This window comes from Streptomyces boluensis, assembly GCF_009908195.1.
GTDB lineage: Bacteria > Actinomycetota > Actinomycetes > Streptomycetales > Streptomycetaceae > Streptomyces > Streptomyces boluensis.
On the sequence record NZ_JAAAHS010000008.1, the window covers coordinates 1 to 53,171 of the forward strand.

Sequence of the window (53,171 nt, forward strand, 5' to 3'; positions counted from 1 at the left end):
GTGCCGAGCCGGTCGGCCTGCCGCGTGGCCGCCTCCAGGACGTGGTCGAGCAGGCCGGGGAAGAGCGTGCCCAGGTCGTCGCTGCGCAGCCCGCTCATCTTGGCGGTGCCCCGGTAGCACTGCCGGATCACCCCGCTCTCGCGCAGCACCCGGAAGTGGTGCGTGGTGGTCGACTTGGTCACCGGAAGCTCGAAGCTCGAACAGGCCAACTCGTCCTGCTGCTCGGCAAGTTCGCACACGATCCGGAGCCGCATCGGGTCGGAGAGCGCGTGCAGCACGCCCTCCAGACGGATCTCGTCGAGCGCGGGGTGATCCAGGGTCCGGCTGCTGCCCGCACTCTTCGTCTCGGTGGTCACGGCGGCTCTCCTCGGTCGGCCCGGCGGTTGCCCCGGACTGTTTCTGGCTCTGACGGTTTCCGGCCCGGACGGTTCTGGCTCAGACGGTTCCGGAAATCCATTGTACGAGAACCCTCGTAGTTTGACAGGTCTCGTACTACGGTGGGTATCGTACTAAGCGAACGGCCCGCCACCGCGGCGCCGTGCCAGCCCACGAATGGAGTCCGCTGTGAGTGCACTGTTCGAGCCGTACACCCTCCGGTCGGTGACGATCCCCAACCGCGTGTGGATGGCCCCCATGTGCCAGTACTCGGCGGAGGCCTTCGGACCGAACGCCGGCATCGCCAACGACTGGCACTTCGCGCACTACGCGGCCCGCGCCACCGGCGGCACCGGACTCGTCCTCGTCGAGGCCACCGCGGTCACCCCCGAGGGCCGGATCAGCCCCTACGACCTGGGCCTCTGGAACGACGACCAGGCCGCCGCGCTCAGCCGGATCGCCGCGTTCCTCAAGGCCCACGGCACCGTGCCCGGCATCCAGCTCGGGCACGCCGGACGCAAGGCCTCCACCGACCGGCCCTGGAAGGACCGCGGCGCCCCGGTCGGCCCCGACGAGCACGGCTGGCAGCCGGTCGGCCCCAGCCCGGTGGCCCTGCGCGAGGACCACCCGGTCCCCACCGAGCTGACGACCGACCAGATCGACGCGCTCGTGGGCAAGTTCGCGGACGCCGCCCGCCGCGCGCTCACCGCGGGCTTCGAGGTCGTCGAGGTGCACGGCGCGCACGGCTACCTCATCGGCGAGTTCCTCTCCCCGCACTCCAACAAGCGCACCGACCGCTACGGCGGCTCCTTCGAGAACCGCACCCGCTTCGCCCTCGAGGTCGTCGACGCCATCAGGGCGGTGTGGCCCGAGGACAAGCCGCTGTTCTTCCGCGTCTCCGCCACCGACTGGCTGGACGAGGGCGGCTGGACCGCCGACGAGACCGTGCGCTTCGCCCGGCTGCTCAAGGAGCACGGCGTCGACCTGCTCGACGTCTCCACCGGCGGCAACGCGACCGGCGTCACCATCCCCACAGGACCCGGCTACCAGGTGCCGTTCGCCGCCCGCGTCAAGAACGAGACGGACCTGCCGGTCGCCGCCGTCGGCCTGATCACCGAGGCACGGCAGGCGGAGAAGATCCTCGACAACGGCGAGGCGGACGCGATCCTCCTCGGCCGCGAGCTGCTGCGCACCCCGTCGTGGGCCCTGGACGCCGCCCGCGCGCTCGACGCGGACATCCGTGTTCCGTCCCCGTACGCCTGGGCGATCTGACGAGCCGTACACACAGTTCCGCATGTCACCCTCCGAACAAGGGAGTTGACGCCGCTCGCAGCCGGCCCCGTCACGGGCCGGTTTCGGGCGGCGTCACGCGCTCGGCGCCCACACGGCACTCCCACGGGTCCTCGCGCACCCTCCCGCGGGGCCCGACGGACCCGTACGATCTGCGCAATGGACGACATCTTCCCCGCTGAGGCGCTGATCGGTGCGGAACGACGGCTCGCCGCCGCCGTGGTCGCCGTCGACACGCACGCCCTCGACCGGCTGCTGCACCCCCAATTCGTCTCCATCCGCCCCGACGGCCGCAGTCTCGACCGGAGCGAGGAAATAGACGAACTGGTCGCCGGACGCCTCGTGGTGGACCGGCTCGTCCCGGAGGAGACCCTCGCCACCGTCAACGGCCGCGCGGGCATCACCCGACGCACCCTCACCGCCGAGGGCACCGACCACGGCCGCCCCTTCCACGCGCGCGTGCTCTGCACCCGTACATGGGTCCAAGTGCCCGACGGCTGGCTGGCGTTGCTCTCCCGGGTGGGCCCGGCGCCCACCGAGACCTCGCTCGGACCGAAGTGCGGAGTCCGCCTCACCGTGGGCGGTTGACGCAGGGCGCGCCCGGTGCTCATCCCGAGCACCGGGCGCGCGTCACGTCGCGTACGACGGCGTCAGGACGCCGCCTTCGCCAACCGGTCAAGGCCCTCGACGGCCAGCCGGTACCCGTCCGTCCCGAAGCCCACCACGATGCCCGCGGCGGCGGGCGACAGGTACGAGTGGTGGCGGAAGGACTCGCGGTTGTGCACGTTGGAGATGTGCACCTCGATCGCGCGCAGCCCCACGCCCTTGATCGCGTCGTGCATCGCCACCGAGGTGTGCGTGTACGCACCGGCGTTGATCACGGCCCCGATCAGCCGCCCCTCGGCCTGCGCACGGCCCGCCTCGTGGATCCAGTCGATCAACTCGCCCTCGTGGTTGGACTGCCGGCAGTCCGCGGTCAGGCCGAGCCCCCGCGCGGTCTCCTGGCAGAGAGCTTCCACGTCCTTGAGCGTCTGCGCCCCGTAGATGCCCGGCTCACGGGTGCCGAGCAGGTTGAGATTGGGGCCGTTGAGGATCAGTACCGTTGACATGGCCCCAGCGTACGACCGGTGCGGGGGCGGTACGGCGGCGGGCGGTACGGCACGCGCGCGCGGCGCGTAGCGTCGACATATGAACCGAGGCACCCCTTCACCCGCCGCCGCCCCACTGCCCGAGGCCGTGGCCGCGGGGCCCGTCGTCCTGGACGGCGGGATGTCCAACCAGCTGGAGTCCGCCGGCCACGACCTCAGTGACGCGCTCTGGTCCGCACGGCTGCTCGCGGACCGGCCGCAGGCCGTCACCGACGCCCATCTCTCGTACTTCCGCGCGGGCGCGAGCGTCGCGATCACGGCGAGCTACCAGGCGACGTACGAGGGTTTCGCGCGGCACGGCCTCGACCCCGCACGCACGAGCGAACTGCTGCGCCTGAGTGTGGAGTTGGGGCGCGAGGCGGTACGGGGCGCGCGAGCGGCGGGCGTGCGCCGTCCGCTGTGGGTGGCCGCCTCCGCCGGTCCGTACGGGGCGATGCTGGCGGACGGTTCGGAGTACCGCGGCCGGTACGGCCTGAGCGTCGACGCGCTTGAACGCTTCCACCGGCCCCGCCTGGAGACGCTGGCCTCGGCGGGGCCCGACGTACTGGCCCTGGAGACCGTGCCGGACGCGGACGAGGCACGGGCCCTGGTGCGGGCGGTGCGCGGTCTCGGGGTGCCCGCGTGGCTGTCGTACAGCGTGAGCGGGCGGCGGACGCGGGCGGGGCAACCCCTTGAGGAGGCGTTCGCGGTGGCCGCGGAGTGCGACGAGGTGTTCGCCGTGGGCGTCAACTGCTGCACCCCGCAGGACGCCGACGCCGCGGTGGAGATCGCCGCCCGGGTCACCGGGAAGCCCGTCGTCGTCTACCCGAACAGCGGCGAGCAGTGGGACGCCACGGCCCGTGACTGGAGGGGCTCCGCGACGTTCTCGGCGCTACGCGTACGCGCATGGGTGGCGGCGGGCGCCCGCCTTGTGGGCGGGTGCTGCCGGGTCGGGCCCGAGGAGATCGCGGGCGTCGCGCGGGTGCTCGACGGAGAGTGACCGGGCGGGCGGCCGGGGCGGGTGCTCGGCGGCGTGCGCACGGGGCGCGCGCGGTGTGCTGGGGCTCGTCGGAAAGGTGCAGGTCCGGGCGGGTTTCGGGGCCGTTGTCAGTGGCCGGGTGCAGACTGAGGCTTGTCGTGGACAACGAGGTCAACCGACAGTCACCGGAGGTGGTCGGCATGCCGACCGACGTTCTTCTCGCCGTAGGCACCCGCAAGGGGCTCTTTCTCGGTCGCAGGCGCGGCGTCGCCTGGGAGTTCGACGGGCCGCACTTCAACGCGCAGGCCGTGTACTCGGTCGCGATCGACATGAGAGGCGACACCCCTCGGCTGCTCGCGGGCGGGGACAGCGCGCACTGGGGCCCGTCCGTCTTCCACTCGGACGACCTGGGCGCGACCTGGGTCGAACCGGCCAAGGCGGCCGTCAAGTTTCCCAAGGACACGGGCGCTTCGCTGGAGCGGGTCTGGCAGCTGCACCCCTCGGCGGCCGAGCCGGACGTGGTGTACGCGGGCACGGAACCCGCCGCGCTGTACCGCTCGGAGGACCGCGGCGAGAGTTTCGAGCTCGTGCGGCCCCTCTGGGAGCACCCGACCCGCTCCAAGTGGGTGCCGGGCGGCGGCGGGGAGGGCCTGCACACCATCCTCACCGACCCCCGTGACCCGGACGCGGTGACGGTCGCCGTGTCCACGGCCGGGGTGTTTCGTACAAAGGACGGCGGTGCGAGCTGGGCACCCTCCAACTCCGGGGTGTCCGCGGTGTTCCTGCCGGATCCCGACCCTGAGTTCGGGCAGTGCGTGCACAAGGTCGCCCGGGACGCGGCCACTCCGGACCGGCTCTATCTGCAGAACCACTGGGGGGTGTACCGAAGCGACGACGGCGGCGCCCACTGGACCGACATCGGCGGCTCGTTGCCGTCCGACTTCGGTTTCGCCGTGGCCGCCCACCCGCACCGCGGCGACACCGCGTATGTCTTCCCGATCAACGCCGACGCGGACCGCGTCCCCGCCGACCGCCGCTGCCGGGTCTTCCGTACTCAGGACGCGGGCAGCACCTGGGAGCCGCTCTCGCGTGGCCTCCCGGAGACCGATCACTACGGCACGGTGCTGCGGGACGCGCTGTGCACGGACGACGCGGACCCGGCGGGCGTGTACTTCGGCAATCGCAACGGCGAGGTGTACGCGAGCGCGGACGACGGCGACAGCTGGCAACTCCTCACCTCGCACCTGCCGGACGTGCTGTGCGTGCGGGCGGCGGTGATCAGTTGAGGCGTGCCGGGCCACGACCTGGCAGGCCTGCCAGGTCAATGTCTGCCGGGTCAGGGCGGGATCGAGCCATCGGGTGATCAACGGGTGCTTACCACCAGTAGGGTGACGCCCGTGGCTGCACGACCGTTGAACGAAATCGTCGAACCAGGGTGGGCCCGCGCTCTCGCGCCGGTGGCCGACCGCGTCGCCGCGATGGGCGACTTCCTCCGCGCGGAGATCGCCGCGGGCCGCACCTACCTCCCGGCGGGGGCGAACGTGCTGCGCGCGTTCCAACAGCCCTTCGACGAGGTGAAGGTGCTGATCGTGGGGCAGGACCCGTACCCCACACCGGGGCACGCGGTCGGGCTGAGCTTCTCGGTGGCGCCGGAGGTGCGGCCGATACCGGGCAGCCTCATCAACATCTACCGCGAGCTGGGCACCGACCTGGGTGTGCCGCCGCCGAGCAACGGCGACCTGACGCCCTGGACCGGGCAGGGGGTGCTGCTGCTCAACAGGGCGCTCACCACGGCGCCCCGGCGGCCCGCCGCGCACCGCGGCAAGGGCTGGGAAGAGGTCACCGAACAGGCCATCCGTGCCCTTGCCGCGCGGGGTCGTCCGCTGGTGTCCGTGCTGTGGGGCCGCGACGCCCGCAATCTGCGGCCGCTGCTCGGGGACCTTCCGGCGGTCGAGTCGGCGCACCCCTCGCCCATGTCGGCGGACCGCGGCTTCTTCGGCTCGCGGCCCTTCAGCCGGGTCAACGACCTGCTGACCCGGCAGGGTGCACAGGCGGTGGACTGGCGGCTGCCGTGACCTCGCCGTCCTGGGTGCTCGGCGTCGACTCCGGCGGCTCCGGACTGCGTACGGCCCTGGCACCGGCACGCGCCGAGGGAGCCGTCGATGAGGAGCCCGGTGGCGGACTCGCGAGTCTCGACTCGCGCGAGCCCGTGCGGACCGGTGACGACGGGATCGACGCCGGGCACCTGATGGCGCAACTCGCGCCGATGGTCCGGGAGTTGCTCGACCGCGTCGGCGGTGACCGGATCGCCGCCGTGGCCGTGGGCGCCGCGGGCATGGCGACCCTGGGCGACGACCTGCGCCGCCGCCTGCCCGGCGCGTTCGACGAGGCCTTCGGGGTACGGCACCTCGCACTGGCCGCGGACGGTGTGACGGCGTACGCGGGGGCGCTCGGCCAGCGCCCCGGCGCGGTGGTCGCGGCCGGTACCGGAATGATCGCGCTCGGCACCGATCTGCGGACCTGGCGCCGGGCCGACGGCTGGGGGCATCTGCTCGGCGACTGCGGCGGCGGCGCCTGGATCGGGCGGGCCGGTCTGGAGGCCGCGATGCGTGCGCACGACGGCCGCCGCGGCGGCTCGGCCGCGCTCCTGGCCCGTGCCGAGGCCTTCTTCGACGGGCCGGTGACGGAACTGCCGGGCAAGCTCTACCCACGCGCCGACCGGCCCGCGGTACTCGCCTCGTTCGCCCCCGAGGTCGCCGGACTCGCGCCGCACGACCCGGTCGCGGCGGGCATCCTGCGGGACGCCGCGCGGCACATCGCGGAGGCCGCGGCCGCGGTCTGCCCGAGCGGCGCGGAGTGTGAAGTCGGCCTCACCGGCGGCCTGTTCCGGATGGGCGACCCGCTGCTCGCGCCGCTGGCGGAGGAACTCGCCGTACTCCTGCCGTCCGCGCGGGCCGTGGCGGCGGGTGACCCGCTCGACGGGGCTGTGGCGCTCGCGCGGGCGCTCGCGAGCGGTGGCTTGCGGCTGCCGTCCGACGGGCGCCTGCTCCACCTGCCTCCCGAGCCGGCCGCGCGCCCCTGACCAGGCACGGGATCGCCCCGCTTCGAACATTGAAGCGATCTCGACCGTCCAGAATTCGGTAACCGAACGGATAAAAGCGGACGGATACCACTCAGGTGGCACCTGCCCGAACAGGGCGATGCGGGAAACCAGTAGCATGCGGCGCCATGAGCTCCCCCACTGGGCCCGACAACGGCCTGCCCGTACGAATGCCGCGTCCTCGACAGCCTGGTCGGCACCGCCGTCCGGAACCCGCGGTGGCTCCCGAGGGAGCGCCCGCGCTGGTTCTGGCCGTGCCCGGGGCCCCGTCCGCCGCGACGCGCAGCCTCGCCGAAGAGGTCGTGAGCATCGCCCGCTCCGAACTGCCCGGCCTGGACGCGCGGATCGGCTACCTGGACGGCGACGACCGCGAGTACCCCTCGATCCAGGCCGTGCTCGTGCACGCCGCCGAGCAGCGCGCCGCCCGCCACCAGCAGGCGCTCGCCGCCGGCCAGGACGTGGCCGCGCCGCAGGGCCCCGTGGCGGTCGTGGTGCCGCTACTCGCCGGCCCTGACAACGCTCTGATGCGCCACGTGCGCCAGGCCGTCATGGACAGCCGCGTGGCCGCCGAGCTGACCGATGTCCTCGGCCCGCACCCGCTGCTCGCCGAGGCGCTGCACGTCCGCCTGTCGGAGGCGGGTCTCGCCCGCGCCGACCGCGCCCGCCTGTTCACGGTCGCGACGGCCGCCGACGGGATCATCCTCACGACGATAGGCGGCGAGGAGGCCGTGCAGGCGGCCGGGATCACCGGCATGCTGCTCGCCGCGCGCCTCGCCGTGCCGGTGATGGCCGCCGCGCTCGACCAGGAAGGCGCGGTCACGGCCACGGCCGAGCAGCTGCGGTCCTCCGGTTCCGCGCAACTGGCGCTCGTACCGCACCTGATCGGCCCCGAGGTGCCCGAGGGTGTCCTCGACGCGGCCGCGAAGGACGCGGGCTGCGCGTACGCCGAGGCGCTCGGCGCGTACCCCGCGATCGGCAAGCTGGCGCTGTCGCAGTACATGGCCGCGCTCGGGATCACCCCGCCGCAGGCGCAGGGCGCACAGTCGCACTGAGCGGCGCGCGCCGCTCCCCCGTACCCCGTTCGCACGTGCGGGGCGGGACGGGGCGGCGCGGGGCGAGGCGAGGCGAGGCGAGGCGGCTCAGCCGAACACCACGCAGGAGGCCGCGAGGGCGTCGACGCTGCCGCCGCGCCTCGGGATGCCGGTGTCGGGGTCGATGTCGAACCAGGTCACGTCGCCGGAGCGTTCGTTCGCCGCGTACAGGAAGCGGCCCGACGGGTGCAGGGCCAGGTCGCGCGGCCAGTGCCCGCCGCAGTCGACGGTGGTGACCAGGCGCACCCCCGGTCCTCCGTCCGCCTCGGGGGTCACGGCGAGGACGGAGATCACGTCCTGGCCGCGGGTGGCGGTCCACACGAAGCGTCCGTCGGGCGCGACGACGACCTCGGACGGGTAGGCGTCGCCGGACGGTTCGGCGGGCAGTACGGGGACCTCGGCGCCCGGTGTGAGCACGCCCTCGACGGGGTCCCAGTGGCAGACGGTCAGGGTCGGGGCGAGTTCGTTCAGTACGTACACGGTGTCGCCGTCGGGGTGGAAGGCCAGGTGCCGGGGCCCGCTGCCGGGGCGCAGGGCCACCTCGCGGCGCACGTCCAACGTGCCGTCGAGGAGGGCGCAGACGGCGACGGTGTCGGTGCCCAGGTCGACGGTCAGGATCCAGCCGCCGCCCGGTGCGGCAAGCACCTGGTGGGCGTGCGGGCCGTCCTGCCGGTCCGGGTCGGGGCCCGCGCCCCGGTGCTGGAGCACGTGCCCGGCGCGGGGTGCGGCGTCGGCGCCGAGGGGCAGGCAGGAGACGCTGCCGGAGCCGTAGTTGGCGGTCAGGACCTGGCCCGCGACCAGGGCCAGGTGCGTGGGGCCCGAGCCGTGCACGGGGGCGGACGGGGCGAGGAGTTCCGGAACGTCGCCGCGTACGGAGAGAGCGGCGACCGCGCCATCGTCGGTCTCGCTGACCGCGTAGAGGATCTCCCCGCCCGGAGCGAGCGCGAGGTACGAGGGGTCCGTGACGGCGTCAGTGGCGCCCAGCGGGGTCAGCGCGCCGGTCCGTGGATCGAGCGCGGCGGCACGGATGCCGTGGCCTCCGGCGGACGTGAAGGAACCGATGTACGCCCGAGCGCTGGCCACGTGAGAACCCCTTTTTCGGCGGCGGGTGCCTGTCGGCCCGACCGTAGCAGTCGGTCTAGACCAGAAAAGGGGGTTCGGCACACCCGGCCACCGAGGCCGGGTGTGGCTCACGCGCCGCCGGTAAATACGCGTCGGTGGCTCACGCGCCGCCGGTGGGTACCCGTTCCGCTCCGGCCAGGGGCGCGGCGAGGGGTACGGCCATCGCCACGAGGGCCCGCTCCAGACCGTGCAGGTGGGCGAGCGCCGGGTGCGCGGCGGCGTGGCCCGCGGCGGGCTCCGGCTGCCGGGCCGGGCGGCCGCCGCGCGGCGAGGTGAGCGCCTCGACCGCGGCCTCCACCCGCCAGCAGGCGGCGGCGAGCCGCGCATCGTGCGAAGCCTCGGGATCGGCCGCGACGGACGCGAGCCCGCGCACCTCACGCGCGCACTCGTCGAGCAGCGCGAGCACCTGTCGGGCCCTGCCCTTGCGGGCCCGCATCGGGCTGAAGGGGTGCACCAGCGGAGCGAGCGACAGTCGCACCCGCCCCAGAATCGCCTCGAGCTCGGCCACGCGCGGGGCCGGGTCGGCATCCGGGCTGCCGGCGAGCCGCGCGGCGGTCTCGGCCGTGCAGGCGCGCACACAGTGCAGCGCCCGCTCCACCCACGCGTCGGTCACCTTGTGCGTGGTCACCGGCAGCACGAACAGCACGGCAAGGACGGCTCCGAGCGCGCCGACCGCCGTCTCGCTCACCCGCAGGGCGAGCAGTCCGGTGTCGAGCACACCGAGCAGTCCGTACAGCATGCTCGCCATCACCGTCACGGCGAGCATCATCCACGTGTACGAGACGGCGGCGGTGTAGAAGATCGCGAACACGCTCATCGCGATGACCACGGCGGCGATCACTGGCTCGTGATGCAGCGGGACGGCGATGGCCAGGCCGAGCAGCACGCCAAGCACCGTTCCCAGGAACCGCCTGAAACCGCGCACCACGGTCTCGCCGCGCGAGGTCGTGTTGACGAACACCCACCAGGCGGCGCCGACCGCCCAGTACCAGCGCTGATCGGAGAGCACCTGCCCGGCGGCGAGTGCGAAGCCGGCTCCCGCGACTGCCTGTACGGCCTGCCGCGTCGTCATCCGATCGAGCCCGTTGCCCCCTGTGGGGGCGGTGACCACGGCTGGTCCCGGCATCCCGCGCTCGTAGCACCACACCCCGAACCGCACCGCGGACGATGCCAGCAGAGACAGCAGCATGGCCCCGTACAGCTCGGGCAGCTGGCCGGGCACGGCGTGCAGGAACTGGGCCACGAAGAGGGTCATGAAGGCGAAGACGCCGAGCGAGTGGCCGCGCGGCCCCCAACGGCGCGCGTACACCCCCGCTCCCACGACGGCGAGGAACACCGCGTCCAGGGCGAGGGGCGCGTCATGCAGCACGGCTCCGAGCGCGAGCACCGGCAGCCCGACAGCCGGCATCAGCGCGGTGGTCAGCGCCTGCCCACGGACTGTCGCATCCGTCACCGTGAACAGGGCGAGCAGCGCCGTCAGTCCCCCGGTGATGACAGCCACCAGTGAATACCCGGCCGCCCCGCACAACGCCACGGCGAGCCCGATGCCCAGCACGGCCCGGCTCGCGAACCGCAGCCGCATCCGGCCCGGATCCGGCGCCACGAACACCCTCTTCAGCAAGTTGCTCCGCTCGCTCCGCGCACCAGGTGCGCGATCACATGAGTTCCGACATGAGAAAGGCGCCGCGGAGATCCCTGAGGATCCGCAGCGCCATCGACTCGAACATTTCAGCATGAGGGTGACCGATGGTTCAACAGCCTCCATTTCCACTGGGCCAACGGACCAGCTCAGTCGCACCTCACTCAGCCACGGCAGGGCCAACGGACCACCTCACGCGGACACCGGCCCGGGGTGTGCCGATGTGCGGTGCGCGGGGATATTCGCTGGTCGCAGCCGGCCGACGGTGTTCATACTTCCGCAATGGATCCGGTGACTCTTGAGACCGACCGTCTGGTGCTTCGGGCCTTCACACCTGCCGACGTGGATGCGGTGTACGAGGCCTGCCAGGACGAGGACATTCAGTTCTATACGCCGGTGCCGGTGCCGTACCGGCGTGCGGACGCGGAGAAGCGCGTCGGCGAGGAACTGCCCGCGGGCTGGGCCACGGACAAGAACCACACCCTCGGCGCCTTCCGCAGGGACAGTGGCGCCCTGGTCGGCTCGTACTGCCTGTTCGTCATCAGTCCGGGCGTCTACGAACTCGGTTACTGGGCGGTCAAGGAGCAGCGCGGACGCGGGTACTCGGTGGAGGCCGCTCGGGCCCTGTGCGACTGGGGCTGGGCCACCCTCGACATGCACCGCATCGAGTGGTGGGCCATGGCCGGGAACACCGGCTCGCGTGCCGTCGCCGAGAAACTCGGCTTCACCGTCGAAGGCACACTTCGCCGTCGCGGCATCGCCAACGACGGCAAGCCGCACGACTGGTGGGTGGGCGGGCTGCTGAGGCCCTGACGCTCGGACCGCTCCCCCCCCCGGAGTCACCTCGTTTTCACCTCGATGCGCTCTGCGTTTTCACCTCGATGCGCTCTGCGCGACAAGATCCAGTCGTACGTCGACCAAGCCCTCGACCGTCCGCAGCACCCTCGCGATCAGCGGAATGAGGGCGCGGTCGCGGAGTGGGCCTCGGAGAGTGGCGATGCCGTCCTGAACCGTGACGTCGAGGGGGCCGGGAAGCGGTAGCTCGTCGATGACCCGATGGACCTCTTCCTCGATCTCCTCGTCGGAGCGCAAGAACACCTTCAGCAGATCGCCGCGGCTCACCACTCCTTCGAGCATTCCCACCGCATTCACGACCGGCAGTTGCCTGACCGCTTTACGCGCCATGACGCGCGCGGCCTCGGAAAGGGTGGCGTGCGCCCGCACGGTGACGGCGGGGCTCGACATGAGGTCCTCGACGAGGACGGCGGCCGCCTCGACGGCTTCATGGTCCCGCTCGGACAGGCGTGGATCTTCCCGCCGGAACTCCTCGCCGGGGAGCAGGTCGGCTTCCGAGACCAGTCCCACCACGCGGCCCTCCCCCTCCAGTACGGGCAGCGCGCCGACTTTCCACTGCCGCATCAGCTCGACGGCCTCCTTGTACGAGGCTCCACGGCCGACAGCCACCACGGTGTGGGACATCACGTCACTGACGGTGTACCAGTGCGTGAGCATGTGTGACTCCGGGGCGGCGGGTTCGCTCGGCATCGGCTACATCACGCTTCCGCTGTCGTGCGGGGCGTACAGGTCGAGCAGCCGGACGCGCGTCGACTGCAGGCGGTGGGCGAGGATCTGGCCGACCCAGTGGTCGATGGCGAAGCCGAAGGCCAGGTCGGCGTCCATGAGCATGCGTATGTTGCGGGCGTCGAACTCGTAGGTGCGCAGCGGGGTGGTGGCCGTCGCGTGGAGGTGCCACCGGTACGGCTCGTACAGCCACGACCAGCCGACCAGGTCGCCGGGGCCCAGGTTCTCGATGACGGCGGGCCTGCGGCCGGGGTCGCGGTACTCCAGGGAGACCGCGCCGGACCGCACGATCCAGAAGGTGTCCGCGCGGCCGCCCTCGCTGAACAGTCGGGTCTCCTCCGGGTAGTTGACTTCCTGAGCGTGTTCGAGGAGCTGCTTGCGGTAGGCGACGGGGAGGGTGGTGATCGAGGTGGGGATGGCTGAGCGCATGAGAGTCTCCGTTCCTCTTCCTCTTTCAGTCTGCGACGGCGACCGGGGTGCGGCGAGAGGCCGGGCGGCCCACCCGGGCGCCGAGCGGGTCGTCCGGGGGCCGAGCGGCTCATGGCCGGTGCGGCGGTGCGCCTGTGCGACGGTGCGCCTGTGCTGCGGTGTGCCGGATCAGGGGTGGCTCCTCAACTCGGCTGGTACTGGAGGGAGTTGGGCTCAGCTTCCGCCGTGCCGGGCGGTTTCGTCGGCCGACGAGGGCACTGTGATCACCGGGCAGCCGGCTCGGTGCAGCAGGCCGTGCGGAACGGAGCCGAGCCGCATGCCGGTGAACCCTTCACGGCCGCGGCGGCCGACGACGACGGCGAGGGCGTCCTTGGCGGCATCGGCCAGTACGTCGACGGGGTGGCCCCGCCGCAGCTCACGGCTGAGCGGCACGTCAGGGTGGGCGGCGGCCGGTCCGGCGGTCGCGGCGGCCAACTGACCACGGAGGTCCACGACCGCCGCGCGCTCGTCCAGGAATCCGAGCAAGGGCCGCTGCCACGCCCACACGGCGCGCACCTCCGCGCCCCGCGAAGCCGCAGCCGTCAGCGCATGGTCCAGGGCGAGCCCGGCCGCCGCGCTGCCGTCCATGCCGACCACGAGGTACGAGGGCTCCTCCACCCCGTACTCCCCCTCCGGCACCACGGCCACAGGGCAGGCGGCGTGCGCGCTCACCGGCACCGTCGTCGAGTACGCGCTGAGCATTTCCGCGAGGCGGCCGAGCCGACGCGAGCCGAGGACGACGAGGCCCGCCTGCGTGGACCGGCTCACCAGGGCCTGGGCGGGAACGGCCTCCGTGATGAACGTCGCCACGTCGAGGCCCGGTCGGCGTTCACGGACCCGGACCACGGCCTTGTCGAGCAGCTCGTCGCCCAGCTGCCGCAGCTCCTTGTGGTGCGCGGTCTCCACGACGCCGTGCACGTGATGGGCCGCGGGGAGCACCGCGTGGACCAGGTGCAGCGGCACCTGGCGGCGGGCGGCCTCGTCGGTCGCCCAGGCCAGAGCGGCGTCCTGTGGCGCACTGTCGACGCCGAAGACGACCGGCTGGTTTCCGATGGGCGTCATGGTTCCTCCACCCCCCGTCCGGAGCGGCGCCGGCCAACTGCCACGGTCGGCTCTCGTTACTGTCCGCACATGCGGTCGGCTCTTGTCCGCACATTACGTACGGAGGGCTGTGCCGCGGCAGGACCGAGTGGTCCCCATCGTGGCGAGCCGTTCGTCCACGGTGCGCGGAGCGCTGGGACGTTCGGTCCCATATTCCTCCCTGTTCGGCTCCTGTGCTCGGGCTCCCGCTGCTGTGGACTGGACGGGTGGCCACCCGACGCCGAGGCGGCAGAGGGCTTCGCGCCGAGAGCTTCGCGCTGAGGGCTTCGCCACGGCCGCCCCACAACCGCGGCGGCGGCACATCGCCCGAGGAGGTCCGCGCCATGAATCGCCATCTGGCCGCAGGAGTGGACGGTTCACCCGAGAGCCTCGCAGCCGCCGCCTGGGCCGCCGATGAAGCCGTACTGCGCCACCTGCCGCTGCATCTCGTCTACGCGGAGGACTGGCCGCCGATCGGCCGGGAGACGAGCGCGCCCTATCGGGTGGGCGACTTCGAGAGGCAGCAGCGGTGGTCCGAGCAGATGCTCAGCGGGGCCGCGGCCACCGTGCGCGAGCGGCATCCCAGCCTTGCGGTCAGCACCCGGTCCGTCGCGGCACGGGCTCGCGCCACACTGGCCGCGGAGGCGAGCGGGGCCGAGCTGCTTGCCATCGGGTCACGGGGGCTCGGTCGCGTCGCGGGGTTCCTGCTCGGCTCGGTCGGACTGGCGACGATCGGTTCCGCCGAGCGGCCGGTCGTGCTCGTACGCGCCCCCCGGCCGCAGGGCGGGACGCCGTCGCAGAACCGTACGAGCCTCTACCGCGACGTGGTCGTGGGCGTGGACGTCGGCCGGGCCTCCGACGCGCTCCTGGAGTTCGCCTTCGACGTGGCCGCGCACCGCGGCTGCCCGCTCCGCGTCGTACACATCTGGCCGCTGTCGCCGGTGCCCGACACCGACCCGTCGCACGGTGCCGACGGGCGGCCGGTGGTGGCGGAGGTCGAGCACGCGCTCAACGGTCTGCTGGAGCCCTGGCGGCAGAAATACCCGTCGGTGGACGCCGTCGGGCAGGCCCTCGTGGGCTCTCCCGGGGAGCAACTGGCCCACTGCGCCGCCGACGCCGATCTGGTGGTCGTCGGGCGACGCGTGCGGAGCTCCCCGCTGGGGCCGCATATCGGCGCCATCACCCACGCGGTGATCCACCACTCCCCGGTACCGGTGGCAGTGGTCGCTCACGAGTAGAGAGTCAGAGAAGAGAGACGATCATGAAACACACTGCGGAATGGGGCGTCCGGCTCTACATGTCCGAGGAGAACGGGACGACGAAGACCCACGCCGTCCTCAACACCGGCACCAGCACGCTCGACGGCCACGGCACGGCCCAGTGCAACCCCGCGGACAGCGACGTGCCGGAGATCGGCGACGAGTTGTCCGCGAGCCGCGCCCTGCAGGACCTCGGCCGCCGTCTGATGGCCACCGCGTACGACGACATGGAGGCCGTGGGGTCGGCAGGGGCGGACTCCACCCGGCGCGACCGCCGGTGAAGGCATCTACAGAGCGAGGAGAGACGAGGAGAGAACCATGGCCCCGCAACCCTTCACCGTCGCCGACGTGATGACCAAGAAGGTCGTCGCCGTACGGGCAGGCGCCGAGTTCAAGGAGATCGTCGCCACGATGGAGCGGTGGGCGGTGAGCGCCGTTCCGGTGGTCGGGGGAGAGGGCCGCGTGGTCGGCGTCGTCTCCGAGGCGGACCTGCTGCTCAAGGAGGAGTTCCACGACCACCGGCTCGGCCTCGTCGAGCAGATGCGTCACCTCGAAGCGACCACGAAGGCCGGCTCGCGCACCGCCGGAGACCTGATGACCTCGCCCGCGGTCGCCGTCCGGCCCGAGGCGTCCCTGCCACAGGCCGCCCGCCTCATGGCCGCCCACCACGTCAAACGCCTCCCGGTCGTGGACGAGCGCGGCACGGTCCAGGGAATCGTCAGCAGAGTCGACCTTCTCAAGGTGTTCCTCCGCAGCGACGAGGACCTCGCCACCGAGATACGGCACGGCATCGTCGACCGCTGGTTCCCGCTCTCCCGGAACCGGGTCGACGTCCGCGTCACGGACGGCGTCGTGACCCTGTCCGGCGATGTCCGCGACGGCTCACTCATCCCCCTCGCCGCCCGCCTGGCCCAGGCCGTCGAGGGCGTGGTGGACGTACGGTCCGAGCTCTCGGCGCGAGCCCGGACGTAGCCGTGTCCCGGCCCTCCCGTGGTCGAAGGAGCCGGACGAGCCTGAGAACCGGGGCCGGTCCAGCGCACGAGAGAGGTGACCGGCGATGAGACACCGCAGCGTCGCGGACCTGATGACGCCCATGGCGGTCAGCGTCGCGCCCGAGACGACGTTCAAGGAGATCGCGCGGCTTCTGGACGAGTACGACATCACCGCGGTGCCCGTCGTGGACGAGGCCTACCGGCCGCTGGGCGTCGTCTCCGAGGCCGATCTGGTACGCCGCCGACTCCACGGGGCCGGGGCGGACACGGCGGCCGCGCTGATGTCGAGCCCGGCCGTGGTCGCCCACCCGCAGTGGAGTGTGGTGCGGGCGGCCCGTGTGATGGACCGGGAGAAGGTCAAGCGCCTGCCCGTCGTCGACGGAACGGGCGTCCTCATCGGCGTGCTCAGCCGCAGCGACCTGGTCCAGCTGTTTCTCCGCCGCGACCGGGCGATCCAGGAGGAGATCGTCGAGGACGTGATCACCCGCACGCTGCGGCTGAGCCCCTCGGCCCTCACTGTGGAGGTGATGGACGGCCGGGTCACGCTCAGCGGCACGGTGCGGGACCCCGACGTCGTGCCGGTGCTGCTGCGGCTCTGCGACAGCGTCGACGGCGTCGTGACGGTCGTCGACCGGACCCGGCGCGAGGACGTCCCGACAGGAAAGTGACGATCATGGATATGCAGCGCGCGCCCCGCTCCCCGGTGGCGCTGACCGCAGAACTCGACGAACCGCTGTCCCGCTGGCTGTGGCTGGTCAAGTGGCTCCTGGTGATCCCGCACTGGATCGTGCTGTTCTTCCTGTGGATCGCCTTCCTCCTCACCACGGTGATCGCGTTCTTCGCCATCCTGTTCACCGAGCGCTACCCACAGGCCCTCTTCGACTTCAACCTCGGCGTGCTCCGCTGGTCCTGGCGCGTCTCGTACTACTCGTACAGCGCACTCGGCACCGACCGGTACCCGCCCTTCAGCCTGGGCGCCGAGCCCGGCTATCCCGCGCGGCTCGACATCGCCCGGCCTGAACGGCTCTCCCGCGGGCTCGTCCTGGTCAAGTGGTGGCTGCTCGCCATCCCCCACTACCTGATCCTCGCGTTCTTCGCGGGCGGCATGCGCGCCGGGCTGTGGAGCATCGGCCTGATCTCGCTGCTCTCCCTGTTCGCCGGGGTCGCGGTGCTGTTCACCGGCCGGTATCCGCGTGACCTGTTCGTGCTGATCGTCGGCCTGAACCGGTGGGTCTTCCGGGTCGTCGTGTACGCGTTCCTGATGACGGACGTCTACCCGCCCTTCCGGCTCGACCAGGGCGGCGCGGAGTCTGTGCCGGGCGAGGGGCGTTGACGGCGCCGGTACGCCGTTCGGCGTCCGTGCGGCGGGACGGCGGTTCCGCGCCGGTCGGCAACTCCCGTACGGCGACGGCGAGTTCGCGACGGTCCCGGTGCCGGGCGCATGGCCTGCGGGGTGCTCACCCATCACCGCTTCCGGAACCGCTGTCCCGCCGGAGCCTGCCGGACCAGATCGGCTCCACCTGCTCCCACTCGTGCGCCCACGCCGCGAGGCGTCGGCCTTCGGTGCGCCGGCGGGCGAGGTGCAGGGCGCCTGCACCCGAGGCGACGACCGCGCCTGCCGCCGTGATGCCGCCCGCGAAACTCACGAGGACCAACTCGCCGGTGTTACCCGGCGGTCGGGCAGGCGTGCCGTCGTCGTTCACCCAGACGGTCACCGTGCGTCCCTTCGGTGTCCGCGGCGGGACGTCGACCGTGCCGGAGCGGCGGTTGTTGTCGGGGTACTCCCACACCGCCGCCGCGACGGACTCGCTCCGGGCGCCCCGCCAGGCCTCGACAGCGGTGTTGGACGCGTTCGCGGTCGTGGTCGCATCCACCCGGTGGAGGTGCCCGGCGCGCTCGCGGTCCGCCCGGCCCCCGGCGTCCCAGAGGAGCCCCGCGGCGACGACACCGCACACCACCGCGACCGTCAGGAGGAACCGCACCACACCGCGACCGAGAGGTCCAGCCCAGGACCCGGTCCGGCCCGACGGCTCGTGATCGCTCATGTCGTACCTCCGGTGCGTGGCGGCGTCCACCTGGCGCCGCAGAGCCCTTCAGGCGAACGGGCCGCGAGGCCGGGCGTCCGCGCGGTCACGGCGCGGCCGAGACGATCTGCACCGGGCAGTGCGCGTGGTGGAGCAGGGCGTGGGCGACCCTGCCGAGGGACGGGCCGACGCCGAGCAGGCGGCGCCCTCGGCCCATCACGATCAGGTCGGTGTGGCCGCTCGCCTCGATCAGGATTCCCGGAGTGCTGCTGCCCGCCTCGACGTGGTGCGTGACGTTCAGGTGCGGGTAGCGCTCAACGACGCCTGCGGCGAGGTCCTTCACCTCATCGGTGCGGAGCCGCACGAGCGCATCGAGGTCGTCGAGCATCGTCACGACGCTGCCGACGTAGGTGCGGACGTTCCACACGCTGACGAGCCGCAGGGTCGCCTTACGCGCATCGGCCTCCGCCGCGGCGACGAGCAGCCATTCCAGGTCCCCGGCCTCGTGCACGGCCGCGGTCACCACACCGGTGTCGGGGCGCTCGCTCTCCCCGCGTACGACGATCACGGGTACCTGCGTACGGGCCGCGACGCCCAGGCCGACCGAGCCGAGCAGGAGTGCGGGGAAGCCCCCGAGCCCTCTGCCGCCGACCACGATCGTCCCGGTGTCGCCTGCCTCCGTACGGAGGGCGCCGACCGGTATGTCACCGCTCAGTCCCGCGGCGACGGCGAGATCCGGGAAGCGTTCCCGGACGGCGCTCGCCGTCTCGGTGAGCAGGTCCCGGCCCGCGTCGCGGAGCAGCTCGATCGTGTCGGCGTCGGTCCAGGTGGCTCGGCGGACCGAGTCGGCGGCGTGCACGAGGTGCAGGGAGCGGCCTCGGAGGTCGGCCTCGGCTGCTGCCCAGAGCGCGGCCGTTCGGGCGGACGCGGAGCCGTCCACGCCTGCGACGATGTCGCCGAGTTCCGGACGCACGGGGATCTCGCTGTCCATGGCTCCTCCTCCGGTCCCCGTCCCGCGGGCTCCGTACGTGTCCCGTACGTGTCCCGTGTGCCGTACCTGTGCCGTACGTGTCCCGTACCGGTGCCGCACCTGTGCCAGGGACGCCACTTCTCACGCTGGCACCTCGGAGCGCACCCGAGGATGGGCCGATCGGTCCCGATCGCGACCCTGCCCGGCCCCTCCTGGCCAGGGCCTGCGCGAAGGAGTCTGAAACCCGGGGCCCTTGAGTGTCCGGACGCACCCGGCACCACTGAGGAGGCAGGCCATGACAGCCCAGGTCACCGTCGGGATCGACGGCTCGGAGGAAAGCCTCGCCGCGTCCCGTTGGGCGGCGCGGGAGGCGGCGCTGCGCGAGGTTCCGCTGCGCCTTGTACATGTCGAGGGGTGGCCGACCACACCGCAGGCCGCGGCCCCGGACGGCCGCACCGAGTCGGACCGCTCCGCGGCCCTGCTGCACGACACGGCCGAGCAGGCGCGCAAGGAGCACCCCGGCCTGGAGGTGTTCACCGGCCAGGCACTCGGCAGGCCCGGGGAGGAACTGACGGCCATGGCGGACGAGTCCGACCTCACGGTGCTCGGTTCGCGCGGCCTGGGCGGAGTTCGGGGCTTCCTTCTTGGCTCGGTCTCCCTCCAGGTCGCGGGCTCGGCGCGGCAGCCGGTCGTCCTGGTGCGCGCGGACAGTAAGCCCAGGGACAAGCACCGCGGCGAGATCCTCGTGGGCATCGACCTGGACCGCTCATGCGACGCCCTGCTCGCTTTCGCCTTCGCCGAGGCCGCCCGCGGCGGCGGTCAGTCGCTGCGCTTCCTGACCTGCTGGACCCTGCCGCCCTCCTACGGCCAGGCCGCTCTGATCGATCCGGAGCTTGTCCAGGACATGGGCGAGCCGCACGTCAAGGGCATGCGCGACCTCCTCGAACCGTGGCGGAGCCGCTACCCGGAGGTCGACGCGCAGGCCGAGGCACGGCTCGGCAGCCCCGGCTCTCAACTGGTCGAGGCGTCCGACACGGCGGCATTCGTCGTCGTGGGGCGCCGCACCCGTCCCTCCCCCCTCGGCCCGCACCTCGGCCACGCGGCTCACGCCGTCATCCATCACAGCCCTGTGCCGGTCGCCGTGGTGCCGTGCCGCTGAAGCGAACCGGGCCGACAGTTCGCCGACAGCGACAGTTCGGGGTCAGGAGCATGAAACGTACGGGGAGCACGCACGGGGAGCACGTACGTGGAGCACGAAACGCACAGGCCAGAGCACCGCCCACCAAATCAAGGCCGCGACCCACATCCGCGACCCACATCAGGGCCGCGACGCCGGCACGCCAGGAGCGCCCTCCACGAGAACGCGCCGCCCGGTCACCCGACGGGGCGTCAGCAGGACAACGGTGTCCCGGTCCCCGCCGGCCCAGGGGGTCGAGTGCACGGACCGGCGGAACTCCTCGGCGGCGGCCCGGTCCTGCACCGTACGTGCGGGGCCACCGACGAGAACGCTCCAGCCCTGGCTGAACGCCTGATCCGCGCAGTCCTCCTCGAAGGCGATCGTCTCGCCGGCCTCCGCGGCCCGCGCCAGCGGTGCGTCCGCCGCGGTCAGCATCAGGATCTTTCCGTTCACGACCTGGTAGTTGACGGGAAAGATCTCCGGTCCGTCCCGACCGGTGACCGCGACGCGGCCGACTCCGTGATCGCTGAGGAGCGCCCAGCACTCCGCCTCGTCGACCTCGTCCATCCAGGTGTGTACCCCGGACCGGCCGCTGCCGGCGGGGAGGTCGCTCACGTACCCCATCAGGTCCTGGACCGTGGTCTCGAGGCCGTTCGCCAGGCGGACCAGAAATGCCGTTCCGGGCATGGGCAGTTGCTCCTCCAACCGCTCGATGTATCCCGGCGTGGATCCCGTCCGCGCGGCGACCTCCTCCGCGGACAGGCCGAGTTCGGTGCGCCGGGCCGCGACGCGGCGGCCGAGATCGCTCATGTGACGCGGGTCGGTGACGGGGGTCATCACAACTCTCCCTCCGAAGATGCCGTAGGCGCAGGGTGATGCTGGGGTACTACGGCGACCGGGCACGATGCGTGGTGAAGGGCCCGGTGGGCGATCCGGCCGAGTTCCAGACCGACGGGGCGTCGGGTGCGGCGCGCGCCGAGAACGAGCAGGTCGGCAGCGGCGGAGCGGTCCGTGAGCACCTTGCGGGCGGTGCCCTCGACGATGGATCTGCGCAGGCGGACCTGCGGGTACTCGCTCACCGCCGCCCCCAGCGCCTTGTCGAGGGTCTCCGAGGCCCGCTCCTCGAAGTACACGAGGCTCTCCCCGGTCAGGAGCGGATGGTCGAGCGGATCGTGGGCGGCCCGTCGCCAGGTGCGTACGACAACGAGCTCCGCGCCCCGGACCGCCGCCTCGCCGAAGGCGTACCGCACGGCCGGCGAGTCGACGTCGTGGTCGCCGATGCCCAGGAGGATGCGTCGATGGCGTGCTCCCAGCGCGAACTCGTCCCCGCGGACCACGACGACCGGACCATGGGCACGGGCCGCCACCACGAGGCCGACGGAGCCGAGCAGAAGATCGGTGAGACCTCCCCGCCCGCGCGCCCCCACGACCAGGACCGTGGCTTGCTGCCCCTCTCTGATCAGGGCGGTGATCGCGTCCTCGGCGAGGACTTCTCCCGTGACCGGGAGACCGGGTGCGAGGAGGCGGGCGCGTTCCAGCGCCGAGCCGAGGATGTTCTCGGCCATGACCTGGCCGGCGGGCCGGTCGCTGCTCGAGGCCGGCACGGCCCCCTCGTACCGCTCCCAGAGCGAGGCGTGCACGATACGCAACGGCCTGCCGTGCCGTTCTGCCTCCGCCACGGCCCAGTCCAGGGCCGTGCGGCCGGCTTCGGAGCCGTCGACGCCCACCAGTACGGGCGAGTCCATCGTCGCCACCGCCTTCCGTGTGCGAGGTGGCCCACTGCCACGCTCGCACCGGCCACGGCGCCCGGACCAGGGCCGGTCGGTCCCGGCCCCGGCCCGGCCGGGTCCTCCTCCCCCGCCGACCATGGGTCGGACCTCCACCACTGGGCCGCCCGCCCGGGAAACCGGGCCACCCGTACGGGAACCCGGGCCACCCCGTCCGGGAAGGGGACCGTTCGGCACTGCTGCCGGCCTTGGTCCACGCAGCACAGTGGGAAGCACAGGACGCCTCGGCCTCTGGAGGAGAGCGTCATGCGGCACCGCAGGATCAGTGAGCTGATGACCCGTGACGTGGTGAGCGTCCGCGGCGACGTCCCCTTCAAGGAGATCGTCCGGGTGCTTCGGCAGCACCGGATCACCGCGGCGCCGGTGGTGGACGGCGAGAACCGGGTGATCGGCGTCGTGTCCGAAGGAGACCTGCTGCGCAAGACCACCGACCGGAGCGCCGCACCGGCCGACATCCCCGCCGTGCCGGGAGTCGAGGCGTGGGAACGGGCGAAGGCGGAGGGAACGCGCGCCGAGGAACTGATGTCAGCGCCCGCCGTGTGCGCCCGCTCCGGCTGGAGCATCGCGGAAGCCGCGCGCCTGATGGAGGTTCAGGGCGTCAAACGACTGCCCGTCGTGGACGAGGAGGACCGGCTCGTCGGCATCGTCAGCCGCCGCGACCTGCTCGGAATCTTTCTCCGCGAGGACGAGGACATCTCCCGCGAGATCACCGAGGACGTCCTCGACGCGACGCTCGGCCTGGACCCGCGCACCCTGTCCGTCGCGGTGCACGACGGCCGGGTGGAGATCGGCGGCCGGGCCCCGTACCGGACCATCCCGGCGATCGAGCGGATGTGCTCGACGGTCGACGGTGTGGTCTCGGTGTCCTACCGATGGCTCACGGACTCCCCGGACTGACCGCCCCTCACCGGCCCTCCGAGGGCGGCGCGTTCCATGCGCGCCATCGCCTTCGCAGCCTCCAAGCGCACGAGTACGACGCCCCGCCGGGCGCCCACCGCGCCACAGGAGAGGGCGAGCCCGGCGCGGCGCCAGCCGTCACACCCGGATTCCGCGTTGGGCCAGGTACCGGATCGGGTTGATGTCGGAGCCGTAGCCGCGCCGGGCGCGGATCTCCAGGTGCAGGTGGGGCCCGGTGGAGCGGCCGGTGTTGCCGCTGTTGCCGATGCGGCGCCCGGCGTACACGCGCATGCCGGGCCGGACGGCGATGCGGGACAGGTGGGCGTAGAGGACGTAGCGGCCGTCGCGCATCCGGATCGTCACGGCCTTGCCGTACGCCCCGGACCAGCGGGCCAGGACGACGACCCCGGCGCCGACCGCCCAGACCGGGGTGCCATGCGGGACGGCCAGGTCGACGCCGGTGTGGTAGCCGGCGAGCCAGTTGCCGCGCACGCGGTAGCCGGTGGTGATGCGGTAGCGCCGGGTCAGCGGGCGGGCCCAGGGGCGGGTCGGGGCACCGACGCCGCGGCCCGCCTCGGGTCCTGCGGCAGAGGTACCGGGGACGTCGGGGGCGTCGGGGCAGAGCACGCGGTCGTCCGCGGCCGTCCGCCCTTCGGGACCACCCGTCCAGGACCACGGTCCGGTCGGGACGGCCTCCCGCGCCCAGGCCGACGCCTGCTCGGGCGACCACAGCGTGCCGTCGTTCGGCGCGAGCGCGCCCCGCCCGGTCCCGGCACAGGCACCCCCGGCTCCCTCGACACCTTCGACGACGTCGGCCGGGTCGGGCAGGTCGAGGTCGCTCAGGTCGAACTGCGCCTCGTCGACCATGGCGAGCAGGTCCTCGTACTCCTGGTCGTAGTACGCCGTGCACGCGCCGGTCAGGTCCGCGGGGGCGCGCAGGGCGCTCTCCGGGACCGGCATCCGGAAGCCCAGTGCCCCGGCGCCGAGCAGGCCCGCCGCCAGGCCGAGGGCGCGCCGGCGGCTCGCGGGCGGCGCCCCGGAGTCCGGGGCCGTGCTGTGGTCGCTCACTTCGTTACCCATACGAACGAGGACACGGCGAACCCCGGCCTCAGTGCACGCCGACCGCCGCCGTCCGGAGGACCCGGCCGCCCGGCCGCGCGTGCGCTGACAGACCGGAAATGTCCAGCAGTTGGTCCACGCTTGCGCCGCAGATGCGCACCATTGGTACATTCACGGCGGAACATCGCGGACGTACGGCCGCATGTGGCTCAAGCTCGGGCGGCAGCTCGTACGGGCGCAAGGAGAACCGTGGGCGCAGCGCGTCCACGGCTGGCAGGAGGCCGACAGATCATGGCTGTGGACGCGCTCGACACCCGCATTCTGCGGCTGCTGCTCGAACAACCCCGGACCAGCGTGCGCGAGTACGCCCGGATCCTCGGCATCGCGCGGGGCACTCTGCAGGCCCGGCTCGACCGGCTCGAGCGGGACGGTGTGATCACCGGTTCGGGTCCTGACCTCTCCCCTGCCGCGCTGGGGCATCCGGTGCTCGCGTTCGTCCATGTCGAGGTCACCCAGGGGCACTTGGACGAGGTGGGGGACGCACTCGCGGCCGTGCCCGAGATCATCGAGGCGTTCTCCATCACCGGCGGCGGCGACCTCCTGACCCGGGTCGCGGCGCGGGACAACGCCCACCTGGAGGACGTCATCCAGCACCTCATCCAGGTGCCCGGCGTGGTCCGCACCCGCACCGAGGTGGCCCTGCGCGAGCGCGTCGCGTACCGCTTGCTGCCGCTGGTGGAGTCGGTGGGCGCGGCCGCCGACGCGAAGGACCGCCGCCGCCAGGCCGCGTCTGACATCCGCTAGACGCCTCCGCGCGCACGCCCCGTACGCCCGTACGCCCCCGAAAAGCGCTGTCCGCCCCCGCCTTGGCATCCTGGACGGCATGAGCATCTCGAGCAGCGCGGACGGTCTCGCGCGTACCGCCGTCGTCTTCGATCTGGACGGCACGCTGGTGGACAGCGAGCCGAATTACTTCGAGGCCGGGCGGCAGCTTCTCGCCGGTGTGGGCGTCACCGACTTCGACTGGCAGGAGCACGAGCGGTACGTCGGCATCAGTACGGCGGAGACGCTGGCGATCTGGCGGGAGAAGTACGGTCTGGCCACGCCGTTGGACGAGTTGCTGGACGAGAAGAACCGCCGCTATCTGGAGCTGGCCGAGGCCGGGACGCACGCGTATCCGCAGATGCGCGCGTTCGTCGAGCGGCTGCACGCGCGCGGGGTGCCGATGGCGGTGGCGTCCGGTTCGTCGCGCGCCGCGATCGACGCGATACTGCGGGGCACGGGCCTCGACGCGCTGCTGACCACGCTGGTGTCGGCGGAGGAGGTGCCGCAGGGCAAGCCGGAACCCGATGTGTTCCTGGAGGCGGCCCGTCGGCTCGGGGTCGAACCGGCCGACTGTGTCGTCCTGGAGGACGCGGCCCCCGGCGCGGTCGCCGCGTACAAGGCGGGGATGCGCTGCATCGCGATCCCGTATGTCGCCGCGACCGCCGACGACCCCGCCTTCGCTACGGCGGGGCTCGTCTTCCGGGGCGGACAGCGGGAGTTCACAGCCGCGGCCGCCTACGACTGGCTGGCCGCCTCACGTCCGGCGGACTGAGCGGAGGATCCGGCGGACTGAGCGGAGGATCCGGAGAGCTGAGCAGAAGCTCGGTCGGATCTGTCGGCCGGGATCAGGCAGGGCGGGAAACGCGGCTCGACGACCGGCCGCAGCACGCGGCGCACGGGTGCGCTGGACAGCAGCACGGTCACGGCCACGCCGAACAGCGCGAGCAGTGGCACCGCAGCGGCGCCGAGCCGGCCGACCAGTTCGTACAGGCCGTACGCCTGACCCGCCTGCACGAGCAGCCCGTGCACCAGGAACGGGAACATGGTGACCGCGCCGAGTGCGGTGAACCACGTGCGGCGGGCGGGGACCAGCGCGAGGAACGCGACGACCAGGGCCGCCGCGACCGCGAAGAGGACGAGCCGGATCCCGAGGTACTCCAGCGAACCGGTCTGCAGCTCGGTGTGGTTGGCGCGCATGTAGAACCAGTTGGCGTTGAGGTCCGGCGCGAGGACGTACGCGACCCCGAGCGCCGTGAGCAGCGCGGGCAGCGCGCAGCGGCGTACGGCGGGGGTGCGAAGCCGGTGGAAGTGCTCGGGGCGCAACTGGAGTCCGAGGACGAACCAGGGCAGGAACATCAGGACGCGGGGCAGCGCGAGTTCGTAACCCATGGTGGTGAGCCCGGCGGCGAGCGAGACGACCACGGACACGGCGACCGGGTACCGCACGGCGCGCCACAGCGGTGCGGTGATCCGCCACAGGAAGAGCGCGACGAGGAACCACAGCAGGTACGTGGGCTCGGTGGGCGTGAGCGCGAACGGGGCGCCGGTGACGTGCGTGCCGAGTGCCTTGTAGGCCACGTTGAAGAACAGGTACGGCGCGAGCACCCGGGCGAGGAGGGCGCGGACCTGTGGGCCGGTGCCGGTGAAGCCGCGCGAGAAGACGCCGCACAGCAGGACGAAGGCGGGCATGTGGAACAGGTAGACGACGGAGTAGGCGGCCTTGGCGGTCTCCATGTCCCGTACGAGTACACCCCAGTTGTGGCCGATGACCACGAGGACGACGAGCAGGAACTTGGCGTTGTCGAAGAACGGGTCGCGCCCCTCCGACGGCGGGCGCGCCCGGGCCTGGGTGAGATGGCGACGCAGCGGGTCGAGCGTGGCGGAGAGGGTCACGGGTGACAGCTTCCTGACATGAGGGGGTGACGTCGTGGGGGCTTGCCTTGGGCCTGCCTCTCTGTGAACGAGAGAGGTGCGGCGTGGTCCCGGAGGCGCTGCGGGACGGGCGGTCCCGGACGTGCGGAGAGCCGTGCCACAGGGGTGCGGCACGGCTCTCGCCCGACGGACCGCACGGTCGACGGGCCTTCGGGGGTGCGGCTCAGAAGGAGAAGACCTCGCCGGTGGCGGCTTCGGCCTCGCAGGCGTTGGCGAAGGTCTTCCACTGGTGCACGTTGCGCCCGTTCCAGTAGCCGTACTTGTGCACGGTCACCGGCTTGTACTGCTTCGTACAGACGTGGTTCGGGGTCTTGTTCAGCTTGTGGATGTTGCCGTCGACCTCACTCAGCAGCCCGCAGGCGGCCTGCGAGAACGGGTGCGTGCCGCCGGGCGGGGCGCAGGTGAGGAGGGCGAAGGACGCGTCGGACGGGACCGAGCGGTACTCGCCGGGGTGCTTCATGAGGGTCAGCTTCGCGGCGGGCTTGTCCGGCGTGGGCGCGGTGGTGGCCGCGGCGGCGGGCTGCGCGCCCAGGGCGATCGCACAGAGCGCGGCGGCAAGGCCCACGCGAGTGCGGAAGATTCGAGCTGTCATAAGTCATACGTGTAGCCCGTCAAACGTGAAGATTCCGTGACCGTCACCCGCCTGGCCCGCGCCGTCCGTGTCGCACGGCGGGCGGCCGCGGGACCCGTCAGTCAGGCCGAACCGAGCGCCAGATTCGGTCAGGCAGCACGCGGGCCGCTTCGTCCAGGTCGAGGTCGTACGTACTGGACAGCCAGCGGCGCGCGGCCTCCTCGACCGGGCCCATCACGAGGACTTCGAGCACCGGCGTGGACAGCGGTTCGATCCGGCCGGCCTCGATGTGCGGACCGAGCCAGGCGGCGACGGCCCCGTACCGCTCCGCCTTGAACGCCCTGATCTCCTCGGCGTGCGCGGCGAGATGGCCCGAGTACGCGGAGGCGTGCAGGAAAAGCGCGACATCGCGGTGTTCCACGGTGAACCGCAGGTACGCGTGCACGAGCGCGCGGATTCCGGTGCGCGGTGTGCGGGCGTGGCTGAGCGCGTCGAGCATGCTGTCGCAGAGCTGGCCGAGGCAGCGGAGGTAGAGGTGGGCGGCGAGCCCGTCGAAGCTGCCGAAGTGGTGGTAGAGGCTGCCGAGGCTGACTCCGCCGGCCTCGGTGACTGCCGTGACGGTGAAGCCCTGTTGGCCGGATTCGGCGAACACCCGGAGCGCCGCTGTCAGCGCCCGGTCGACGGTGGCGGCGCCGCGCCGCTGCTTCACGTCGGCTTCCTGGCGGCCCCGCTCCGCCGACCTGGCCGGCCACACGGCACTCGGCGCCCCGCCAGGGAACGGATCCGCTCCCCGGCGGGGCCCCTGAGCCCCCGCGTCTGCGGCGAACCGCAGCGCCCCGGCCCGCTGAGGCAAGCAGTGACACAGCCACGCTCGCGCACATCCACGTACAGCAGATCAGACACGAACGCCCTCCGTACTGCGCTCCGTTGCCCCGAAGCCGGTACTTTCCCCCAGGCGACCGCCGGTCACCCCGATTCCCCCGAACCGCCGACGGCCTTCAGGAAGTATGGCCGCGCGGCCGGCCGAATGGAACAGGTTTCTAGAGAAATCTTTTAGAACGGGGCGGGGTGCTGCAGCGGCCGCCTGTTGCGTTCGTCGGAGTTCTCGGCCCCATCTCCTACTGATTCGACGTGTGCCAAAATAGGCGCATTCCGAATGCGAAAGTGGTCCCGACCGAAGCCGTGGCTCCCTGCTGACCTCCGAGCGGCGCGGCACCTGGGTCTACTACCGGGTCGAACCGTCCGTGCTCGCCGCGTTTGGTCAGTTGCTCTCGCCCGCGGCGGCCGCGAGCAACTGACCGCCCCCGCCCGCCCCTTGTACCGCCGAAGGACCACCTGCTCGTCGCCCGTTCCGTCGCCCTGTTCGCTGTCGCCGCGCTGTTCGAGATCGGCGGGGCCTGGCTCGTGTGGCAGGGGGTACGCGAGCACAAGGGCTGGATCTGGATCGGCGCGGGCGTCATCGCGCTCGGCCTGTACGGGGTCGTCGCCACGCTCCAGTCCGACGACAACTTCGGCCGCATCCTCGCCGCGTACGGTGGTGTCTTCGTGGCCGGGTCGATCGCCTGGGGCATGGTCGCTGACGGCTACCGGCCCGACCGTTTCGACGTCATCGGCGCACTCTTCTGCCTCGCCGGGATGGCGGTCATCATGTACGCGCCGCGCGGGCACTGAGGTCGACACGCATTGGGCCGTCGACGCGGTGCCCGACCTCATGTGCCCCGGCCTCGGGCCGGTCGCCGGTACGCGCGTGCGTCGCCGGGCTGTTCGGGAGTGGCCTCCACACCACCACGTGCAGCCCGGTCAACTCCCGCCGCCCCTGCGCCTGTATGCAACGTCCACACCGCCGCCCGGTGTCTGACGGCGACCTCGCCCACGTACCAGACGGCGCCCCGCACCGTCGGCTCGTCCAGGGCCGCCGCCAACTTCTCGCCCGTGCCGTACCGCCCGATCAGCAGCTCGGCGAGCGGGGTCAGCGACTCGGGGGTGAAGTCCCAGGCCCTCGGGTCGTCCCCTGTCGCCGCGGCCCACGTGCCGAACTCCGTGCTGCGGGCGTCGAGCCAGCGCGCAAGCCATGGGTGGCGCTCCTCCGGCTCCCACGGGTCGAGGCCGGGCGTCGCCACCTTGACCGGCTTCCACGCCGGGTCCGTGTCCCGGCGGGCGGCGACCGCCTCCAGGAGACGGCCCGCCGCTTCGCCGAACACCTCGAAGTCACCCCGCTCCTGCGCGGCGATGATCAGGCGCAGCGGATCCAGGTGCGCCTGGCCCAGCTCCGCGTCGGGCCGGACGACGGGGTGGCCCTCGGCGGTCCAACCCCAGCTGCCGCCACCGATGTTCATCAGCGCCTCGCCCAGATACGCCATCGCGCCCTGGAGGAAGTCACGGGACTCGTCCGTACCTTCCGGTGCGTACGTGAAGACGATGGCCTCTTCGAGTACGCGGAGGGATTCGACCGTCAGGTCCAGGGTGAAGTGCTCGGGCGTGTGCCAGATCTCCAGGCGCATCACCAGGGCCGGCACGTCGGCCACCCAGGCGGCCAGGTCGTCGGGTGCCGCCTGGCCCGGCTCGGCGTCGTTCTCCTCCGGTGTCCCTAGCTCCCGAACCACACTTCCTCCAGGTCGAATCGGGCCGACGACGTGCGCCGGACGTGGAACACGGACACCTTCAGGCGGGAGTCGGCCGCGGGGTGCGTCTCGCCGCCGAGGGCGATCGATCCGAGTGAAGGCCAGTCGCGTTCCGACGGCTCGTCGTCGAGGTCGAAGCCCTCTTCCGCCGCTGTCTCGCGGTCCACGCCGAGGGCGTTCAGGATCACCTCCGGGTCGCCGACGATGTCCCAGTCGTCGTCGCAGTCCCAGCCACCGGCGACGAGTTCCTCGCCGCCCGGCAGGATCACCACGTCCTCCAGGTAGCTGTTGCCGTAGTCCATGTCCACGGATCCGACGATGCGCGCCTCCGGGTACCGGGCGCGCTGCCGGTCGGTCTCGTTGGTCAGTGCGTTGGTCAACAGGTCGCTGCCGAGGGCCGGTTCGACGATGTGCACCACGTTCCCCCAGCAGCCGACCAAGACCCGGTCCAGGTCCGAGCGCACCTCCACTTCCGGTGCGTCCCACAGGGAGACGGCCGGCAGCTCCTCGATGACCCCCTCGACGGTGCCGAGCTCCTCCACGATCCGGCGGGCCCGCACCGGGTCGTGCGGGGTGAGCGACGGGCCGTCCGGTCCGCCCTTCGGCGTGGGTGAATCCGGTGTGGAGAACGGCGGGAAGAGCAGGGTCAGGACGGCCCTGCTGCCCCACTTGGGCCGCACCTCCTGGCTGCCGTCGAGCTCTTCCTCGTCGTCGTCCGCCGTTGTCCCCGTGGCCCCGCCCGTCGCGTCGTCGCCGCCGCGGCGCCGCTTGCGGTAGCCGTCCAGGATCTCGCGGAGGCGTTCGTCCGGGTTATCGCGGGCGATCAGGTCGCAGAGGTCGCTCGCCGGCAGGCAGATGTGCCCCTCGTCGTCCAGGTCGTCGAACTCGCCCTCGTCGTCCTCCTCCAGCTCGCCGTCCTCGTCCCAGTCCTCCTCCTCTTCGTCCTCGTCCCGGGGGCGTTCGCTGACGGCGGGCTCGTCGTATGTCGCGTCCTCGTCGGGCTCAGGGTTGAGCCGCCAGCGGGCGTTGTGGTGGCGGACCTGGACCTCGCCGAGGTACCAGGACGCGCCGAGCATGAAGGGCTCGTCGACGGCGCCCTTGATCTCCTCGTACGTCGCGAACCTCGCTCGCACCAGGGCCTCCAGGCGGTCCAGGCTCTCGGGCGAGAAGTCCCAGGCGTCGGCTCCCCCGCCCGCCTCCTCGGCCCACTCCGGGAAGGCGGCGCGGCGCTCGGCCAGCCAGGTGTTGAGGCGGGGGTTGTCGTGCCAGTCCGGGTCCTTCAGGTCCGGGTCGGCCTCCAACAGCCGCAGTTCCTCGGCGAGTTGCTCGCGCTCCTCCTCGCTCAGCGGGGGCGGCAGGTGCTCCGGGCCGACCAGCGGCCACAGGACCTCCGGCCAGCGCTCGCCCTTGCCCTCCCGGCTGCCGCGCGTGCGTCCCCCGTCCGATTCCTCGGCCTCAGGTTCCGCGAACCGGTCGACCACGTCGGCCAGCCGCTCGCCCCCGAGGACGTCGCGCAGCATCTCCGTGGGGTGCTCGGCATGGCCCGCGTACCGCATGCGCTGGACGACGTGGATGGTGTCCGTCCAGTAGGAGTCCGACGCGTGCCAAGTCCCGGACGGGGCCGCGGGGTTGGACTGGCGGAACTGCCAGGTCGCGCCCTTGCGGCGGACCACGTACTCCCCCACGTACCAGGCCGCCACCATCCAGAAGGAGTTGCCCGCGACCTTGTTGTACTCCTCGACCGTGCCGAGGCGGTCGCGGAGCAGTTCCTCCATGGCTTCCAGGGAGGCGGGCATGAAGTCCCAGCGCTCACGGCCGCCGCCCGCGCGGTCGGCCCACCAGGTGAGGTAGTCGTGGAAGCGTTCGTTCGGCCAGTACTTCCAGGTGGCGCCGCATTCGTCCAGCTCGTGGAAGCTCACCCACGGGGTGGGGACGCGCTCCGGCTTCCAGCCCGGTTCGGCCGCCTTCCGTTCGGTGACGGCCTTGCGCAGGCGCAGGGCGACGGTGGCGAAGATGGTCTGCGTCTGTTCGTACGCCGCCTGGCCGACGAGCAGGATCGGCACGATCGGTTCGAGGCCGAGTACCGGGTCCGGCTGTACGGCGGGCATGCCGACGGCGCCCGCCTCCTCGTCCCATATCCAGCGTCCGCCGCCCTCGTTGAGCAGCACCTCCCCCACGTATCCCGCGAGTGCCTCCATATACAGTCCCGGCACGTCCGTCCCGTCGTCCGTCGCGAACAGCGGGAGCGTCTCCTCCTCCAGGAACTTGAGGGAGGCGATGGAGTAGTCGTGCTCCCAGTCTTCCGCGCTGAACTGCGCGACGAACAGGTCCATGCGCTCGTGCAGGGACTCGATCCAGATGTACAACGCGTGGGCGGGCGAGCCCTCTTGAGCGTCCTTGCCCGCGAGATAGGGGTTCATGAGGTCCGAACGTAGGGCATCGCACTGACAATCCGCGGACCGGTGCCGGAGGCCGTTCTTCCGCTCACTTTCCGGAACGCGAGCCTCAATTTCCGGGCGGCCGGATCGGGAACCATCGGCCCCGCCGCGTTCGTCTCCACCGAAACGCGTCTCGCTCGGGACGCGGACCACAGAACGAAGGGGGCACTCGGCGAATGAACGACACCGCCGTGTGGGGGCGGGCGGCACGCGCTCTGCGCGGCGGCGGCCGGCCGCTGGTGCGGGTGACGCTTGCTGTCACGGTCCTGAGCGCTCTGGCCGGGCTCGCGCTCACCGCGCTCGCCTTCGTCCTCGCCCGGCCGTCGCTCACCGGCATGTGGGAGGACCTGCGGTGGGCGCGGAGCGCGGAGGATCCGGTGACCACCAATCCGATGCCGGTGTACTACCTGACGGTCGCGGTCGCGCCCGCCTTCCTCGCGCTGCTCGCCCTGGCGGGCGCGGCGCTTCAACTCGCCTGCACGGAAGCGGTCTTGGCGCGAAGACCTGCGGGGCGCGAGCTGTGGCGCGGCGGCGCACTGCGTCGCGCGTTCGCGGTCCGGATGCTTCGGGGTGTGCTGGTCGCGGTGACCGCCGTGGTGAGTCTGCTGGTGTGCGCGGCGGTGTCGGTGGCGTTCTCGTACTTCCTCGGGGGTTCGGACCCACTGGGCGGGGGCGGGCCCTTCGACCGGCCCACCAGCGTCCTCGCGATGGTCGCCGCCGCCGTCCTCGCACTGCGCCTCGGCTTCGCCCTCGCCCCGCAGTCGGCCACCATGGAGGGGCTGCACCCGCTCGCCGCGCTCGGCCGTTCCTGGTCGTTGGTGTGGAACCGTCGGGCGCTGCCGCGCACGGCGGGCGTGCTCGCGGCCGCGGCGTGCGGCTTCACGGTGCTGTACCTGCTGATACGTGAACTCGCGGAGCCTGTACGCCCGTTGGTGCGCTCCGCGGTGCTGTCCCAGCTGACGCCCAACCCGTACGTCGCCCAGGCGGCGGGCACCCTGGCCCCGGTGGCGGTGGCGGTTCTGCTCGCCGCCGCGGCGATCCTGCCGCCGGCGCAAGCGCTGCTCGCCGCGCTCCACGTCCGGCTTGCGGAGCTGAAGGGGACAGACCCACGCCACAGCGCGGAGGGTACGGTCACCGCATGCCAGAAGTCCGGTTGACCACGCCCTCGTTCCTCGTCCTCGGCATCATCGACAGCTTGGGCGAGGCCAGTCCGTACGACGTGAAGGTGGAGGCGGCGCGCACCGTGGCGCCGTTCTGGTCGATGCCGCACGCGCAGGTGTACGCGCAGTGCGACCGGCTGCTCGGCGCGGGGCTGCTGTCCGAGGTGCGGCAGGAGGGCGGTCGCAACCGGCGCGTCATGCGGCTCACCGAGGCCGGCGCCCAGGAGCTGGCACGGTGGCTGGAGGACGCGGAGTTCGTCCCGGTGGAGGCGCGCGATCGGGGTGTGCTCAAGCTGTGGTTCGGGGCCAGGTCACGCGTGCACGCGCCGGTCCAGATCCAGGAGCATCGGCACGCCCTCGACGCGTACGAGGAACTGGCCGAGAGCGTAGGCGAGTTGCTGCCACGGGGGCAGCGCGAGGCGCTCGAGTTCGGCATCCGGTACGAGCGGATGGTGGTCGACTTCTGGCAGTGGGTGGAGGGCAGGGAGGCATGAGGCCCGTCGGTGGGCCCGCGGCCGGCGTACGGCCGCGGGCGCACCGACGGGCGGCACGAAGGTGCTCTGGCTACGCGCCTTCTTCCGCACACCTCCCGCATGATCTCCTCGCAGCGCGTCAGCATGGCGTCATCGAAGATGCCCTGCCGGTACTTGGTCACGAACACCAAGTGAGCGTGCAGGTTGTAGGCAACGTGACGGCCGGTACGGATATCGGGATTTCGTTCCCAGCAGGGTGAAATACGCCGTATGGTCGCTGAAATGGCCATGGGGGGTGGGTCGGGTGATGCGTGCGTACAAGTTCCTCATGCGACCCACCGTGGGCCAGGCCGCCGCGTTGGGCGCGATGCTGGCCGATCACTGCTCGCTCTACAACGGGGCGTTGCAGGAACGCCGAGATGCTTACCGGCACGCCTCCAGGACGAGCATCAAGTACGGGATGCAGTCCGCGCAGCTCAAGGAGATCCGGGCGTTCGACCCGGAGCGCCAGGGCCGCTGGTCGTTCAGCTCGCAGCAGGCAACTTTGCGCCGTCTTGACAAGGCGTTTGCTGCGTTCTTCCGGCGGGTCAAGTCCGGTGACACACCGGGGTATCCGCGCTTTCGTGGGGTGAACTGGTTCGACACGGTGGACTTCCCCAAGGACGGTGACGGTTGCCGTTGGGACTCCACCCCGCATGACCCGGCAACCCGCGTCCGCTTCCAGGGTGTGGGGCACGTCAAGGTCAACCAGCATCGTGCCGTGACCGGCAAGGTCAAGACCGTGTCCGTCAAGCGCGAGGGTAAGCGCTGGTACGTCGTCCTGACCGCTGAGCAGGAGCGGCCCGAGCCGCTGCCTCCGACGGGCAGGGTGGTCGGCATCGACCTGGGCATAGCCAACTTCCTCGCCGACTCGAACGGCGAGTTCGTACCCAATCCGCGCCACGGCCGCCGCGCCGCGGCGAAGCTCGAAGCCGCACAGCAGGCACTGTCCCGCTTCCCCCGTGTCCGCCGCGACAAGCGAACAGCCAACCATCAGCGGGCGGTTGAGAAGGTCGCCGACCTGCACCGCACGGTGCGTCGCCAGCGGCTCGACCACGCCCACAAGACCGCGCTCGACCTCGTGCGGGAACACGACTTCGTAGCGCATGAAGACCTCAAGATCCGCAACATGAGCAAGTCCCCCAAGCCGAAGCCCGACCCCGAGACACCGGGCAGTTTCCTGCCCAACGGGGCCGCCGCGAAGGCCGGGCTGAACAAGTCGATTAACGATGCCGGTTGGGGGGTGTTCCTGACGATCCTGCACGCCAAGGCTGAAAGCGCCGGACGGGAAGTGATCGCCGTCGACCCCCGCAACACCTCCCGAGAGTGTCCCGAATGCGGGCACACCGCGAAGGAGAACCGGCCCACACAAGAGAAGTTCCACTGCGTCGCGTGCGGCAACACCGCGCACGCCGACACAGTGGGCGCACGCAACGTTCTACGGGCCGGGCTGGTCCATCGCGACGCCAACCCGGCATAGCGAGAAGCCCCCTCCTTCAGGAGGGGGAGGAGTCACCTATGCGGCCGCCGACGGACGCGGCGCCAACCGCTCCAGGGCGACGTGGACGAGCAGGGCCACCACGAGTCCGCTGACCGCGTCCGAGAACTGCGGGGCGTACCAGTGGACGAGGCCGCCGACGAGGGCGCCCGCGCCCCAGGCGATGAAGGCGGTGGGGCGTACGGCCGAGGCGGGCCGGGCGTCGACGTGGCGGCGCAGGATGACCTGGTCGGCGATGAGGACGCCACCGAGCGGCGGCACGAAGACGCTGAGGATGACCAGCCAGTCGAGGAAGTGGTTCCACACCCCGGCGAGCGCGGCGGCGGTGCCGATGACGCCCAGGATCAGGGTCATGATCCGCATCTTGGAACGGGTCAGGTGCGACCAGCTGAGCGCCCCGTTGTAGAGGCAGTGGCTGCACACCGAGCCGAGGTTGACGAAGACGAACACGGCGGCGAGGGCGTCGAGGAAGATGCTGTGGCCGGTGAGGATGGGCAGGAAGTTGCCGCCGACGGTGGCGGCGGAGGCGATGGCTCCGGCGGCCACGACGATGCCGCCGGTGATCTGCGCGACCAGGCTGGCCAGCGGGAACGCGGTGGCGGTGGCGAGTACGGCCTGCTTGCCGTCCTTGGACCAGCGGGTGAAGTCGGCGGTCATGGTGCCGGAGTCGGCGAAGGTCGCCATGATCAGCGACACGGCCGCGCCGAAGGTCATGGCACCGCCGGCCGGTGCGACGCCCTGGTAGTCGAGAACCGCGCCCAGGTCGTGGTCCTTGGCCACCAGGACGATGGCTATGACGCCGACGACGATGAACAGCGGGGCGGCGACGGCGCCGAGCCACGACAGGGCGCGGATGCCGAGGTACGTGATGGCGACGAAGGCGGCGCCCGCGATGACGGCGACGAGTTGTTCGTGCCAGCCGAAGGCCTGGTGCAGGGTGGCGCCGGTGGCACCGGTGTTGAAGGCGAACCAGCCGACCACGATGGTGGCCAGGAAGCCGGAGGCCACGACGTAGCCGATCCGGCCGAAGGTCTTGGTGGCCTGGAGGGCGAAGCTCTCGCCGGTGCTGCCCGCGCGATGGCTGAGCAGACCGACGTAGACGAACATGACGAGGTTGGCGACGAGGATGGCGGCCAGCCCACGCCAGAAACCCAGGACGGCGACGACCACGCCGCCGGGGACGGCGTTGGTCAGGATCATGGGGAATCCGAACCATACGGCCGACACGGTCAGCAGGGACTTGCGGCGTTCCGGGGGAACGGGGCTGTGCTCGTACTCGGAGTCGAGCTCTGCGCTCGCGTGCGCGGCATCGTCCGCGACGGGGTGACGACTGTCCATGGGCGGTCTCCGGTGTGGGCTGGCGCGGGGTCAGATGAGGGAGTCGGCGAGTGCCTTGGCGGCCTTCTCGAAGGCCTCGACGGGCGGATGCGTGATGCCGGCGCCGATCATGCCGATGCCCGCTTCCTTGTGGGCGATGGCGGTGTTGATGACCGGCAGGATCCCGGTGCCGAGCACCTTGCGGACGTCGATGCCGGTGGGGATGCCCTGGAAGTCGAGCATCGGGATGGTGACGTTGGGGTTCTGCGCCGTGGTGATCTCGCCCATCTCGCGCGTGAAGCCGATGGCCTCCTGCACGGTGCCGCCGACGAGGGCGACGATGGCCGGCGCGGCGGACATGGCGAAACCGCCGAAGCCGTACGTCTCGGTGATGGCGCTGTCGCCGATGTCGAGACCGGAGTCCTCCGGCTTGTACCCGGCGAACATCGGGCCGATGACCTGCTGCGCGGGACCGGTGAACCACTGGTCGCCGGCCAGGCCGCTGACCCGTACGCCGAACTCGACGCCGTTGCGGGCCATGGTGGTGACGACGGTGGAGCCCTCGATGCCGTGGGCGGCGTCCAGGGCGGCCTTGGCCATGGCCATCCAGGTCGGTCCGGAGAAGTAGTCCGAGGACGCGATGAAGTCGAGGACTTCCTTCTTGTGCTCGACGGGGAAGCTCGTCTGCAGCAGCGACGGGGCGAGCGCCTGCTGGAGCAGCAGCGTGCCCGCGATGTTGCGGTTATGGCACTCGTCGCCCATGTGCAGCGCCTGCGCGAGCATCAGCCGCAGGTCGATGGGGCCACCGATCTCCATGGCCTCCTTGAGCATCGGGCCGAGCACGTCCCGCATCCAGACGAGCCGCTCGATGACCGAGTCGTCGTTGGCGCCCATCCGGAGGATCTTCGCCATCTGCTCGGAGAGGTTGGTGTACGCGGTGTTGCCGTACGTCTCGTTGCGGACGACGTGCATGTACATCGACGCGGAGGTGACGCCGGCCATCGAGCCGACGCAGTCGTGCTCGTGACAGGGCGAGAAGGTGATCTCGCCGGAGGCGGCGAGTACGGCGGCCTCGTCGAGGTCGGCGGCGAGGCCCTCGAAGACGAGCGCGCCGGTGACGGCGCCCTTCATCGCTCCGGCCATCCGGTCCCAGGTGATGGGCGGCCCGGAGTGCAGGATCGTGGTCGGGGTCATGCCGGGTACGACGTCGAGGGCGCGGCCGAAACCGGTCAGCATCGGCTGCGAGTTGGCGATCCGCTCGACGGCGAGCGCGTTGGCGGCCTCGATCCGCTCGGCGACCTCCGGGGCGTCCAGGGCGTCGAGGGCGGCGATGACCTCGGGCTTGCCGCCGCCGGGCGGGGTCCAGTCGAGGGTGGTGACGTGGGCGCCCTGCGCGGCGATGTCCTCGTCGAACATGGCGAGGCCGACGTTGACGACGTCGAGGTCGCTCGCGAAGAGGTTGCTGACAGGGTTCGTCATGGGGTTGCTCATGCGTGCGTGACCTTCCGTGCGATGGCGCGGGCGAACTGGCCCGTCTCGGTGCTGCTGCGGGTGACGGTGACTCCGGCCGCCTTCAGCGCGGCGACCTGGTCGGCGAGGACCGGGGTGTCCAGGTCGGTGCCGAGGACGTAGCCGACGATCTCCAGGTGGCGGCCCGCGTCTGCGGCGATGCGCTTGGCCTGCTCGATGGCGGGCAGGGTGACGCCGACCGGGTCCTCGTGGGCACCGAAGCCGAGGACGAAGTCCATGACGACGACGGCGACCTCGGGGTCCATGGCCTCCTCGACGAGGCGCGCGAGGCGCAGCGAGGGGTCGATCATGGGGTGCGGGCGGCCGTTGGTGAAGTCGTCGTCGCCGAAGTCCAGGAAGGTGTGCCCGGTGCTTGGGCTGTCGGCGCCGAGGCGGCGCTCCGGGTCCTTCTGGATGTTGCTCCACACGTCGTGGCCGAGGTCGAGCATCGCGTACATCGACTCGTCGCAGAGCGTGCCGCCGCAGAACAGGCCGCGTACGTAACGCTGTTCGGGGCTGAGGAGCGCGGCGACCTCGTCGACGCGGGCGGTGTCGAGCGGCTCGACGGTCACGTCCGGGTCCACGCCGAGGCGGACGGCCTTGAGCGCGGCGTCCTGGGTGCTCGCGGCGAAGTGACCGCCGGCCGCGACGACGGCCTCTTCGGATCCGCCGACGAAGTAGACGACCACGGGCTTGCCCGCGGTGGCGATCTCGGCGAGCACCTTCTTCTCGACCGCGGGGGCCGGGGGCTTGGAGACGAGCACGATGACGCTGGTCGCCGGGTCGGCGGCGAGGGCGCGGATGCCGTCGATCATCATGATGCCGCCGACCTCCTCGCTGAGGTCGCGGCCGCCGGTGCCGATGAGCTGGGAGACGCCCGCGCCCAGGGTGTGGATGCGGACGCTGACCTCCTGCGCGCCGGTGCCGGACGCGGCGACCACGCCGACGGAGCCGGGGCGGACGGCGTTGCCGAAGCACAGCGCGACATTGTTGATGATCGCGGTGCCGCAGTCCGGGCCCATCATCAACAGGCCCTTGTCGTGGGCGAGTTGCTTGAGCGCGACCTCTTCCTCGACGGGCACGTTGTCGCTGAAAAGCAGCACGTGCAGGCCGTTGTCGAGCGCCTTGCGGGCCTCGCGTCCGGCGTAGGCGCCGTTGACGGCGATCACCGCGAGGTTGGCCGCCGGGTTGTCCTGGGCGGCGGCCGCGATGGTGCGGTGCGTGACGGCCGCCTCGCCGCCGGCGGGCGACTTGCGCTGCAGCAGCTCCTCGACGGCGACGAGGAGCGCGTCGATGTCCGCTCCGTCGGCGGCGTCGACGACGACCATGAGGTCGCCGTTGCCCGCGGCTTCGAGTTCGGGCGTGAGCAGGCCGAGGTTGCCCAGCACCCCCTTGTTCATCTCTGTGCCCATGGCCACGAAAGCCTGCTCCACTCCGTCGAGGCCGTTGGCCTTCGTGGAGATGGCCATCAGGGACACGGAGTCGAAGTAGGTGTTCTTCTTGACGACTGCTGTGGTGCTCACAGCGAACCTCGCAGTTCTCTCTCCAGATGGAGCCCGGTCGCCAGACCGGACAGGGTGTCGGTGCCGGACGTGTGGCCGTGGGCCAACGCGCGGCGGACCGGGTTTTGGACGGTGTCGAGCAGGTGCCGTTCGCTCTGTCCGCGGCCGGCGGCAAGGACGTTGAGCACGTCGACGAGGGCGGCACGAACGCGCCCCGAGAGGGCTTCGTGCAGCGTGGTGGTGCTGAGCAGCGTCGTACGGCCGGAGTGGGTGGCAAGTACGTCGCGCAGGGTCCGGGCGTACCCGTCGAGCCCGCTGCCGTCGAGTGCGGAGAGCAGGGCGATGCCGGTGAGGAAGTCGTCACCGGCCGGGGTGAGTCCGGGGCCGAGGCCGTGCAGGGCGAGGATCGCGGCCCGGATGCCGGCGGTGTCCGAGGTACGGACCGCCTTCACCAGGGCGGCGCGCCCCCGGTCGAGCGCGGCACAGACCGCGATCTCCATGGGCGCGGCGGCGGCCGCGGCGCCGAGCATGCCGCCCGACTGCCCGTAGGTACGGGTGAGCCGGTCCAGCGCGCGGGCCGCGGTGCCGAGCTCGGCCGGGCTGAACGCGGCGAGCGACGGCACGATGGGATGCCATTCCTCGGCTTCCCGTGCGTCGACCCACAGTCCGCCGGCGCCGTCGGGCAGCGCGATGCCACCCGCCCTGAACTCCACCGGCCGCCCCGCGGCGACCCCGCTGTGCCCCCAGTGCGCGATCTCCACGACCAGAGTGCGGGGCGCGTTCTCCCTGCCGCGGGCGGCGAGCGCGATGAGCTCACCGTCCGGCAACAGCAGGTTGACCACACCACGGAAGACGCTGTGTACGCTCCCGCACCCGTCGAGCGCGCGCAGCCGCGCGAGAAGCACGGCGTCGCCGGAGCGCGTACGCACCTCCACGGCAGTACGCATCGGCACCACCACCTCTCCTGTCCGACCGCTCCGACGGTGCGCTCAGCGGACCATCGGATACCCACTGGAGATTGGTATACCATTTCGCGCTCAAGAGCGAACCAGTCGGAGGAGGACTTCCATGCGCATCGTCGTGGCACTCGGAGGCAACGCGCTGGCCCGGCGGGGCGAGCCCATGACCGCGGACCATCTCAGAGCCAACGTCAAGGCGTCCTGTGAGGCGCTCGCCGGCCTGGCCGGCGAGCACGAAGTGGTCATCACGCACGGCAACGGACCGCAGGTGGGCCTGCTCGCCCTGCAGAATCTCGCCTACCAGGACGTCGCGGCGTATCCGCTGGACATCCTGGGCGCCGAGACCCAGGGCATGATCGGATACGTCATCCAGCAGGAGCTGACCAACGCTCTCGGCGGCGCCCGCGAGGTCGCGGCGCTGCTCACCACCACCGAGGTCGACGAGGCGGACCCGGCGTTCGCCCACCCGACGAAGCTGATCGGCCCGATGTACTCGGCGCACGACGCGGCGGACGCGGCGGCCCAGTACCGGTGGACCATCGCCCGCGACGGCGCCGGCTTCCGCCGGGTCGTGCCGTCGCCGCACCCGGTGCGGATCGTGCAGGCCCCGCTGGTGCGCACCCTGCTCGAGAACGGCCGGCTCGTGGTGTGCGTCGGCGGCGGCGGCGTGCCGGTGAAGACCGACGCCAAGGGCCGTCAGACCGGCCTGCAGGCGGTCGTCGACAAGGACGCGGCGAGCGCGGCGCTCGCCGCCGACCTGTCGGCGGACATGCTGGTGATGCTGACGGACGGCGACTACGTCAGCGAGAACTGGGGCACGCCCGAGCAGCGGGACATCCTCACCGCGTCCCCGGAGGCCATCTCCGAACTCGCCTTCGCCGAGGGCTCGATGAAGCCGAAGGTGGACGCCGCGGTACGCGTCGCGCAGGCCGGCGGCCGCGTCCTGATCGGCCCGCTCGACCGCCTCGACGACCTGCTCGCGCGGCGCGTGGGCACCGAGATCCGCCCGGACGTGCCGGAGGGCATCGTCTTCGCGTGAACTGTCGCGTGAGCTGTCGCGTGCGCTGTCACATGAGCTGTCGCGTGCGCTGAGCCGAGGCTGAGCCCAGCCGAGCCGAGCTGTCGGGCCACGCGGCACCCCCGCCCGCACCTCGGGCCGCGCCCCCTTCCCGGATACGCGAACGCTTCCCGGATACGCGAAGGGGGCGCGGCCCTTTCGGGTCCGCGCCCCTCGATGAGCGTCGGCCGTGCCTACCCGGTGCGCTACTCCTTGGTGGTGCGCAGATACGCGGCGGTCGCGCCGCGCCCCGTCTCCAGGTGCTTCATCACCAGCTCCTCGACGCGCGGTACGTCCCGCGCCGCGATCGCGTCGTAGAGATCCTCGTGCTCCTGCGCCACCCCGAGCAGGTCCTTGTGCCGGCCGAGCAGCCACCGCATCCGGCTGCGCAGCGTGCGCTCCAGCTCGGTGAGCAGTTCGTTCGCGGCCAGCGACGTCACGGTTTCATGGAAGTCGGCCGCTGCCCGCCGGGCCTTCACGCCGTCCCCGGCCCGTGCCGCCTCCAGTTCCGCGTCGAGGTCGGCCCTGAGCAGGTCGAGTCCCGCCCGGGTGTGCCGTTGGGCGGCGAGCCGGAACGTCAACGTCTCGAGCGCGGACCGCACTTCGTCCAGGTCCGCGATGTCGGTGGGGCTGAACTCCCGCACCACCGCCCACGTACGCGGCCGTGGCGTCACCAACCCCTCGGTGACCAGCACCTTGAGTGCGTCACGGACGGGCAGCCGGCTCACTCCGAGCTCGGCCGCGAGCTCGCGCTCGACGAGCTTGCTGCCGGGGGGACGCACTCCGTCGAGAATCTCGTCCCGCAACTGACGTGTCACCCGATCCGACTCGGGCTCGAAGCCTTCAGAACCTGCCATGCCGATCATTCTGCACCAGGTCACAGCAGAAAAGGTTTGGTATACCATTCTTGCTCCGCGTCACACCGCATACCCCCGCTCCTCCACCACCCGGCGCACCAGCCGGACAAAGGCACGCGCGGCCGCACTGCGGTACGCACTGTCCCTGCGCAACAACGTCACCCCGCGCGACGGAAGCGGCGGGTCGAGGGCGACGGGCACGAGGTGCGGGTGGTCGTCGGTGACCGCGTCGGGCAGCACCGTGGCCAACGAGGGGGTGCGCTGCACGATCTCGGTGAGCGCCTGGATGGAGTTGGCCTCCACGGCGATGGGCGGGGTCACACCGTGCTCGGCGAGATACGCGTCGACATGCCCGCGGGTCACGAAGTCGTCGCTGAGCAGGGCGAGTTGCTGATCCGCGAGACTGCGCACCGGCAGCGTCCGCCGCTCCCCCGCCGCGCCCGTGCCCGTGCCCGTGCCCGTGCCTGTGCCTGTGCCCTCCGCACCATGCCGCTCCGCCGCGTCCCCCGCCCCGTGCGCCGTGACGACCAGGCTCAGCGTCTCGGTGAACAGGGCCTCCGCGAGGACTCCGGGGAGGTGCGGTCCCTCGAAGGCGATCCCCAGGTCGATCTGGTCGGCGAGCAGGCTCGCCTCGATCCGGTCCTGCGTCATCTCCCGTACCTCCAGGGCGATTCCGGGGTGCCGGGTGTGCATCTCGCGTACGAGCGGGCCGATCAGGTACGCCGTGAAGGTCGGTGTCATCGCGAGCCGCAGGCTGCCGCGGGAGAGGTCCGCGACATCGAGTACGGCACGGTCGGCCGCGGCCAGGTCGCGCAACGCCCGGCGCGCGTAGTGCACATACGCCTCCCCGGCGTCGGTGAGCCGGACGCCACGGCCGCTGCGGTCGAGCAACTGGGCGCCGACCACCCGCTCCAGTTGCTTGATCTGCTGGGACAGCGTGGGCTGCGAGATCCGCAGCTCCTCGGCGGCCCGGGTGAAGTTGCCGTGTTCGGCCACCGCGATCAGATAGCGCAGGTGACGCAGCTCGGGACCCATGGCCGCACTATAGGCGCAGGTCCGACCCCCTCCGCAGCATCGCGCGGAAGCCCCGGAAGGCCGCCCTAGTCGCCCCAGCCGCCCTAGTCGTCATGGTCGTACACCGTCACCGGCACCCCGCGCGCGAGCAGCCGTTCCTCGATGAGTGGTGCCACCCTGGGCCACTTCCCGCCGGCCAGGCCGCAGCCGATTCTCGGCATGTGCACCGAGGCGCCGAGCTCAAGTGCCTGGTCGCCGAGGATCCGCAGGGCCGAGTCGATCGCCTCGTACCGCACGGGCACGCCCTTGCTGCCGGTGCGTATGCCCCGCTGGCCGATCAGGTTCGCCACCCATACGTACCGCTCGACCTGGATGAACTGGGCGGCGCCGAGGCCGAAGTCGTTGGCCGCGCGCTCGCGGTGCCAGCGGCGGTAGGCCGCCTCCGGCTCCGGCCAGCGGCGGGACACGGCGAGCACGAAGCCCTTGCCCCAGCCACCCAGGTCGTTGCAGACATGTGCGATCACCTTGACGCCCTTGCCGTGCGGCGCGGTGGCGTCCCCCCGTACGTACGCGATCTCCGACATGGCGCCACCGTACGACCCGGCACTGACAACGCCGACGCCCCAGCACGGAGGCAGGTAGGTATGCAGGTATAGATAAGAGCAATAGCTTTTATGGACAACAAGTCTTGGACACTATAGGTGCCGGTCATGCACGGTGAATGAGTCAGCCCGCAGAGGCGGACAGCACCGATGGGAGTGACGAATGCACCACCTCTTCGACGGCGTCGCGTATTTCCGCAGTGACGTCTTTCCCGGCAAGGAAGATCTCTTCGCCCGCCTCGCCACCCAGCACCACCCCGAGACGCTGTTCATCGGCTGCTCCGACGCCCGGGTCCCGCCCGAGCTGATCACGCAGAGCGAACCCGGCGAGCTGTTCGTCGTCCGGACCGCGGGCAATCTCGTCCCGGCCCACGCACCCGGCGCCGACGGGGTCGCGGCGAGTATCGAGTACGCGGTCGCCGTGCTCGGCGTCACCGACATCGTCGTCTGCGGCCACTCGGCCTGCGGCGCGATGACCGCCCTGGCCGAGGGCCACGACCTCAGCGGCGCCCCGGTGACCGCGGACTGGCTGCGGCACGCCGACGCCGCCCGCGCCACCGCGAACGCGAACGCGACGGCCTCGCCCGAGTCCCGGGTGGCCGCCCTCGTCCGCGCCAACGTGGCCGCCCAACTCCAGAACCTGCGCACCCACCCCTCGGTGGCCCGTGCGCTCGCCGAGCGGCAACTCACCCTGCACGGCTGGGTGTTCGACATCGCCACCGGCTCCGTCGAGACGCTCGACGACCCCGTGCTCACGCCGACCGCGGCCTGAGCGCGACACCCGGCCACCCCACCAGGACCCGCCGCGCCACCCGGCCGGCACCCACGAGAGGAAACCCCCATGGTTCACGCCCAGTTCTCCCCCGAAGCCCGTGAGGCCGTCACCAACGCCGCCGTCGCCGCGAAGATCGACAAGGACCTGACCTGGCAGGAGATCGCCGACGCCGCCGGCCTGTCCGTCGCCTTCGTCACCGCCGCGATCCTCGGCCAGCACGCCCTGCCCGAGGAGTCCGCCGTGGCCGTCGGCAAGCTGCTCGGCCTTGACGACGACGCCGTGGTCCTGCTCCAGACGATCCCGACCCGCGGCTCCATCCCCGGCGGCATCCCGACCGACCCGACCATCTACCGCTTCTACGAGATGCTCCAGGTGTACGGCACCACCCTGAAGGCCCTGGTGCACGAGGAGTTCGGCGACGGCATCATCAGCGCCATCAACTTCAAGCTGGACGTGAAGAAGGTCGCCGACCCCGAGGGCGGCGAGCGTGCCGTCATCACCCTGGACGGCAAGTACCTTCCCACCAAGCCTTTCTGAGGGAGCGTCAGCGACTTACTGAGGCGGCGTCAGCCGGGCCGGGACATCCACGAGGTGTCCCGGCCCGACGTGTCTCACCCCACCGTTCCGCCCCTACCACCCCTCAGTGCACGCCCGCATCAGCCGATCGGTCGACCCCCGGGTCCTCACAACGCCCATTGTTGTCGAGCCGGTTCAGCTACGGCCCTCGGCCGCGTACGCCACGACCATGGACCGTACGGCCCTAGGGGACGTCTCCCCCACTGAAAGAGGAACACATGGCTTCGTACCGTCGCACCACCCCGCTGTTCGTCTCGCTGGCCGGCGCCGCCGTGCTCGCGACCGCGTGCAGTGCGCAGCCGTCCGACGCCGCCGAGCCGCCGAAGTCCACCCAGTCGTCCGCCGAGGCGAAGCCGAAGGCCTCGGCGAACGGCTCGGAGAAGAAGGCGGGCAACGACAAGGCGAAGCGCGCCGAGGACCCGGGCGCGAGCCGGGACCTGCTCAAGGCCGCGGAGACCGGTGACGCCGATGCGGTGAAGGACGCGATCGAGCGGGGCGCGGACCTGGAGACCCGCGACGGCAGCGAGCGCACTCCGCTGCTGCTCGCCTCCACCGGTGACCATGTGAAGGCCGCCGAGGTCCTCGTCGAGGCCGGTGCCGACCCGGACGCCCTGGACGCGCAGCACGACACCCCGTGGCTGGTCACCGGGGTCACCGGCAGCGCCGCGATGGCCCGCGTCCTGGCCGAGGCCGAGCCGGACTACACGATCGTCAACCGGTACGGCGGCACCTCGCTCATCCCGGCCGGCGAGCACGGTCACGTGGACTACATCCGCGAGGTCACCACCAACCCGAAGATCGACGTCGACGTGAACCACATCAACAACCTCGGCTGGACCGCGCTGCTCGAAGCCGTGATCCTCGGCAACGGCGGCGAGGACCACCAGGAGTCGGTCAAGCTCCTCCTGGAGGGCGGCGCCGACCGCTCCATCGAGGACAAGAACGGCAAGACGGCCCTCGAGCACGCGGAGGAGCGCGGCCAGGACGAGGTCGCACGCATTCTGCGCGGCTGAGCCAGCGGCTGAGCCAGGAGTACGCGGCACCGATCGGGGCACGGCGGAGGCACGCTCGTATCCGGCCTAAAATGCCGGGGTGAGCGAGAATCTTCCCCCGTGCCCCGAGTGCTCCGGCGCCTACACCTACGAGATGGGTGCCCTTCTGGTCTGCCCGGAGTGCGGCCACGAGTGGTCGCCCGCGACGGCCGACGCCGCTGCTGACGGCGCCGCCGACGCGGTGATCAAGGACTCGGTCGGCAATGTCCTGGCCGACGGCGACACCGTCACCGTGATCAAGACCCTGAAGGTCAAGGGCAGCCCGAGCGGGATCAAGGCGGGCACGAAGGTGCGCAACATCCGCCTGGTCGACGCCGTCGACGGCCATGACATCGACTGCAAGGTCGACGGCTTCGGCGCGATGAAGCTGAAGTCGAGCGTGGTCAAGAAGGCCTGACCGGCACAGAGAACGAAGCGGCGTCCCGCCCGGCCCCTGTGAGGGCCGGGCGGGACGCCGTTCGTCATGCCGGGTGGGTCAGTTCAGGTCGAACCGGTCCAGGTCCATGACCTTGGTCCACGCCACGGCGAAGTCCTTGACGAACTTCTCCTTGGCGTCGTCGCTCGCGTACACCTCGGCGACCGCGCGCAGCTCCGAGTTGGAGCCGAAGACCAGGTCGGCGCGGGTGCCGGTCCAGGTGACCGCACCCGAGGCGTCGCGGGCCTCGAACTCGTCCTGGGCCTCGGAGGTGGACTTCCACGTCGTCTCGAGGTCGAGCAGGTTGACGAAGAAGTCGTTGGTGAGCGTGCCCGGGTTGTCCGTGAGGACACCGTGCTTCGAGCCACCCTGGTTGGCGCCGAGTACGCGCAGGCCGCCGACGAGGACAGTCAGCTCGGGGGCGCTGAGGGTGAGCAGGTTGCCCTTGTCGAGCAGCAGGTACTCGGCGGGGAGGCGGTTGCCCTTGCCCGCGTAGTTGCGGAAGCCGTCGGCGGACGGCTCAAGGGCGGCGAACGACTCGACGTCCGTCTGCTCCTGCGTGGCGTCCACCCGGCCCGGCGAGAACGCCACGTCGACCGGGACGCCGCCGTCCTTGGCCGCCTGCTCGACGGCCGCGGTGCCCGCGAGCACGATCAGGTCGGCGAGGGAGACCTGCTTGCCGCCGGTGGCCGCGGAGTTGAAGGACTCCTGGATGCCCTCGAGCGTACGCAGCACGTGCGCCAGGTCGTCCGGGTTGTTGACCTCCCAGCTGCGCTGCGGCTCCAGGCGGATCCGGGCGCCGTTGGCACCGCCGCGCTTGTCGCTGCCGCGGAACGAGGAGGCCGCGCCCCAGGCGGCCGAGACGAGCTGGCCGACGGTGAGGTCCGAGCCGAGGACCTGCTCCTTGAGGGAGGCGATGTCCGCGGCGTCGATCAGCTCGCCGGTGCGCGCGGGCAGCGGGTCCTGCCACAGCAGTTCCTCGGAGGGAACCTCCGGGCCGAGGTAGCGGGCGACCGGGCCCATGTCACGGTGCGTCAGCTTGTACCAGGCACGCGCGAAGGCGTCCGCGAACTCCTCCGGGTTCTCGTAGAAGCGGCGCGAGATGGGCTCGTAGACCGGGTCGAGGCGGAGCGACAGGTCGGTGGTGAGCATCGTCGGGAGGTGCTTCTTCGACGCGTCGTACGCGTCCGGGATGATCGCCTCGGCGTTCTTCGCGACCCACTGGTTGGCGCCGGCCGGGCTCTGGGTGAGCTCGTACTCGTACTCGAAGAGGTTCCGGAAGAAGCCGTTGCTCCACTGCGTCGGCGTCGTGGTCCAGGTGACCTCGAGGCCGGACGTGATCGCGTCCTTGCCGACACCGGTGTTGTACGAACTCTTCCAGCCGAGGCCGAGCTGCTCCATCGGCGCGGCCTCGGGGTCGTCGGCGACGCTGTCCGCCGGGCCCGCGCCGTGGGTCTTGCCGAAGGTGTGGCCACCGGCGATCAGCGCGACGGTCTCCTCGTCGTTCATCGCCATGCGGCGGAACGTCTCACGGATGTCGCGGGCCGCGGCGATCGGGTCCGGGTTGCCGTTGGGGCCCTCCGGGTTGACGTAGATGAGGCCCATCTGCACGGCGCCGAGCGGGTTCTCCAGCTCGCGGTCGCCGGTGTAGCGCTTGTCGCCGAGCCACTCGGTCTCGGGGCCCCAGTAGACGTCCTCCTCCGGCTCCCACACGTCCTCGCGGCCGCCGGCGAAGCCGAAGGTCTTGAAGCCCATCGTCTCCAGGGCGACATTGCCGGTGAGGACCATGAGGTCGGCCCAGGAGATGTTCTTGCCGTACTTCTTCTTGACCGGCCACAGCAGACGGCGGGCCTTGTCGAGGCTGGCGTTGTCCGGCCAGCTGTTGAGCGGCGCGAAGCGCTGCTGACCCGCGCCGGCGCCACCGCGGCCGTCGCTGATCCGGTACGTACCGGCGCTGTGCCAGGCCATCCGGATCATCAGCGGGCCGTAGTTGCCGAAGTCGGCGGGCCACCAGTCCTGCGAGGTGGTGAGCACCTCGGCGATGTCCCGCTTCACGGCCGGGAGGTCGAGGGCGTTGAACGCCTCGGCGTAGTCGAAGTCGTCGCCGAGCGGGTTGGCCACCGCCGGGTTCTTGGCGAGGATCTTCAGGTTGAGCCGCTCCGGCCACCACTGGCGGTTGCCGCCGCCCTGGGTCGGGTGCGCCGCGCGGTCGTGCGCGACCGGGCAACCGCCCGCCTCCTCCGGCTTCGGGTCTGTGACGATCGCGTCGTGGTTCTCAGTCATGGGAATCCCTCTGCACTGTGACTATGCGGATCACGCTGTTCTGGAACTGCGGGCGGTGGAACAACCGGGGTACGAACGGTACGAACCCCGGTCGACGACCTCGATCACGCCCAACGAGAGGGCGTGGTCATCGGATGCGGTCGGGCGGGAGAGGGCGGGCCATGCACGGGATTGCCGTGGTGAGCTGAACCGTCACGCGCTCTTCCTCATGTCTGTCCGGTCCCTTGGCTGTCGCTGTTCCCGATCCTACGATGGACGAAATCCAAGTCAATACGACAGACAGACCCGTACGGATTCCCGGCTGGATTCGGGGGTACGCGTTCATTCGGTGTTCGACGCACAGTTAGGTGGGGTGGGGATGAGTGACCTGCTGGGACGACTTCGCGGACGGGGCTGGCGGATGACCGCCCAGCGTCGCGTGGTCGCCGAGGTTCTCGATGGTGAGCACATCCATCTGACCGCGGACGAGGTGCTCGCGCGGGCCACGGCCCGGCTGCCGGAGATCTCCCGCGCGACCGTCTACAACACGCTCGGTGAGCTGGTCACGCTCGGCGAGGTGATCGAACTGGCCACCGACGGCCGCGCGAAGCGGTACGACCCGAACGCGCACCGCCCCCACCAGCACCTGGTGTGCTCGGGCTGCGGCGCGATCCGGGACGTGCACCCCGGCGGGGACCCGCTCGCGGATCTCCCGGACGGGGAGCGGTTCGGCTTCAGTGTGGCGACGGCCGAGGTGACGTACCGGGGCCTTTGCCCGGACTGCACGCGGGGCTGAGCGCCCTCACTTCTCGTCGGCCACCTTGCGCAGGTACGCGCCGAGGCGGGCGACGGCCGAGGGGTTGCGGGGGCTCTCGACGAGGTCGACGTAGTCGAGTACGTAGATCCGCTTGTTCTTCACCGCGGACACATCGCGCAGCGGTCCGTGCGAGAGCAGGAACTTCTTCTTCTGTGCTGCGTCCACGTCGCCGTAGTCGCAGATCACGATGGTGTCCGGGTCGCGCTTGACGACGGTCTCCCAGCCGACGGTGGTCCAGGAGTCGGCCAGGTCGTGCATGACGTTCACGCCGCCGGCCTTGCTGATGATCTGTTCCGCCGCGGCGTACCTGCCGGTGGTGAACGGCTGGTCCTGGCCGCTGTCGTACACGAAGACATCGGGCCGTTCGGCGCCCTCGGGGGCCTTGGCGTGGACGGCCGCGACCTGCTGCTTGAAGTCGGTGATCAGTCGGGCGGCGCGCTGCTCGACGCCGAAGAGTTTCCCGAGGTTGGTGAGGTCCGTGTAGAGGGCGTCAAGGGGCGGCATAATGCCGCGCGCCCCGCCCTCGCGGCCGTTGTGGCAGGACTCGGTGAGGATGTACGAGGGGATGCCGAGCTTCTTCAGGGAGGCGGGGGTGAAGTCGCCGTCCTCCCGGAAGCCGTAGTTCCAGCCGGCGAAGACGAGGTCGGCGCGGGCGTCGAGGGCGTTCTCCTTGGTGAGCTGGTCCTTGGACAGCCACTTGACCTTGTCGTAGCCGTCCTTCCACGGCACGGCGTCCAGGTCGCCCTTGTCGTCGGGCATGGCGAAGCCGGCCATGCGGTCCTCCAGGCCGAGCGCGAACATCAGCTCGGTGATGCCGACGTCATTGGTGACGACCCGCTCCGGGACCTTGTCGTACGTGACCTTCTTGCCGCAGTTGGTGAGGGTGACGGCCTCGGACCCGGCCTTCCCGGAGGCCGGTTCGACGGTCGCTCCGCATCCTGCGGTGAGGGTGGTGGCGAGACAGAGGGCGGCGGCGAGCAGCTTGCGCATGGGGGTTCTGGCGGGCATGGGGGTCCTCACGGTGCGGTCGGGAGCAGGTCGAACAGGAGCTGGACGGCGCCGGTCTCCGGATGCCGTACGGGGTGGGCGCGGACCCCGAACACCTCGGCGAGCAGGTCGGGGCGGAGCACCTCGTGCGGGGGGCCGGAGTCGACGATGCGGCCGTCGGCGATCACGTACAGGACGTCGCAGTGCGCGGCGGCCAGGTTGAGGTCGTGCAGCGCGGCGAGGACGGTCGGGCCGCTGCCGCGCACCAGGGAGAGCACGTCCAACTGGTGGGCGATGTCCAGGTGGTTGGTGGGTTCGTCGAGGACGAGTACGCGGGGTTCCTGGGCGAGGGCGCGGGCGAGCAGGACGCGCTGTTTCTCGCCGCCGGACAGCGCGAGGAAGCCGCGCTCCGCGAGGTGGTCGACGCCGGTGCGCGCCATGGCCCGCGCGCAGATCTCGCGGTCACCTGCGGCGGTGCGCTCCTTGTGCGGGAGCCGGCCCATGGCGACGACCTCGGTGACGGTGAAGTCGAACTCGGCGGAGGTCTCCTGCGGCAGCGCGGCCATGACGCGGGCGGCGGCGCGTGGGCGCAGCGCGTGCACGTCGTCCCCGTCGAGCAGGACGGTGCCGTTCGCCGGGCGCAGGGCCCGGTAGACGCAGCGCAGCAGGGTCGACTTGCCGCTGCCGTTGGGGCCGACGAGTCCGACGAACGCCCCGTCGTCGACGGTGAGCCGGATGTCCTCGACGAGCCGGGCCCCGGCGACCTCGATCGTCACGTCACGCAGTTCAAGCCGCACGGCTCGCTCCAGTCGTCGTCGGTGTCGGGCGCCGAAGAAGTACAGGCACCTCATCGCCCCCCGAACGCGTAGCCGCCGCGGCGCATGAGCAGCAGGAACGCGGGCACTCCGACCACGGCGGTGATCACCCCGATGGGCAGTTCGGCGGGGGCGAGCAGGACGCGGGACAGTACGTCCGCCCACACGAGGAGGACGGCCCCGACGAGTGGGGCGACGGCGAGGACGCGCCGGTGGTCGGCGCCGACCAGCATCCGTACGACGTGCGGGACCATCAGGCCGACGAAGCCGATGGCGCCGCTGACGGCGACGACCGTGCCGGTGACGGCGGCGGTGACGAAGAAGAGTTCGCGGCGCAGCCGTCCCGGGTCGACCCCGAGCGCGGCGGCGGTCTCGTCGCCCACGGACAGGGCGTTGAGCGCTTCGGCCCGGATGCGCAGCCAGATCCACCCGGCGACCACGACGAGGGCGACAAGCGGCACCTTCGTCCAGGTCGCCCCGCCCAGGCTGCCGAGGATCCACATCATGACGGAGCGGGCGGCCTCGCCCCTGGCCGCGCCGAAGACCATGACCGTGGTGATCGCCTGGAAGCCGAAGGCGAGGGCGGTGCCGGTGAGGATCAGCCGCAGCGGGGTGAAGCCGTACGGGGACCGGGCGACCGCGTACACGAGGACCATCGCGAGGAGCGCCGACAGGAACGCGGACGCGGAGAGGGCCCACACCCCGAGGCCCGCGAACGCGCCGAGCAGGATGACGGCGTTGGCGCCGACCGCGGCACCGGAGGAGATGCCGAGGACGAACGGGTCGGCGAGCGCGTTGCGCACCATCGCCTGTACGGCCACGCCCACGGCGGCGAGGCCGGCCCCGACGACGGCGCCGAGTACGACGCGGGGCAGCCGGATCTCCCAGACGATGAGGTACTCGGAGGCGTCGCTCGCGGGCAGGGTGCCGCCGGTGAGCCCGGCCCGGAGGAACCGGAAGGCCTCGGTCCAGCCGATGCCCGCGTCCCCGAGGGCGACGCCGCAGAGGAGGGAGACGAGCAGCAGCAGGGTGAGCCCGACGACCAGCGGGGGCAGGGGTATTCGGCTGGGGGCGGGGCTTC

General features: G+C 71.6%; 55 protein-coding genes and 2 pseudogenes. 28 read left to right on the forward strand and 29 right to left on the reverse strand.

Annotated elements, in window-relative coordinates; genetic code table 11:
- Nucleotides 1-356, reverse strand: a 356-nt coding sequence (locus tag GUY60_RS02165; protein WP_312866154.1) for an ArsR/SmtB family transcription factor, incomplete at its 3' end; no start/stop codon positions are given.
- Nucleotides 357-564: 208 nt separating this feature from the next.
- Here GUY60_RS02165 and GUY60_RS02170 point away from each other — a divergent pair.
- Both GUY60_RS02170 and GUY60_RS02175 read left to right on the forward strand, forming a co-directional pair.
- A complete protein-coding gene (locus GUY60_RS02170; RefSeq protein ID WP_161693128.1) occupies nt 565-1,647 on the forward strand; it encodes an NADH:flavin oxidoreductase/NADH oxidase in 1,083 nt (360 codons plus the stop codon).
- A gap of 177 nt (nt 1,648-1,824) precedes the next feature.
- Nucleotides 1,825-2,253, forward strand: coding sequence for a nuclear transport factor 2 family protein (locus GUY60_RS02175; protein ID WP_161693130.1), 429 nt, complete (start codon nt 1,825-1,827; stop codon nt 2,251-2,253).
- Between the two features lie 62 nt (nt 2,254-2,315).
- On the opposite strand, the gene aroQ is transcribed toward GUY60_RS02175, so the two are convergent.
- Complete coding sequence (aroQ, locus tag GUY60_RS02180; protein ID WP_161693132.1) at nt 2,316-2,774, reverse strand: type II 3-dehydroquinate dehydratase; 459 nt, start codon at nt 2,772-2,774, stop codon at nt 2,316-2,318.
- Between the two features lie 79 nt (nt 2,775-2,853).
- Between aroQ and mmuM the strand changes: the two genes are divergently transcribed.
- The 5 genes from mmuM (at nt 2,854) to GUY60_RS02205 (ending at nt 7,923) form a co-directional block, all read left to right on the forward strand.
- Complete coding sequence (gene mmuM / locus GUY60_RS02185; protein WP_161693134.1) at nt 2,854-3,792, forward strand: homocysteine S-methyltransferase; 939 nt, start codon at nt 2,854-2,856, stop codon at nt 3,790-3,792.
- Between the two features lie 110 nt (nt 3,793-3,902).
- Complete coding sequence (locus tag GUY60_RS02190) at nt 3,903-5,057, forward strand: WD40/YVTN/BNR-like repeat-containing protein (protein WP_161693136.1); 1,155 nt, start codon at nt 3,903-3,905, stop codon at nt 5,055-5,057.
- A gap of 111 nt (nt 5,058-5,168) precedes the next feature.
- Nucleotides 5,169-5,846 (forward strand): uracil-DNA glycosylase, encoded by a 678-nt coding sequence (locus GUY60_RS02195; protein ID WP_161693138.1) that lies wholly within the window; start codon nt 5,169-5,171, stop codon nt 5,844-5,846.
- Nucleotides 5,843-6,853 carry an N-acetylglucosamine kinase gene (locus GUY60_RS02200; RefSeq protein ID WP_161693140.1) on the forward strand — a complete coding sequence of 337 codons (1,011 nt, stop codon included), beginning with the start codon at nt 5,843-5,845 and terminating at the stop codon, nt 6,851-6,853. Before GUY60_RS02195 ends, GUY60_RS02200 begins: the two co-directional genes overlap by 4 nt.
- Before the next feature lie 146 nt (nt 6,854-6,999).
- Nucleotides 7,000-7,923 (forward strand): sirohydrochlorin chelatase, encoded by a 924-nt coding sequence (locus tag GUY60_RS02205; protein WP_161693142.1) that lies wholly within the window; start codon nt 7,000-7,002, stop codon nt 7,921-7,923.
- An 87-nt stretch (nt 7,924-8,010) separates the two neighbouring features.
- Here the strand turns inward: GUY60_RS02205 and GUY60_RS02210 are convergent, their stop codons facing one another.
- Together GUY60_RS02210 and GUY60_RS02215 are read right to left on the reverse strand one after the other, a co-directional pair.
- Nucleotides 8,011-9,045 (reverse strand): lactonase family protein, encoded by a 1,035-nt coding sequence (locus GUY60_RS02210; protein WP_161693144.1) that lies wholly within the window; start codon nt 9,043-9,045, stop codon nt 8,011-8,013.
- Nucleotides 9,046-9,184: 139 nt separating this feature from the next.
- Nucleotides 9,185-10,666: an FUSC family protein gene (locus tag GUY60_RS02215; protein ID WP_187369914.1), complete on the reverse strand. Its 1,482-nt coding sequence runs from the start codon at nt 10,664-10,666 to the stop codon at nt 9,185-9,187.
- A 339-nt stretch (nt 10,667-11,005) separates the two neighbouring features.
- Here GUY60_RS02215 and GUY60_RS02220 point away from each other — a divergent pair, with 339 nt between their 5' ends.
- Nucleotides 11,006-11,536, forward strand: coding sequence for a GNAT family N-acetyltransferase (locus GUY60_RS02220; protein WP_161693148.1), 531 nt, complete (start codon nt 11,006-11,008; stop codon nt 11,534-11,536).
- A 60-nt stretch (nt 11,537-11,596) separates the two neighbouring features.
- On the opposite strand, the gene GUY60_RS02225 is transcribed toward GUY60_RS02220, so the two are convergent.
- From GUY60_RS02225 to GUY60_RS02235, 3 genes are all read right to left on the reverse strand, one after another.
- Nucleotides 11,597-12,235, reverse strand: coding sequence for a CBS domain-containing protein (locus GUY60_RS02225; protein WP_161693150.1), 639 nt, complete (start codon nt 12,233-12,235; stop codon nt 11,597-11,599).
- Between the two features lie 36 nt (nt 12,236-12,271).
- On the reverse strand, nt 12,272-12,733 hold the full coding sequence (locus GUY60_RS02230) for a cyclic nucleotide-binding domain-containing protein (protein WP_161693152.1): 462 nt from the start codon (nt 12,731-12,733) through the stop codon (nt 12,272-12,274).
- Between the two features lie 213 nt (nt 12,734-12,946).
- The gene (locus GUY60_RS02235) at nt 12,947-13,834 is read right to left on the reverse strand and encodes a universal stress protein (RefSeq protein ID WP_161693154.1); all 888 of its coding nucleotides are present in this window, start codon (nt 13,832-13,834) and stop codon (nt 12,947-12,949) included.
- A 362-nt stretch (nt 13,835-14,196) separates the two neighbouring features.
- Between GUY60_RS02235 and GUY60_RS02240 the strand changes: the two genes are divergently transcribed.
- The 5 genes from GUY60_RS02240 to GUY60_RS02260 all read left to right on the forward strand — a co-directional run bounded on the left by GUY60_RS02240 (nt 14,197) and on the right by GUY60_RS02260 (nt 17,436).
- On the forward strand, nt 14,197-15,090 hold the full coding sequence (locus tag GUY60_RS02240) for a universal stress protein (protein ID WP_187369912.1): 894 nt from the start codon (nt 14,197-14,199) through the stop codon (nt 15,088-15,090).
- Nucleotides 15,091-15,113: 23 nt separating this feature from the next.
- Nucleotides 15,114-15,392 carry a dsRBD fold-containing protein gene (locus tag GUY60_RS02245; RefSeq protein WP_161693156.1) on the forward strand — a complete coding sequence of 93 codons (279 nt, stop codon included), beginning with the start codon at nt 15,114-15,116 and terminating at the stop codon, nt 15,390-15,392.
- A 37-nt stretch (nt 15,393-15,429) separates the two neighbouring features.
- Entirely contained in the window at nt 15,430-16,083 is a 654-nt protein-coding gene (locus GUY60_RS02250) for a CBS domain-containing protein (protein ID WP_161693158.1), read from the forward strand.
- An 85-nt stretch (nt 16,084-16,168) separates the two neighbouring features.
- Nucleotides 16,169-16,771 (forward strand): CBS domain-containing protein, encoded by a 603-nt coding sequence (locus GUY60_RS02255; RefSeq protein WP_161693160.1) that lies wholly within the window; start codon nt 16,169-16,171, stop codon nt 16,769-16,771.
- 5 nt (nt 16,772-16,776) lie between these two features.
- The gene (locus GUY60_RS02260) at nt 16,777-17,436 is read left to right on the forward strand and encodes a DUF4389 domain-containing protein (protein ID WP_161693162.1); all 660 of its coding nucleotides are present in this window, start codon (nt 16,777-16,779) and stop codon (nt 17,434-17,436) included.
- 124 nt (nt 17,437-17,560) lie between these two features.
- Here GUY60_RS02260 and GUY60_RS02265 read toward each other — a convergent pair whose 3' ends face one another.
- Both GUY60_RS02265 and GUY60_RS02270 read right to left on the reverse strand, forming a co-directional pair.
- Entirely contained in the window at nt 17,561-18,148 is a 588-nt protein-coding gene (locus GUY60_RS02265) for an Rv1733c family protein (protein ID WP_161693164.1), read from the reverse strand.
- Between the two features lie 85 nt (nt 18,149-18,233).
- Complete coding sequence (locus GUY60_RS02270; protein WP_161693166.1) at nt 18,234-19,118, reverse strand: universal stress protein; 885 nt, start codon at nt 19,116-19,118, stop codon at nt 18,234-18,236.
- Nucleotides 19,119-19,392: 274 nt separating this feature from the next.
- Here GUY60_RS02270 and GUY60_RS02275 point away from each other — a divergent pair, with 274 nt between their 5' ends.
- Nucleotides 19,393-20,256: a universal stress protein gene (locus GUY60_RS02275; RefSeq protein ID WP_161693168.1), complete on the forward strand. Its 864-nt coding sequence runs from the start codon at nt 19,393-19,395 to the stop codon at nt 20,254-20,256.
- Between the two features lie 159 nt (nt 20,257-20,415).
- Here the strand turns inward: GUY60_RS02275 and GUY60_RS02280 are convergent, their stop codons facing one another.
- A complete protein-coding gene (locus GUY60_RS02280) occupies nt 20,416-21,111 on the reverse strand; it encodes a helix-turn-helix domain-containing protein (protein ID WP_161693170.1) in 696 nt (231 codons plus the stop codon).
- On the reverse strand, nt 21,111-22,019 hold the full coding sequence (locus GUY60_RS02285; protein ID WP_161693172.1) for a universal stress protein: 909 nt from the start codon (nt 22,017-22,019) through the stop codon (nt 21,111-21,113). Before GUY60_RS02285 ends, GUY60_RS02280 begins: the two co-directional genes overlap by 1 nt.
- Before the next feature lie 288 nt (nt 22,020-22,307).
- Here GUY60_RS02285 and GUY60_RS02290 point away from each other — a divergent pair, with 288 nt between their 5' ends.
- Nucleotides 22,308-22,958, forward strand: a complete 651-nt coding sequence (locus GUY60_RS02290) for a CBS domain-containing protein (RefSeq protein WP_161693174.1) — start codon at nt 22,308-22,310, stop codon at nt 22,956-22,958.
- Between the two features lie 138 nt (nt 22,959-23,096).
- On the opposite strand, the gene GUY60_RS02295 is transcribed toward GUY60_RS02290, so the two are convergent.
- Nucleotides 23,097-24,038, reverse strand: coding sequence for a M23 family metallopeptidase (locus tag GUY60_RS02295; protein ID WP_246234168.1), 942 nt, complete (start codon nt 24,036-24,038; stop codon nt 23,097-23,099).
- Nucleotides 24,039-24,308: 270 nt separating this feature from the next.
- Between GUY60_RS02295 and GUY60_RS02300 the strand changes: the two genes are divergently transcribed.
- Nucleotides 24,309-24,821: an Lrp/AsnC family transcriptional regulator gene (locus tag GUY60_RS02300; protein WP_161693178.1), complete on the forward strand. Its 513-nt coding sequence runs from the start codon at nt 24,309-24,311 to the stop codon at nt 24,819-24,821.
- A 79-nt stretch (nt 24,822-24,900) separates the two neighbouring features.
- Complete coding sequence (locus GUY60_RS02305) at nt 24,901-25,614, forward strand: HAD family hydrolase (protein WP_161693180.1); 714 nt, start codon at nt 24,901-24,903, stop codon at nt 25,612-25,614.
- Here GUY60_RS02305 and GUY60_RS02310 read toward each other — a convergent pair.
- From GUY60_RS02310 to GUY60_RS02320, 3 genes are all read right to left on the reverse strand, one after another.
- Complete coding sequence (locus GUY60_RS02310; protein ID WP_161693182.1) at nt 25,578-26,735, reverse strand: acyltransferase family protein; 1,158 nt, start codon at nt 26,733-26,735, stop codon at nt 25,578-25,580. The two genes, GUY60_RS02305 and GUY60_RS02310, sit on opposite strands and share 37 nt — an antisense overlap.
- A 202-nt stretch (nt 26,736-26,937) precedes the next feature.
- Nucleotides 26,938-27,366, reverse strand: a complete 429-nt coding sequence (locus GUY60_RS02315) for an SSI family serine proteinase inhibitor (protein ID WP_161693184.1) — start codon at nt 27,364-27,366, stop codon at nt 26,938-26,940.
- 97 nt (nt 27,367-27,463) lie between these two features.
- On the reverse strand, nt 27,464-28,054 hold the full coding sequence (locus tag GUY60_RS02320; RefSeq protein ID WP_161693186.1) for a TetR/AcrR family transcriptional regulator: 591 nt from the start codon (nt 28,052-28,054) through the stop codon (nt 27,464-27,466).
- 481 nt (nt 28,055-28,535) lie between these two features.
- On the opposite strand from GUY60_RS02320, the pseudogene GUY60_RS38715 reads away from it, so the two are divergent.
- A pseudogene (locus GUY60_RS38715) lies at nt 28,536-28,643 on the forward strand (transcriptional regulator); the annotation flags it as partial.
- A 37-nt stretch (nt 28,644-28,680) separates the two neighbouring features.
- Entirely contained in the window at nt 28,681-29,016 is a 336-nt protein-coding gene (locus GUY60_RS02325; RefSeq protein ID WP_161693230.1) for a YnfA family protein, read from the forward strand.
- A 38-nt stretch (nt 29,017-29,054) separates the two neighbouring features.
- Here the strand turns inward: GUY60_RS02325 and GUY60_RS02330 are convergent, their stop codons facing one another.
- Both GUY60_RS02330 and GUY60_RS38165 read right to left on the reverse strand, forming a co-directional pair.
- Nucleotides 29,055-29,948: a hypothetical protein gene (locus tag GUY60_RS02330; protein WP_161693188.1), complete on the reverse strand. Its 894-nt coding sequence runs from the start codon at nt 29,946-29,948 to the stop codon at nt 29,055-29,057.
- The gene (locus tag GUY60_RS38165) at nt 29,933-32,386 is read right to left on the reverse strand and encodes a DUF6333 family protein (RefSeq protein WP_187369913.1); all 2,454 of its coding nucleotides are present in this window, start codon (nt 32,384-32,386) and stop codon (nt 29,933-29,935) included. Before GUY60_RS38165 ends, GUY60_RS02330 begins: the two co-directional genes overlap by 16 nt.
- A gap of 194 nt (nt 32,387-32,580) precedes the next feature.
- Here GUY60_RS38165 and GUY60_RS02340 point away from each other — a divergent pair, with 194 nt between their 5' ends.
- Both GUY60_RS02340 and GUY60_RS02345 read left to right on the forward strand, forming a co-directional pair.
- On the forward strand, nt 32,581-33,561 hold the full coding sequence (locus tag GUY60_RS02340; protein ID WP_161693190.1) for a hypothetical protein: 981 nt from the start codon (nt 32,581-32,583) through the stop codon (nt 33,559-33,561).
- Nucleotides 33,543-34,058 carry a PadR family transcriptional regulator gene (locus tag GUY60_RS02345; protein WP_161693192.1) on the forward strand — a complete coding sequence of 172 codons (516 nt, stop codon included), beginning with the start codon at nt 33,543-33,545 and terminating at the stop codon, nt 34,056-34,058. The genes GUY60_RS02340 and GUY60_RS02345 overlap by 19 nt, the downstream gene beginning before the upstream one ends.
- A gap of 86 nt (nt 34,059-34,144) precedes the next feature.
- Here the strand turns inward: GUY60_RS02345 and GUY60_RS02350 are convergent.
- Nucleotides 34,145-34,327, reverse strand: a pseudogene (locus tag GUY60_RS02350) (transposase); the annotation flags it as partial.
- A gap of 14 nt (nt 34,328-34,341) precedes the next feature.
- Between GUY60_RS02350 and GUY60_RS02355 the strand changes: the two are divergent.
- The gene (locus GUY60_RS02355) at nt 34,342-35,556 is read left to right on the forward strand and encodes an RNA-guided endonuclease InsQ/TnpB family protein (protein WP_161693194.1); all 1,215 of its coding nucleotides are present in this window, start codon (nt 34,342-34,344) and stop codon (nt 35,554-35,556) included.
- A 36-nt stretch (nt 35,557-35,592) separates the two neighbouring features.
- Here GUY60_RS02355 and GUY60_RS02360 read toward each other — a convergent pair whose 3' ends face one another.
- Genes GUY60_RS02360 through GUY60_RS02375 form a run of 4 tightly spaced genes read right to left on the reverse strand, consistent with a single transcriptional unit; the run spans nt 35,593 to nt 40,849 of the window.
- Nucleotides 35,593-36,912, reverse strand: a complete 1,320-nt coding sequence (locus GUY60_RS02360) for a purine-cytosine permease family protein (RefSeq protein ID WP_161693196.1) — start codon at nt 36,910-36,912, stop codon at nt 35,593-35,595.
- 30 nt (nt 36,913-36,942) lie between these two features.
- The gene (locus GUY60_RS02365; RefSeq protein ID WP_161693198.1) at nt 36,943-38,370 is read right to left on the reverse strand and encodes a YlbE family protein; all 1,428 of its coding nucleotides are present in this window, start codon (nt 38,368-38,370) and stop codon (nt 36,943-36,945) included.
- An 8-nt stretch (nt 38,371-38,378) separates the two neighbouring features.
- Nucleotides 38,379-39,923, reverse strand: a complete 1,545-nt coding sequence (gene fdrA, locus GUY60_RS02370; RefSeq protein ID WP_161693200.1) for an acyl-CoA synthetase FdrA — start codon at nt 39,921-39,923, stop codon at nt 38,379-38,381.
- Nucleotides 39,920-40,849 carry an oxamate carbamoyltransferase subunit AllH family protein gene (locus tag GUY60_RS02375; protein ID WP_161693202.1) on the reverse strand — a complete coding sequence of 310 codons (930 nt, stop codon included), beginning with the start codon at nt 40,847-40,849 and terminating at the stop codon, nt 39,920-39,922. Before GUY60_RS02375 ends, fdrA begins: the two co-directional genes overlap by 4 nt.
- 121 nt (nt 40,850-40,970) lie before the next feature.
- On the opposite strand from GUY60_RS02375, the gene GUY60_RS02380 reads away from it, so the two are divergent.
- On the forward strand, nt 40,971-41,900 hold the full coding sequence (locus tag GUY60_RS02380; protein WP_161693204.1) for a carbamate kinase: 930 nt from the start codon (nt 40,971-40,973) through the stop codon (nt 41,898-41,900).
- Nucleotides 41,901-42,124: 224 nt separating this feature from the next.
- On the opposite strand, the gene GUY60_RS02385 is transcribed toward GUY60_RS02380, so the two are convergent.
- The 3 genes from GUY60_RS02385 to GUY60_RS02395 all read right to left on the reverse strand — a co-directional run bounded on the left by GUY60_RS02385 (nt 42,125) and on the right by GUY60_RS02395 (nt 44,373).
- Nucleotides 42,125-42,775: a GntR family transcriptional regulator gene (locus GUY60_RS02385; protein WP_161693206.1), complete on the reverse strand. Its 651-nt coding sequence runs from the start codon at nt 42,773-42,775 to the stop codon at nt 42,125-42,127.
- A 60-nt stretch (nt 42,776-42,835) separates the two neighbouring features.
- On the reverse strand, nt 42,836-43,810 hold the full coding sequence (gene cynR, locus GUY60_RS02390) for a transcriptional regulator CynR (protein WP_161693208.1): 975 nt from the start codon (nt 43,808-43,810) through the stop codon (nt 42,836-42,838).
- Nucleotides 43,811-43,893: 83 nt separating this feature from the next.
- Nucleotides 43,894-44,373, reverse strand: a complete 480-nt coding sequence (locus GUY60_RS02395) for a macro domain-containing protein (RefSeq protein ID WP_161693210.1) — start codon at nt 44,371-44,373, stop codon at nt 43,894-43,896.
- A 181-nt stretch (nt 44,374-44,554) separates the two neighbouring features.
- Here GUY60_RS02395 and GUY60_RS02400 point away from each other — a divergent pair, with 181 nt between their 5' ends.
- The 4 genes from GUY60_RS02400 to GUY60_RS02415 all read left to right on the forward strand — a co-directional run bounded on the left by GUY60_RS02400 (nt 44,555) and on the right by GUY60_RS02415 (nt 47,191).
- Nucleotides 44,555-45,163: a carbonic anhydrase gene (locus GUY60_RS02400; RefSeq protein ID WP_161693212.1), complete on the forward strand. Its 609-nt coding sequence runs from the start codon at nt 44,555-44,557 to the stop codon at nt 45,161-45,163.
- Between the two features lie 69 nt (nt 45,164-45,232).
- Complete coding sequence (gene cynS, locus GUY60_RS02405; protein ID WP_161693214.1) at nt 45,233-45,703, forward strand: cyanase; 471 nt, start codon at nt 45,233-45,235, stop codon at nt 45,701-45,703.
- A gap of 476 nt (nt 45,704-46,179) precedes the next feature.
- Complete coding sequence (locus GUY60_RS02410) at nt 46,180-46,755, forward strand: ankyrin repeat domain-containing protein (RefSeq protein WP_246234176.1); 576 nt, start codon at nt 46,180-46,182, stop codon at nt 46,753-46,755.
- 79 nt (nt 46,756-46,834) lie between these two features.
- Nucleotides 46,835-47,191, forward strand: coding sequence for a zinc ribbon domain-containing protein YjdM (locus tag GUY60_RS02415; RefSeq protein WP_161693218.1), 357 nt, complete (start codon nt 46,835-46,837; stop codon nt 47,189-47,191).
- A gap of 78 nt (nt 47,192-47,269) precedes the next feature.
- On the opposite strand, the gene katG is transcribed toward GUY60_RS02415, so the two are convergent.
- Nucleotides 47,270-49,492: a catalase/peroxidase HPI gene (gene katG / locus GUY60_RS02420; RefSeq protein ID WP_161693220.1), complete on the reverse strand. Its 2,223-nt coding sequence runs from the start codon at nt 49,490-49,492 to the stop codon at nt 47,270-47,272.
- A 358-nt stretch (nt 49,493-49,850) separates the two neighbouring features.
- Here katG and GUY60_RS02425 point away from each other — a divergent pair, with 358 nt between their 5' ends.
- A complete protein-coding gene (locus GUY60_RS02425) occupies nt 49,851-50,267 on the forward strand; it encodes a Fur family transcriptional regulator (protein WP_161693222.1) in 417 nt (138 codons plus the stop codon).
- A 6-nt stretch (nt 50,268-50,273) separates the two neighbouring features.
- Here the strand turns inward: GUY60_RS02425 and GUY60_RS02430 are convergent, their stop codons facing one another.
- From GUY60_RS02430 to GUY60_RS02440, 3 genes are read right to left on the reverse strand one after another with little or no spacing between them, the layout of a single operon-like run.
- Nucleotides 50,274-51,278, reverse strand: coding sequence for an ABC transporter substrate-binding protein (locus GUY60_RS02430; RefSeq protein ID WP_161693232.1), 1,005 nt, complete (start codon nt 51,276-51,278; stop codon nt 50,274-50,276).
- A gap of 26 nt (nt 51,279-51,304) precedes the next feature.
- Complete coding sequence (locus GUY60_RS02435) at nt 51,305-52,072, reverse strand: ABC transporter ATP-binding protein (protein WP_161693224.1); 768 nt, start codon at nt 52,070-52,072, stop codon at nt 51,305-51,307.
- 50 nt (nt 52,073-52,122) lie between these two features.
- Nucleotides 52,123-53,151 (reverse strand): FecCD family ABC transporter permease, encoded by a 1,029-nt coding sequence (locus GUY60_RS02440; RefSeq protein WP_512700826.1) that lies wholly within the window; start codon nt 53,149-53,151, stop codon nt 52,123-52,125.
- Nucleotides 53,152-53,171 lie beyond the last annotated feature (20 nt).

What these genes read in the sequence shown, in the direction of transcription:
- GUY60_RS02175 (WP_161693130.1), top strand. Translation starts at nt 1,825, where the DNA reads ATGGACGACATCTTCCCCGCTGAGGCGCTGATCGGTGCGGAACGACGG.
- aroQ (WP_161693132.1), bottom strand. Translation starts at nt 2,774, where the DNA reads ATGTCAACGGTACTGATCCTCAACGGCCCCAATCTCAACCTGCTCGGC.
- mmuM (WP_161693134.1), top strand. Translation starts at nt 2,854, where the DNA reads ATGAACCGAGGCACCCCTTCACCCGCCGCCGCCCCACTGCCCGAGGCC.
- GUY60_RS02205 (WP_161693142.1), top strand. Translation starts at nt 7,000, where the DNA reads ATGAGCTCCCCCACTGGGCCCGACAACGGCCTGCCCGTACGAATGCCG.
- GUY60_RS02215 (WP_187369914.1), bottom strand. Translation starts at nt 10,666, where the DNA reads ATGCGGCTGCGGTTCGCGAGCCGGGCCGTGCTGGGCATCGGGCTCGCC.
- GUY60_RS02220 (WP_161693148.1), top strand. Translation starts at nt 11,006, where the DNA reads ATGGATCCGGTGACTCTTGAGACCGACCGTCTGGTGCTTCGGGCCTTC.
- GUY60_RS02225 (WP_161693150.1), bottom strand. Translation starts at nt 12,235, where the DNA reads ATGCTCACGCACTGGTACACCGTCAGTGACGTGATGTCCCACACCGTG.
- GUY60_RS02230 (WP_161693152.1), bottom strand. Translation starts at nt 12,733, where the DNA reads ATGCGCTCAGCCATCCCCACCTCGATCACCACCCTCCCCGTCGCCTAC.
- GUY60_RS02235 (WP_161693154.1), bottom strand. Translation starts at nt 13,834, where the DNA reads ATGACGCCCATCGGAAACCAGCCGGTCGTCTTCGGCGTCGACAGTGCG.
- GUY60_RS02240 (WP_187369912.1), top strand. Translation starts at nt 14,197, where the DNA reads ATGAATCGCCATCTGGCCGCAGGAGTGGACGGTTCACCCGAGAGCCTC.
- GUY60_RS02245 (WP_161693156.1), top strand. Translation starts at nt 15,114, where the DNA reads ATGAAACACACTGCGGAATGGGGCGTCCGGCTCTACATGTCCGAGGAG.
- GUY60_RS02250 (WP_161693158.1), top strand. Translation starts at nt 15,430, where the DNA reads ATGGCCCCGCAACCCTTCACCGTCGCCGACGTGATGACCAAGAAGGTC.
- GUY60_RS02255 (WP_161693160.1), top strand. Translation starts at nt 16,169, where the DNA reads ATGAGACACCGCAGCGTCGCGGACCTGATGACGCCCATGGCGGTCAGC.
- GUY60_RS02260 (WP_161693162.1), top strand. Translation starts at nt 16,777, where the DNA reads ATGGATATGCAGCGCGCGCCCCGCTCCCCGGTGGCGCTGACCGCAGAA.
- GUY60_RS02265 (WP_161693164.1), bottom strand. Translation starts at nt 18,148, where the DNA reads ATGAGCGATCACGAGCCGTCGGGCCGGACCGGGTCCTGGGCTGGACCT.
- GUY60_RS02270 (WP_161693166.1), bottom strand. Translation starts at nt 19,118, where the DNA reads ATGGACAGCGAGATCCCCGTGCGTCCGGAACTCGGCGACATCGTCGCA.
- GUY60_RS02275 (WP_161693168.1), top strand. Translation starts at nt 19,393, where the DNA reads ATGACAGCCCAGGTCACCGTCGGGATCGACGGCTCGGAGGAAAGCCTC.
- GUY60_RS02280 (WP_161693170.1), bottom strand. Translation starts at nt 21,111, where the DNA reads ATGACCCCCGTCACCGACCCGCGTCACATGAGCGATCTCGGCCGCCGC.
- GUY60_RS02285 (WP_161693172.1), bottom strand. Translation starts at nt 22,019, where the DNA reads ATGGACTCGCCCGTACTGGTGGGCGTCGACGGCTCCGAAGCCGGCCGC.
- GUY60_RS02290 (WP_161693174.1), top strand. Translation starts at nt 22,308, where the DNA reads ATGCGGCACCGCAGGATCAGTGAGCTGATGACCCGTGACGTGGTGAGC.
- GUY60_RS02295 (WP_246234168.1), bottom strand. Translation starts at nt 24,038, where the DNA reads ATGGGTAACGAAGTGAGCGACCACAGCACGGCCCCGGACTCCGGGGCG.
- GUY60_RS02300 (WP_161693178.1), top strand. Translation starts at nt 24,309, where the DNA reads ATGGCTGTGGACGCGCTCGACACCCGCATTCTGCGGCTGCTGCTCGAA.
- GUY60_RS02305 (WP_161693180.1), top strand. Translation starts at nt 24,901, where the DNA reads ATGAGCATCTCGAGCAGCGCGGACGGTCTCGCGCGTACCGCCGTCGTC.
- GUY60_RS02315 (WP_161693184.1), bottom strand. Translation starts at nt 27,366, where the DNA reads ATGACAGCTCGAATCTTCCGCACTCGCGTGGGCCTTGCCGCCGCGCTC.
- GUY60_RS38165 (WP_187369913.1), bottom strand. Translation starts at nt 32,386, where the DNA reads ATGAACCCCTATCTCGCGGGCAAGGACGCTCAAGAGGGCTCGCCCGCC.
- GUY60_RS02340 (WP_161693190.1), top strand. Translation starts at nt 32,581, where the DNA reads ATGAACGACACCGCCGTGTGGGGGCGGGCGGCACGCGCTCTGCGCGGC.
- GUY60_RS02345 (WP_161693192.1), top strand. Translation starts at nt 33,543, where the DNA reads ATGCCAGAAGTCCGGTTGACCACGCCCTCGTTCCTCGTCCTCGGCATC.
- GUY60_RS02360 (WP_161693196.1), bottom strand. Translation starts at nt 36,912, where the DNA reads ATGGACAGTCGTCACCCCGTCGCGGACGATGCCGCGCACGCGAGCGCA.
- GUY60_RS02365 (WP_161693198.1), bottom strand. Translation starts at nt 38,370, where the DNA reads ATGACGAACCCTGTCAGCAACCTCTTCGCGAGCGACCTCGACGTCGTC.
- GUY60_RS02375 (WP_161693202.1), bottom strand. Translation starts at nt 40,849, where the DNA reads ATGCGTACTGCCGTGGAGGTGCGTACGCGCTCCGGCGACGCCGTGCTT.
- GUY60_RS02380 (WP_161693204.1), top strand. Translation starts at nt 40,971, where the DNA reads ATGCGCATCGTCGTGGCACTCGGAGGCAACGCGCTGGCCCGGCGGGGC.
- GUY60_RS02385 (WP_161693206.1), bottom strand. Translation starts at nt 42,775, where the DNA reads ATGGCAGGTTCTGAAGGCTTCGAGCCCGAGTCGGATCGGGTGACACGT.
- cynR (WP_161693208.1), bottom strand. Translation starts at nt 43,810, where the DNA reads ATGGGTCCCGAGCTGCGTCACCTGCGCTATCTGATCGCGGTGGCCGAA.
- GUY60_RS02395 (WP_161693210.1), bottom strand. Translation starts at nt 44,373, where the DNA reads ATGTCGGAGATCGCGTACGTACGGGGGGACGCCACCGCGCCGCACGGC.
- GUY60_RS02400 (WP_161693212.1), top strand. Translation starts at nt 44,555, where the DNA reads ATGCACCACCTCTTCGACGGCGTCGCGTATTTCCGCAGTGACGTCTTT.
- cynS (WP_161693214.1), top strand. Translation starts at nt 45,233, where the DNA reads ATGGTTCACGCCCAGTTCTCCCCCGAAGCCCGTGAGGCCGTCACCAAC.
- katG (WP_161693220.1), bottom strand. Translation starts at nt 49,492, where the DNA reads ATGACTGAGAACCACGACGCGATCGTCACAGACCCGAAGCCGGAGGAG.
- GUY60_RS02425 (WP_161693222.1), top strand. Translation starts at nt 49,851, where the DNA reads ATGAGTGACCTGCTGGGACGACTTCGCGGACGGGGCTGGCGGATGACC.
- GUY60_RS02430 (WP_161693232.1), bottom strand. Translation starts at nt 51,278, where the DNA reads ATGCGCAAGCTGCTCGCCGCCGCCCTCTGTCTCGCCACCACCCTCACC.